This is a genomic window from Nostoc sp. CALU 546, from assembly GCF_048836525.1.
Genome location: NZ_JAWJTF010000052.1, coordinates 1 through 57,671, shown reverse-complemented (window position 1 = coordinate 57,671; position 57,671 = coordinate 1). Strand labels below are relative to the sequence as shown.

At 41.8% G+C, this 57,671-nt stretch carries 36 protein-coding genes and 2 pseudogenes (1 of these 38 running past the window's edge); 11 read left to right on the top strand and 27 right to left on the bottom strand.

Annotated features, from left to right (window positions below; translation table 11 throughout):
* The 9 genes from RRG12_RS23480 to RRG12_RS23440 all read right to left on the bottom strand — a co-directional run.
* A protein-coding gene (locus RRG12_RS23480) for an amino acid adenylation domain-containing protein (protein WP_420760859.1) crosses the window boundary here: on the bottom strand, window positions 1-2,711 show its 5' portion. 1,537 nt of this gene lie to the left of the window's left edge; the window shows 2,711 of its 4,248 coding nt (coding positions 1-2,711); its start codon is at window positions 2,709-2,711; its stop codon lies off the left edge, out of view.
* 147 nt (window positions 2,712-2,858) lie between these two features.
* Complete coding sequence (locus RRG12_RS23475) at window positions 2,859-3,485, bottom strand: Uma2 family endonuclease (RefSeq protein ID WP_069068161.1); 627 nt, start codon at window positions 3,483-3,485, stop codon at window positions 2,859-2,861.
* Between the two features lie 57 nt (window positions 3,486-3,542).
* Complete coding sequence (locus RRG12_RS23470) at window positions 3,543-11,291, bottom strand: amino acid adenylation domain-containing protein (protein WP_420760858.1); 7,749 nt, start codon at window positions 11,289-11,291, stop codon at window positions 3,543-3,545.
* A 134-nt stretch (window positions 11,292-11,425) separates the two neighbouring features.
* Window positions 11,426-14,641, bottom strand: a complete 3,216-nt coding sequence (locus RRG12_RS23465; RefSeq protein ID WP_420760857.1) for an amino acid adenylation domain-containing protein — start codon at window positions 14,639-14,641, stop codon at window positions 11,426-11,428.
* Window positions 14,642-14,679: 38 nt separating this feature from the next.
* Window positions 14,680-21,516, bottom strand: coding sequence for an amino acid adenylation domain-containing protein (locus RRG12_RS23460; protein ID WP_420760856.1), 6,837 nt, complete (start codon window positions 21,514-21,516; stop codon window positions 14,680-14,682).
* Between the two features lie 526 nt (window positions 21,517-22,042).
* Entirely contained in the window at window positions 22,043-22,435 is a 393-nt protein-coding gene (locus RRG12_RS23455) for a hypothetical protein (RefSeq protein WP_069068158.1), read from the bottom strand.
* Between the two features lie 268 nt (window positions 22,436-22,703).
* A complete protein-coding gene (locus tag RRG12_RS23450) occupies window positions 22,704-24,413 on the bottom strand; it encodes an aconitase/3-isopropylmalate dehydratase large subunit family protein (protein ID WP_420760855.1) in 1,710 nt (569 codons plus the stop codon).
* The gene (locus RRG12_RS23445; RefSeq protein WP_420760854.1) at window positions 24,397-25,488 is read right to left on the bottom strand and encodes an isocitrate/isopropylmalate dehydrogenase family protein; all 1,092 of its coding nucleotides are present in this window, start codon (window positions 25,486-25,488) and stop codon (window positions 24,397-24,399) included. Before RRG12_RS23445 ends, RRG12_RS23450 begins: the two co-directional genes overlap by 17 nt.
* Window positions 25,489-25,544: 56 nt before the next feature.
* Entirely contained in the window at window positions 25,545-27,689 is a 2,145-nt protein-coding gene (locus RRG12_RS23440; RefSeq protein ID WP_420760853.1) for a patatin-like phospholipase family protein, read from the bottom strand.
* A gap of 1,225 nt (window positions 27,690-28,914) precedes the next feature.
* Between RRG12_RS23440 and RRG12_RS23435 the strand changes: the two genes are divergently transcribed.
* The gene (locus RRG12_RS23435) at window positions 28,915-29,127 is read left to right on the top strand and encodes a hypothetical protein (RefSeq protein ID WP_420760852.1); all 213 of its coding nucleotides are present in this window, start codon (window positions 28,915-28,917) and stop codon (window positions 29,125-29,127) included.
* A 188-nt stretch (window positions 29,128-29,315) separates the two neighbouring features.
* Here RRG12_RS23435 and RRG12_RS23430 read toward each other — a convergent pair whose 3' ends face one another.
* Together RRG12_RS23430 and RRG12_RS23425 are read right to left on the bottom strand one after the other, a co-directional pair.
* Window positions 29,316-29,687, bottom strand: a complete 372-nt coding sequence (locus RRG12_RS23430; protein WP_069068153.1) for a type II toxin-antitoxin system PemK/MazF family toxin — start codon at window positions 29,685-29,687, stop codon at window positions 29,316-29,318.
* Window positions 29,666-29,938 (bottom strand): hypothetical protein, encoded by a 273-nt coding sequence (locus RRG12_RS23425; protein WP_069068152.1) that lies wholly within the window; start codon window positions 29,936-29,938, stop codon window positions 29,666-29,668. The genes RRG12_RS23430 and RRG12_RS23425 overlap by 22 nt, the downstream gene beginning before the upstream one ends.
* A 90-nt stretch (window positions 29,939-30,028) precedes the next feature.
* Here RRG12_RS23425 and RRG12_RS23420 point away from each other — a divergent pair, with 90 nt between their 5' ends.
* Window positions 30,029-30,124: a hypothetical protein gene (locus tag RRG12_RS23420; RefSeq protein WP_084226946.1), complete on the top strand. Its 96-nt coding sequence runs from the start codon at window positions 30,029-30,031 to the stop codon at window positions 30,122-30,124.
* 294 nt (window positions 30,125-30,418) lie between these two features.
* Here the strand turns inward: RRG12_RS23420 and RRG12_RS23415 are convergent, their stop codons facing one another.
* Both RRG12_RS23415 and RRG12_RS23410 read right to left on the bottom strand, forming a co-directional pair.
* Complete coding sequence (locus RRG12_RS23415) at window positions 30,419-30,748, bottom strand: DUF2973 domain-containing protein (protein ID WP_069068151.1); 330 nt, start codon at window positions 30,746-30,748, stop codon at window positions 30,419-30,421.
* A 320-nt stretch (window positions 30,749-31,068) separates the two neighbouring features.
* Complete coding sequence (locus RRG12_RS23410; protein WP_069068150.1) at window positions 31,069-31,386, bottom strand: DUF2605 domain-containing protein; 318 nt, start codon at window positions 31,384-31,386, stop codon at window positions 31,069-31,071.
* An 845-nt stretch (window positions 31,387-32,231) separates the two neighbouring features.
* On the opposite strand from RRG12_RS23410, the gene thrS reads away from it, so the two are divergent.
* On the top strand, window positions 32,232-34,148 hold the full coding sequence (gene thrS, locus RRG12_RS23405) for a threonine--tRNA ligase (RefSeq protein ID WP_420760864.1): 1,917 nt from the start codon (window positions 32,232-32,234) through the stop codon (window positions 34,146-34,148).
* A gap of 144 nt (window positions 34,149-34,292) precedes the next feature.
* On the opposite strand, the gene RRG12_RS23400 is transcribed toward thrS, so the two are convergent.
* Window positions 34,293-34,838, bottom strand: a complete 546-nt coding sequence (locus RRG12_RS23400; protein WP_420760851.1) for a hypothetical protein — start codon at window positions 34,836-34,838, stop codon at window positions 34,293-34,295.
* Between the two features lie 348 nt (window positions 34,839-35,186).
* Between RRG12_RS23400 and RRG12_RS23395 the strand changes: the two genes are divergently transcribed.
* Window positions 35,187-36,533 carry a DUF58 domain-containing protein gene (locus RRG12_RS23395; RefSeq protein WP_420760850.1) on the top strand — a complete coding sequence of 449 codons (1,347 nt, stop codon included), beginning with the start codon at window positions 35,187-35,189 and terminating at the stop codon, window positions 36,531-36,533.
* 668 nt (window positions 36,534-37,201) lie between these two features.
* Here RRG12_RS23395 and RRG12_RS23390 read toward each other — a convergent pair.
* Complete coding sequence (locus RRG12_RS23390) at window positions 37,202-37,441, bottom strand: hypothetical protein (RefSeq protein ID WP_420760849.1); 240 nt, start codon at window positions 37,439-37,441, stop codon at window positions 37,202-37,204.
* 18 nt (window positions 37,442-37,459) lie between these two features.
* On the opposite strand from RRG12_RS23390, the gene RRG12_RS23385 reads away from it, so the two are divergent.
* From RRG12_RS23385 to RRG12_RS23375, 3 genes are all read left to right on the top strand, one after another.
* Window positions 37,460-37,591: a hypothetical protein gene (locus tag RRG12_RS23385; protein WP_420760848.1), complete on the top strand. Its 132-nt coding sequence runs from the start codon at window positions 37,460-37,462 to the stop codon at window positions 37,589-37,591.
* Between the two features lie 17 nt (window positions 37,592-37,608).
* Window positions 37,609-39,648, top strand: coding sequence for a bifunctional metallophosphatase/5'-nucleotidase (locus tag RRG12_RS23380; RefSeq protein ID WP_420760847.1), 2,040 nt, complete (start codon window positions 37,609-37,611; stop codon window positions 39,646-39,648).
* Between the two features lie 141 nt (window positions 39,649-39,789).
* Window positions 39,790-39,957 carry a hypothetical protein gene (locus tag RRG12_RS23375; RefSeq protein WP_420760846.1) on the top strand — a complete coding sequence of 56 codons (168 nt, stop codon included), beginning with the start codon at window positions 39,790-39,792 and terminating at the stop codon, window positions 39,955-39,957.
* Window positions 39,958-40,119: 162 nt separating this feature from the next.
* Here RRG12_RS23375 and RRG12_RS23370 read toward each other — a convergent pair whose 3' ends face one another.
* Window positions 40,120-40,842 (bottom strand): DUF1345 domain-containing protein, encoded by a 723-nt coding sequence (locus tag RRG12_RS23370; protein ID WP_420760845.1) that lies wholly within the window; start codon window positions 40,840-40,842, stop codon window positions 40,120-40,122.
* Window positions 40,843-40,894: 52 nt separating this feature from the next.
* On the opposite strand from RRG12_RS23370, the gene RRG12_RS23365 reads away from it, so the two are divergent.
* Window positions 40,895-41,461, top strand: a complete 567-nt coding sequence (locus RRG12_RS23365) for a thermonuclease family protein (RefSeq protein WP_069074094.1) — start codon at window positions 40,895-40,897, stop codon at window positions 41,459-41,461.
* A 97-nt stretch (window positions 41,462-41,558) separates the two neighbouring features.
* On the opposite strand, the gene RRG12_RS23360 is transcribed toward RRG12_RS23365, so the two are convergent.
* The 7 genes and pseudogenes from RRG12_RS23360 to RRG12_RS23330 all read right to left on the bottom strand — a co-directional run.
* Window positions 41,559-42,440, bottom strand: coding sequence for a carbohydrate ABC transporter permease (locus RRG12_RS23360; RefSeq protein ID WP_420760844.1), 882 nt, complete (start codon window positions 42,438-42,440; stop codon window positions 41,559-41,561).
* A gap of 637 nt (window positions 42,441-43,077) precedes the next feature.
* On the bottom strand, window positions 43,078-44,703 hold the full coding sequence (locus tag RRG12_RS23355; RefSeq protein WP_420758599.1) for an IS1634 family transposase: 1,626 nt from the start codon (window positions 44,701-44,703) through the stop codon (window positions 43,078-43,080).
* Between the two features lie 200 nt (window positions 44,704-44,903).
* A complete protein-coding gene (locus RRG12_RS23350; RefSeq protein ID WP_420760843.1) occupies window positions 44,904-45,074 on the bottom strand; it encodes a hypothetical protein in 171 nt (56 codons plus the stop codon).
* Window positions 45,064-45,309 carry a PIN domain-containing protein gene (locus RRG12_RS23345; RefSeq protein WP_420760842.1) on the bottom strand — a complete coding sequence of 82 codons (246 nt, stop codon included), beginning with the start codon at window positions 45,307-45,309 and terminating at the stop codon, window positions 45,064-45,066. Before RRG12_RS23345 ends, RRG12_RS23350 begins: the two co-directional genes overlap by 11 nt.
* 58 nt (window positions 45,310-45,367) lie before the next feature.
* Window positions 45,368-45,508 carry a hypothetical protein gene (locus tag RRG12_RS23340; RefSeq protein WP_420760841.1) on the bottom strand — a complete coding sequence of 47 codons (141 nt, stop codon included), beginning with the start codon at window positions 45,506-45,508 and terminating at the stop codon, window positions 45,368-45,370.
* Window positions 45,509-45,634: 126 nt separating this feature from the next.
* Window positions 45,635-46,456: pseudogene (locus RRG12_RS23335) on the bottom strand (formylglycine-generating enzyme family protein); the annotation flags it as partial.
* A gap of 1,599 nt (window positions 46,457-48,055) precedes the next feature.
* Window positions 48,056-48,739 (bottom strand): annotated as a pseudogene (locus tag RRG12_RS23330) (caspase family protein); the annotation flags it as partial.
* Between the two features lie 564 nt (window positions 48,740-49,303).
* Between RRG12_RS23330 and purN the strand changes: the two are divergent.
* Window positions 49,304-49,966 (top strand): phosphoribosylglycinamide formyltransferase, encoded by a 663-nt coding sequence (purN, locus tag RRG12_RS23325; protein ID WP_420760840.1) that lies wholly within the window; start codon window positions 49,304-49,306, stop codon window positions 49,964-49,966.
* Between the two features lie 324 nt (window positions 49,967-50,290).
* Here purN and RRG12_RS23320 read toward each other — a convergent pair whose 3' ends face one another.
* From RRG12_RS23320 to RRG12_RS23310, 3 genes are all read right to left on the bottom strand, one after another.
* Window positions 50,291-52,873 carry a GAF domain-containing protein gene (locus RRG12_RS23320; protein WP_420760839.1) on the bottom strand — a complete coding sequence of 861 codons (2,583 nt, stop codon included), beginning with the start codon at window positions 52,871-52,873 and terminating at the stop codon, window positions 50,291-50,293.
* A 320-nt stretch (window positions 52,874-53,193) separates the two neighbouring features.
* Window positions 53,194-53,847 carry a hypothetical protein gene (locus RRG12_RS23315; protein WP_420760838.1) on the bottom strand — a complete coding sequence of 218 codons (654 nt, stop codon included), beginning with the start codon at window positions 53,845-53,847 and terminating at the stop codon, window positions 53,194-53,196.
* A 145-nt stretch (window positions 53,848-53,992) separates the two neighbouring features.
* Complete coding sequence (locus tag RRG12_RS23310) at window positions 53,993-54,262, bottom strand: hypothetical protein (protein ID WP_069074086.1); 270 nt, start codon at window positions 54,260-54,262, stop codon at window positions 53,993-53,995.
* 150 nt (window positions 54,263-54,412) lie between these two features.
* Between RRG12_RS23310 and RRG12_RS23305 the strand changes: the two genes are divergently transcribed.
* The gene (locus RRG12_RS23305; RefSeq protein ID WP_420760863.1) at window positions 54,413-55,096 is read left to right on the top strand and encodes a response regulator transcription factor; all 684 of its coding nucleotides are present in this window, start codon (window positions 54,413-54,415) and stop codon (window positions 55,094-55,096) included.
* Complete coding sequence (locus RRG12_RS23300) at window positions 55,093-56,553, top strand: ATP-binding protein (RefSeq protein WP_420760837.1); 1,461 nt, start codon at window positions 55,093-55,095, stop codon at window positions 56,551-56,553. Before RRG12_RS23305 ends, RRG12_RS23300 begins: the two co-directional genes overlap by 4 nt.
* Here RRG12_RS23300 and priA read toward each other — a convergent pair.
* Window positions 56,554-57,671, bottom strand: a 1,118-nt coding sequence (priA, locus tag RRG12_RS23295; RefSeq protein WP_420760836.1) for a replication restart helicase PriA, incomplete at its 5' end; no start/stop codon positions are given.

Sequence of the window (57,671 nt, the reverse complement as noted above, 5' to 3'; positions counted from 1 at the left end):
TTGAGATATCCTCGTGCCAAACCCACTCCCGCAATACACAATTCTCCAGGGATGCCAGGGGGTAATGGTTGATTGTGAGCATCTAATATATAGATGCGGATATTAGATATTGGTTGACCAATAGATGGTTTTTTACCATTAGGATGACAGAGTGCGATACTAGCACAAATTGTAGATTCTGTTGGCCCGTAGCCATTGAATAAACTTCGTCCTATTGCCCATTTTGCCACTAATTCTGTTGGGCAAGCTTCACCAGCAACAACTATAGTTTGGCAATCAGGTAAAGCAGCTTGCGGTAATAAAGATAAGACTGAAGGCGGTAACGTAATATGGGAAATTTTGTGTTCTTCTAAGAAGTTCACTAAGTCTTGACTAGGTAATAAGGTTTCTTGCTTTGCTAGATACAAACAAGCCCCTGCGGCGATCGCAGTAGCAATTTCCCAAATTGAGGCATCAAAGCTAAAAGAAGCAAACTGAAGCAATCGGCTTTGAGGTTTAATTTGCAAAACTTTGTCGATCGCCAAAGTTAAATTCACCAGTCCTCCATGCTCAATCATCACCCCTTTGGGTTGTCCCGTCGAACCAGAAGTATAAATTACATAAGCTAAATTATCAGGAGTACTTTGAGGATTAGGATTATCTATTAACGCAAAACTAAAAGTTACTCGATCTAAACAAATTATCTGGTATTTCAGTTTAGCTAGAGGTAATTGGTCTAATAGGAAACTTTGGGTTAGTAATACCGATGTCCCAGAATCCTCTAACACGAATTCAATCCGCTCTTTAGGATAATTTGGATCAATTGGCAGGTATGCTGCACCCGCTTTCAGGATACCGAGTAAACCAATAATCATTTCAAAAGACCGTTCAACACAGATAGCAATTAAAGTGTCTGGCTGAATTTGGTGATTTTGAATTAGATAATGAGCTAGTTGGTTTGCTTTTTGATTGAGTTGCTGATAAGTTAATTGCTGAGATTCAAAGACTAAAGCGATATTATGAGGATTTTTTTCAACTTGTTGTTCAAATAAGTCAACTAGAGTTTTATCTTGGGGATAATCAGTTTGAGTTTGATTCCAGCGTTGTAGTTGCAGATATTCGGGTGCTGTCATCAAAGGGAGCGTATTAATAGGTTGTTGAGAGTTATCAATAATTCCCTGAAGTAGAACTTCAAACTGTTCCGCCATATTTTGTATAGTACTTTTATCAAATAGATCGGTGGCGTATTCCCAAATTAAATTTAACTGGTTATCAGATTCTATGACTAGAAGTACTAAGTCAAATTTAGCAAAGGGATAGGTTAATGGGAGCCATTCAATCTCTATTCCTGGCAAACTTAGGTCAGGACTTTCATTATTTTCCAGTGCTAACATGACCTGGAATAAGGGGTTATGGCTCATACTGCGTTCTGGTTGCAACTGTTCTACCAGATATTCAAAGGGAATGTCTTGATGGGAGTATGCATCTAAACAAGTTTGGCAAGTTTGTTGCAGAAACTCGATAAAACTTTGCTCAGGCTTGATTTGATTACGTAGTATCAAGGTATTGACAAAAAAACCGATTAATCCTTCCGTTTGGCTATGGGTGCGGTTAGCAATAGGAGAACCAATACATAAGTCTTCTTGACGACTGTAACGAGAAAGCAGAATACTGAAAGCCGCCAACAAAGTCATAAACAAACTTGCACCTTGCTGTTGACTGAAAGTTTTGATGGCAAGAGTTAAGTCAGGCGATAGGGAATAGCGATCGCGATCGCCTCGGTAACTTTGCAATGCTGGACGGGGATAATCGGTAGGTAACTCCAGTAATGGGGGAGCATCCTTGAGTTGATTTTTCCAGTAGTTGATCTGGGTTTCCAATACTTCCCCTTGTAACCAATTTCGTTGCCAGTTTGCGTAGTCGCTGTATTGAATGGGCAATGGTGCAAGGTTTGGGGTTTGACCTTGGGCAAAGGCGGTATAAACTTGTCGTAACTCACGGACAAACACCCCCATTGACCAACCATCACTGATAATGTGGTGCATATTAATGAGTAGCACGTATTTCTGCTCTTTGAGTTGCAGCAGATTCGCTTTAAACAAAGGCCCAGTATTTAAGTCAAACGGTTCTTGAACATGAGCATCAATTAAACGCTGGATATTGGGGGAGTCGGAAATCGTTATTGGTAAAACTCTTTCCCAGTCCCCAATTCCCAGTCCCCATTCCCCATTCCCCAGTCCCCATTCCCTTAAAACTTCGATGTCGTCTAAATTTGCGTAGTTTACCGCCGCAGGCATCGCAACCTGGGGATGTCCCGCCACTGTGGGGAAATACATTCTCAGACTGTCATGCCGATTCAGCAGATAAGCCAAACTAGAGCGCAAAGCATCAATATTAAGGTTTCCATCCAGTTGCAAAGCGATCGGCATATTGTAACTGGCTGATGGGCCTTGGAGTTGCGCTAACAGCCAGAGGCGTTGTTGAGCAAAAGAAAGGCACTTGGGCGCATCATCTGGCAAGGTCGGAATTTCTTCTGTCATGACAGTTGTGGTTTTGACAGAATTTAAGAATGCTAATATATCTGCTTTGTTGGCTTGAATTTCCTGCTTGAGTTCAGAAGTTAAGGCGTTTTTACTAGTACGAATTCGTAACTTATCGTCATCAGCCCAAATTCGACATCCTATGTTCTGCAAACGCAACATTAAATAAGCCACTTGCTCATTTTTTGTCATACTTTAAGTAAGTCGGTGCAATTAAAGCTAACTGGTGGGGCTGTCATTTGTCATTTGTCATTGATAAGGGTTTTAAGCCTATTTACGTTTCATAACATAAGTTGCTTTATTCCCATCTATTTACGTATCAAATTTTCTCCTAATTTTTTAACTATTCTGAATTCTGAATTCTGACTCCTGAATTCTTACGCCCATCATATCCATTACTTCCAATTCTACATTTTCGTAAAGGTCAGCAAATGAGGCGGTTAAGTTAATACTTTGGAGTTCAAAAACTTGGTTATCAGGTGTATAGGTTTGTAGCACCCATAGCCCTTGTTCATTACGGCGAAAGGTTTCAAATCGTTGATGTTTGCTATTAACTAAAACGTATTCCTCTAAGCTGTCAAGGGTTTGATAGTCGTTGAATTTGTCACCTCGATCAAAGGCTTCGGTGGAATCTGATAGGACTTCAACAATAAGCTTAGAAAAGCTTTTATAGGTTGGGGTTTCTCGGTCTTTAGGGTCACAGGTTACGAGAATATCGGGGTAATAAAAGCGATTACGTTTTTCAATCCTGGCTTTAATATCGGCAAAGTAAACTCGACAGTCTGATCCTCGCAAGTGGTTGCGAATTAATAAAGCGAGATTTAGTCCAATAGTATTATGGGTGTCAGTTGTTCCCGCCATTGCGTAAACTTGACCATTAATATATTCGTGTTTAATGTTACTTTTTTCTTCTAGTTGAAGGTATTCATCAGGAGAGATAAAAATGGAATCAGATATGGCAATCATAGGTTTTCTGATTAAAAGATAAATTTTGCTTAAGGATGTGTTTTCAGGTATGGTAGTTTAAAGTTCGATTTCCTCTTCATCTAAGTTGAGAGGCTGCATACTTTCATCAGTGAAATTAACCCAAATGCAGGTATCAAGATAACTTGCTAATTCAGTGATGGTGGGAAACTCAAATATTTTACGTAGAGGTAACTCGACTTTGAATTTATCACGGATGCGGGCAATTAATTGGGTGGCTAATAAAGAATGTCCACCCAAGTTGAAGAAGTTATCATAGCGGGCGATGGCTTCACATTTAAGCAGCTTCGCCCACAATTCGGCAAGCAATTTCTCTGTCGAGGTTACAGGCAATTCAATATCTTTTGATGCAATGGTTGCATTTGCTATAAGTAAAGCTTTACGGTCTACTTTTCCATTTGGTGTTAGTGGTAGTTTATCTAACACAGTGAAATGGCTAGGAATCATATAATCAGGCAGGTTTTGACCTAGAAAATCACGCCATTCAGCGAATATTGTTGGATCAACTTGATTGCTGCGATATTGTAACGGCTGGTTTGAGTAATCTTGCCAAGATTTCAGGCGCAAATTTTCACCCTGAGCAAATCTTGGTAATATTGCCTGTCCAGGGATATTCCTTTGAAAAACAACATCGTAATTAGCAAAACCTGTGGGGCTATATTGAATGAAAATGGTATAGGGTAAATCTCGCACTAAAGTTCGGAAAACTTCGGGTTCGATGCCTGATTTAGCTTTGGCAACTGCCGCTTTTAAGTCTAAAATCTTACCATCTAATTGAGCAATTTCTTCTAACAGCACCATTTCTGAAATTAGACGCGCATTGGGAATATTGTTAATGCCTAATAAATCCGGTTGCTGAGTTTTTAAAATTCTCTCGATTGTTTCCAAATTCAGTTGTTCAACTTGCCAATCTAAGCATTGTAATTCGGCAACGGGAGTAGCTGCCCGATCTAGATGTAAAACAACGTCATAACGAAAACGACTCATTTCCGTTTGAGCATAACCTCGTTGCAATTGAATTTGCACATGACTAATCCGAGGAAATCTTTGTTTGAGGGCGATAAAGAAATCAGGGTCAATTAGTAACTCGCCTTCGGTGCGGATGCTTTGTTGAATCTGTTGACGCAAGTCCTTAATTGATAATTCGTCGGGGGCGCGATAAAATTCGGCTGCGGTGTGGAAAGCTTCTAATAAATGGAGATTTCGCACATCTCCAACAAAGATTTTTCCTTGAGTTTTCACAGCATTGATAGCCCCTTCGATTACTAACAACAAGTAATCCAAAGAAGGAAAATATTGAATAACAGAATTGAGCATTACCAGGTCATAATTATTTGTCTCAATGCCGTCAAACTGGTTAGCTGAACTTTGTTTTAAAGTAACTTTTTCTTTGAGAGATTGCTGTTGGAGATGTTGTTCAATATAATGTAACCCTGCTGCTGCAATATCTGTACCTAAGTACTTTTGACAATGGGGAGCAATTTTTAACAATAACATCCCTGTCCCACAACCGATTTCCCAGACCCGTTTGGGTGCAAGTTCAAGAATTTGGTCAACAGTTTTATCTCGCCATTCTTGCATCACAGGTTTGGGATAAGGTTTTCCTGTATAGCTATCATTCCAACTAGCTAAATTGAGGGTTGGATCATCTTCTGGATCTTGTGATTGATGGTAGGCATCATTGAAAACTTGTTGCCATAATTCCACCTGTTCACCTTGAAGATATTCATCCTCTTTACCTGTTGGGACAATGTATGCCACCAGACGTTGATCGAAATCAGTGTCTTCCCGAACTAGGACAACCGCTTCCTCAATTTTTGAGTGTTTGAGTAAAGATGCTTCAATTTCACCTAATTCAATGCGGAAACCACGAAGTTTGACTTGGCGATCGCTCCGTCCTAAGTATTGCAAATTACCATCAGGTAGCCAACGGGCTAAATCGCCAGTTTTATAAATTCGCTCAGTTTTACCGAATAATTCGACTTTGAGAAATTTTTCGGCGGTTAAATCGGGACGATGCAAATAACTCTGTGCTAAACCTGCACCTGCAATGCAGAGTTCTCCTGGTATTCCTGGGGGAAGGGGTTGGTTGTAGCTATCTAGAATGTAGATGCGGGTGTTAGCGATCGCTTTACCGATAGTTGGTTCATGCTGGGCATTTTTGGCGACTTTCGTAAATGTAGAGTAAGTTGTGTCTTCAGAAGGGCCATAGAGGTTATAAACTTCTCTTACAGATGTGGTTTGATATAAAGCCTGTACCAGACTATTTTTTAATGGTTCGCCAGCCAAATTGATAACTTGAACACTTGCGGGAATAGCATTCATATTCAGCAGTTGGGCAGCAGCACTTGGTACAGTATTAATCAAAGTTATCGGTACAGGACTCTTACGTGCTTGCTCAATGTAGAGTGCATTTTCCACCACGATCGCACTACCACCTTGAGTCAGTGGAACAAAAATTTCAAAAATGGAGAGATCGAAACAGATTGAGGTTGATGCTAAGACACCTGCAAGCTGTTCTGCGCTGTAAACTGAATGCGCCCATTTTACTAAAGCTACTGGGCTATATTGTGCGATCGCAACACCTTTAGGTCGCCCTGTAGAACCAGAAGTATAAATTACATAAGCCAAATCATCAGGGCTACTTTGAAAATTCGGATTATCTGTTGGCTGATTTGCCCATATTTCTTTCTCTAGAAATATTACTTGACAGGGATTTTTTAGTTTTTCTAGAAGAAGTTGCTTTTTATTGACATTTTTTGTTAGTAATACTTCTGCATTACTATCTTGAAGCATTAAATGAATGCGTTCTTGGGGATAACTTGGATCAATCGGCAGGTATGCCCCACCTGCTTTGAGAATAGCAAAGATACCGATGAGCATTTCCAGAGAACGCTCCACACAAATCGCTATTAATGGATTATCAGGCAATTGTTGCTCTGTTTTCAGTTCCAACAAATAATGCGCTAACTGATTAGCTTTCTGGTTCAGTTCTTGATAACTCAGGCTTTGGTCTTCAAACACCACCGCAATATTATCGGGTGTTTGTGCTGCCTGTTGTTCAAACATCGTTACCAACGTCTGATTTTGAGGATAATCAATGTTGGTTTGATTCCAAAGTTGCAGTTGTTGGATTTCTGCTGTTGTCATCAAGGGCAGTTTACTGATCGGTTGTTGAGAATTGTCGGTAATTGCTTCGAGCAAGACTTCAAAGTGTCCCGCCATGCGTCCAATTGTCTCTGCCTCAAATAAATCGGTGGCATATTCCCACATACAATGTAGTTGACCATCCCTTTCGCAGAGATCGAGTGTCAGGTCAAACTTGGCAAAGGGATAGTTTTGATCCAACCATTTAATATCAAGTCCTGGTAGATTAACTTTTGTCCCTGCCCCTTCGGTATTTTGCAACACGAGCATGACTTGGAATAAGGGGTTATGGCTCAAACTGCGTTCTGGTTGTAACTGTTCTACCAAATATTCAAAGGGAATATCTTGATGAGCGTAAGCATCTAGGCAAGTTTGGCGATTTTGTTGGAGTAACTCACTAAATACTTGCTCTGGCTTGATTTTGCTCCGCAATACTAAGGTATTGACAAAAAAGCCAATTAATGATTCTGTGTGGCTATGGGTGCGGTTAGCGATCGCACTACCAATACATAAATCCTCTTGACGGCTGTAACGAGATAGTAAAATACTAAAAGCCGTCAACAGAGTCATAAACAAAGTAACTCCCTGTTGTTGACTAATAGCTTTAAGTCTCTGAGTCAGTTCATTGCTCAAACGATATTCCTCACGCCCACCTTGATAACTTTGTTGGGCTGGACGGGGATGATCAGTGGGCAAATCCAGCAATCGGGGAGCATCACCTAGTTGTTGTTTCCAGTAATTTTCCTGATTGTCTAAAATCTCCCCTTGTAACCAATTGCGCTGCCAAGCTGCATAATCACTATATTGAATCGGCAACGGTGACAAATTTGGAGCATTCCCCGCAGCAAAAGCAGCATAAGTCTGTTCCCATTCACGTTTAAACACTCCCATTGACCAGCCATCACTAATAATGTGGTGCATATTAATCAGCAGCACATTTTTCTGTTCGCCCAGTTGCAGCAGTTTCGCTTTGAATAGGGGGCCAGTATTTAAGTCAAAGGGTTCTTGAGCGTGGTTATCTGATAACCGTTGTACGGTTTCTGCTTGAGTCTGGAGATTAAGTGACTGTAAATCTGTAATCGCCAGCACTTCTATATCATCTAGATTTTGGACGGCTACTTGCGCCTCTCCTTCTAGTGCGGGGAAATAGGTGCGTAGAATGGCATGGCGATCGAGGAGATAATCAAAACTTGCACGCAACGCTTCTATATTCAACTTGCCTTCAAGTTCTAGCGCCGTTGACATATTGTAGGTAGCCGAGGTTCCGGTGTCTTCAAGTTGGGCTAAAAACCAGAGTCTCAATTGGGCAAATGACAGATTTTTAGGAGCATTTTCAGGTTGTGGCGTGATGGGTGGTAAAGCAATTACCGAAGCGGCTTTGTCAATTTCTGTTGCCAAATCAGACAAAACACTCTGTTCAAATACCTTGCGGACAGGTACTTCTACCCCAAAAGTGTCACGAATGCGGGTAACTAATTGGGTTGCTAATAGAGAATGTCCACCCAATTCAAAGAAGTTATCTTGACGACCAACAGACTTAGCTTTTAAGAGACTTTGCCATAAGGTAGCCAACAGTTCTTCAGTTGGCGTGACTGGCATTTGAAAGTCCGTAGAAGTGGCTGCATTTGGTGTTGGTAGCGCTCTACGATCTAGTTTTCCGTTAGGGGAAAGGGGCAACTGATCCAATACGATAATCTGGCTAGGAATCATATAATTTGGTAGGCGAATCTTCAGGTAGTCTTTGAGTTGACTCGCTAAATTACTGGATTTTTCCTTTGCCGTGACATAAGCTACTAACCTGGGATTATTATCAGTTTCATATAAAATAATAACCGCTTCTTTAACTAAAGAATTTTGCAATAATAGCGATTCAATTTCACCCAGTTCAATTCGGAAGCCCCGTAATTTAATTTGAGCATCAATGCGACCTAAATACTCAAGGTTTCCATCAGAGTTCCATTTTGCTAAGTCGCCAGTTTTGTAAATTCGCTCAGTTTTGCCAAATAATTCAACTTCAATAAATTTCTCGGCGGTTAAATCGGGACGGTTGAGATAGCCTCGTGCTAAACCCACTCCCGCAATACACAATTCTCCAGGAATACCAACTGGTAACGGTTGATCATGAGTATCTAATATATAGATGCGGATATTAGATAACGGTTGACCGATAGAGGGTTTTTTTCCATTGGGTTCACAACTAGATATACTGGCGATGACTGTCGATTCTGTCGGCCCATAGCAGTTGAAGAAACGCCGTTTTTTTCCCCAGTGTGTCACCAACTCTGCTGTACAAGCTTCACCACCAACGATTACGGCTTGCAAATCAGGTAATGAGGCTTGAGGTAATACAGATAAGACGGAAGGAGGTAAGGTGAAATGGGAAATTTTGCGATCGCACAACAAGTCCACCAAAGTCTGACTAGGTAACAAAGTTTCCTTCTTGGCTAAGTACAAACAAGCACCTGCGGATAAAGCAGTGGCAATTTCACCAATAGACAAATCGAAACTAAAAGAACCAAACTGAAGCCAACGGCTGTAGTGTTGAACTTGAAAAATTTCAGCCCAGGCTAAAGCTAGATTGACAATTGCGCGATGCTCAATCATCACTCCTTTGGGTCGTCCCGTTGAACCAGAGGTATAAATTATATAAGCTAAATTATCAGGGTTATTTTGAGGATTGGGATTATCTGTTAACGCCGAACTAAAAGTTTCTCGATCTAAACAAATGATCTGGTTTTTCAGTTTCGCTAAAGGTAATTGGTCTAATAGGAAACTTTGGGTGAGCAACAACGATGTCCCAGAATCTTCTAACATGAACTCAATGCGTTCTTTAGGATAATTGGGGTCAATCGGTATATAAGCTGCACCTGCTTTGAGGATAGCGAGTACACCAATAATCATTTCTAAAGACCGTTCAACGCAGATACCAATTAAAGTATCTGGCTGAATTCGGTGATTTTGAATTAGATAATGAGCTAGTTGGTTCGCTTTTTGATTAAGTTGTTGGTAAGTTAGGCTTTGGGATTCCAACACCAAAGCGAGATTATTAGGGTTTTTGGCAACTTGAGCTTCAAACAAATCAACCAAAGTTTGATTGAGGGGATAATCAGTTTGAGTTTGATTCCAGTTTTGGAGTTGCTGAAGTTCCTCCTCTGTCATCAACGGTAGAGTATCGATTGGTTGTTGAGGATTATCGACAATTCCTTGAAGTAAAACTGCAAAATGTCCCGCCATCCGTTGAATGGTTTTAGCCTCAAACAAATCGGTTGCATATTCCCATTCTCCTGTTAACCCTTGGGCTGTTTCCCGGAAAATCAGCGACAAATCAAACAAAGTTGTTGTGTTTTCCCACTGGAAACGTTTAAGGGTTAATCCATAGACATTGGTAGCTTCTTCCCCATGCCCAATGCCCCATTCCCCATGCCCAAAAACTCCATCCCCTTTTGGGTGGAGTTTTTCATTTTGCAAACTAAAAGCCACTTGAAATAGGGGATGATGAGAAAGTGATCGCTCCTTACCCAATTCATCAACTAGTTTCTCAAAGGGTAAATCTTGATGATCGTAAGCATCTAGAATTACTTGCTTCACCCGTTCAAGTAATTCTAAGAAAGTTGGATTTCCTTGTAGATTGGTACGTAATGCTAGGGTATTGACAAAAAGCCCAATTAATGCTTCTATGTGGCTATGGGTGCGGTTAGCGATCGCAGAACCAACAACAATATCCTCCTGTCCACTGTAGCGCGAAAGTAACAGCGTAAATGCTGCAAGCATTGTCATAAACAGAGTTGTTCCTGACTTCTGACTTAAACGCTTTAACTTCTGTGTTAAATCCTGATTGAGTTCCAAAAACTCGCTACGCCCTCTGAAACTTTGAACTGATGGGCGAGATTTATCAGTGGGCAATTCTAACAGAGGCGAGACTTCAGCTAATTGTTTTTGCCAGTAATTGAGTTGGGTTTCGAGTACCTTACCTTGTAACCATTGTCTTTGCCAGTAGGCAAAATCGGCATATTGCAGTGGTAATTCAGTTAAGGGAGAAGATTCTCCGGCGGAAAATGATGTATAAAGGCTGAACAATTCACGGCGAAATATTTCCATTGACCAGCCATCACAAACGATATGATGGATGACAAGCAACAACAGATAAGATTGGTCATTCAGTTGCAACAACTTTACACGCAGCAAAGGTGGGTTTGATAAATCAAAAGGCTGTTGCAATTCTTTTGTCGCTAACTGAGTGGCTCTACTTAACTGATTTTCTTCAGTCAATTGTCGCCAATCTAGCACTTGCATTGTCAATTGAGGATGAGGATGAATCACTTGTATAGGCGACTCATCGACAATAGAGAAGCTAGTACGTAAGACTTCATGACGTTGAACAATTGCTCTAATAGCTTGTTCTAAAGCACTTATATTCAGAAATCCCTTAATCTGCCAGAAAAACGGGACGTTATAGACACAATTTGCGCCTTCTAATTGATCTAAAAACCACAGTCTTTGTTGAGCAAAGGAGAGGGGAAGGGGTTGTTCTCTCGATACGGATGTGAAGAGTGGAGATTGTTGTTGCTTCTTCAGTTTTTGTAGAACTAATTCTCGCTTATCTGGAGAAAGGCTTTCAAGACGTTTTAATAAATCGCTCATAATAATTATTGGAAATCACTTTTTTTAATCGACTCAAAAAGACTCAATTCATAACAAACCCTCTCTAAAAAACTCCGCGTACCTTTGCGATTACTCTGCGTTCCTTTGCGTTTAAAAACTCTACAAGCTTCTACTCACAAAAGCAATTGTTGTGTCACCTCTTCCTCTGACAACTGATCAACTTCCCTTAAAATCTGTGCTAAATCATCATTTTCTGCTTGTTCAATTTGTTGTTCGCTCACTTTTTGTGCAAGTTCAGCAATAGTCGGATTTTCAAACAGATAACGGAGAGAAAAATCTAGAGAAAAGGCTTCTCTTAAACGAGAAACAACTTGAGTAGCGAGTAAAGAATGTCCCCCTAACTCGAAAAAGTTATCGTGAATTCCCACCTGTTTTACTTTGAGAACTTCAACCCAAATCGTGGCTAATTCTTGTTCCGTTGGCGTGCGAGGAGCAACAAAATCAACCTCTAGATTTCTTTGAGAAGTATCTGGAGCGGGCAAAGCACGGCGATCGGTTTTACCATTAGGCGTTAGGGGAAATGCCTCTATAAATACGAAAATAGCAGGAATCATATAATCAGGCAGCTTTTTCTTGAGGAAATTTCGCACGGTGCTAGGTGTTGGTTGATTATCCTTAGTAACTAGATAAGCCACTAAATACTTGTTCCCAGGTTCATCTTCCCGTGCCGTAACTACAACTTGCTGAATGTCAGAATGTTGAATTAAAATTGCTTCAATTTCTGCTAATTCAATCCGAAATCCGCGAATTTTTACTTGTGTATCAATTCGACCGATAAATTCTATATTTCCATCAGGGAGACGGCGTGCTAAATCTCCGGTTTTGTAGAGTTTGTCTCCCTCAATAAAAGGATTGGCAATAAATTTTTCACTAGTTAATCTTGGTTGATTTAAGTAACCTCTCGCAACACTTGCCCCACCCACATAAAGTTCCCCAGGAACGCCAATTGGAACTCTGTGTAAATCCCCATCTAGTATGTAAATTGTTCTATCGCCGATGGGTTTTCCAATGGGAATTGAATGGACATTTTCAGCAAGTTGTTTGGGAATCGGGTAACAACAAGTAAAAACTGTACATTCGGAAGGGCCATAAGCATGAATTAATTGCGTTCTCGGCAATAATTCTAAAGCGCGACGAACATGAGGTACAGAAACAGACTCTCCCCCAAATAGCAGTTGTTTTATGTCTGACAAACCTTGTGGCATTTTATCAATCATGACATTGAATAACGCAGTAGTCAGAAACAAGGTGTTAACCCCTTGTTCTTGGATGATGCGGCTTAAATTTTCAGGTGTGGGAATTCTTTCTGGGTAAAGCACACAACACCCACCGTAAAGCAAGGGCGGCCAAAGTTCTAGGGTTAGTGCATCCCAAGAAATCGATGAGTGTTGTAGCCAGATTTGTTCTGCATCAAGGTGAATATAATCAACCCCAAACATGAAACCAATAATGCTGCGATGGGTAACTTCTGTTCCCTTTGGTGTTCCCGTTGAGCCGGAAGTATAGATGATATAAGCTAAGTTTTCTGGATTAACTTCACTGAGCAAATTGTCTTCACTGTATTGAGCAATTATTTCCCAATCTGAGTCAAGATTCACCACAGTTTGATTATGGATTGACAGTCTATTTTTTAAATTATTCTGCGTTAGTAAAATCGATGTCTGTACATCTTCTATCATGAACGCCAATCTTTCTGGAGGAGAATCAGGATCTAGTGGTATGTATGCTCCACCGGCTTTGAGAATAGCCAGTATTCCTATTACCATTTCTAGCGATCGCTCGACACAAATTCCCACCCGCACTTCGGGTTTAACTCCCAATGCTTGTAGATAATGAGCTAATTGATTGGCGCGGTTATTCAACTCCCGATAAGTTAAATATTGTTGTTTATATACAATTGCTAATGCGTTTGGGCTTTTTTCTACCTGTTCTTCAAACAAAATATGAATACATTTGTAATTAATAGAATTTGTTAGTTTTTGATTTTCTAGCAGAATTAGCTGTTCTTGTTCAGTTGCACTGAGTAGAGATAATTGAGAAATATATTGTTGTAGATTAGTTACTATTCCTGTGAGCAATGTTTGGAAATTTTCAATTATGCGGGCAATTGCCTGTTGCTCAAAGCGGTTGGTGTCATAAACAACCCTGCCAGATAATTGTGAAGCAGGATTAATCACTACAGTCAGAGGATAATTAGTGCGTTCAAAACAACTAACATGACTAACTTCTAAAGTTTTCTTGGTTTCCTGTTTAGCCGCATCTATCGGATAATTTTCAAATACTAAAATGCTTTCAAATAGTGGTATACCTGGAGGAATATCACTCATTTGTTGAATTTCTGCCAGGGAATAATAAGCATATTGTTCCTGTTCAAATGTCTGGCTTTGTAAATGCTTGAGCCAGGGTAATAACTCTGTTTTTCCACTGACTTGTACCCGTATGGGGAGGGTGTTTATTAATAGCCCCACCATCGAATCTACTCCTACAAGCGTTGATGGACGACCGGATACAGTTGCACCAAATACCACATCATTTTCTCCACTGTAGCGGGAAATTAGTAATGCCCATGCTGCCTGCACCAAATTATTCAAAGTTAAATGGTGCTGTCGCGCCACATATTGCAGTTTTTCAGTTACCGTTTGAGATAATTGAAACGGTTGCTCATTATATATTCTTTGTTCTTTTTCTCTGTTACCTATTAAAAAAGTAGGAGTTGCAAATCCCTGGAGAGATTTTTGCCAAAAATTCTTTGCTTGATCAATATCCTGTTGCTGTAACCATTGAATATATTCTCGATAGGGGCGAACAGGTTGGAGGCGTAAATGTTCACCTTGCTGATTAGCCTCATAAAAAGCTAAAACTTCTTTGAGAACAATCTGCATCGACCAGCCATCAAAGAGGATATGATGATGGCTCCAAATAAATTGGTAAGTTTGCTCTCCTAGCTGGATGACAGTGAAGCGCATTAGAGGAGCTTGAGCTAGATCAAATCCTTTTTGGCGATCGCATTTCAAAAAATCCCCTAGCTGCTGTTGTTGTTCATCAGCTGTTAAATGCCGCCAGTCCAGCTTTTCCCACGGGAGATCCACTTGCTTACTCACCATTTGCAAAGGCTTTTCTATCTCTTCCCAATAAAAGGAACTGCGTAAAGCTGAATGTCGCGCCACAACCAGCTGCCAAGCTTGCACAAAAGCAGAAAAATTTAATTCTCCAGAGAGGGTGCAAAGCAACTGCTCAAAATAAACTTCCGACTCTGGTGCATAAAGGGTATGAAACAGCATCCCTTGCTGCATGGGCGAAAGTTCATAAAGGTCTTCGATATTGTTCATGAAATTGGGGATTGGGGATTGGGGAGAATGACAAATGACTACTTCGTTTTAATTTTGCCTAGGAATTTGTCAAGCTGTTTTTGGCTGAGTCTGGCTGCTGAGAAATCTGAAGGTGTATGACCGATCGCACCAGGGGATTGACAGTGGGTAATGAGCGATCGCAATGCCTCCATGAACCCAACAGCCAAACCCTCGATGGTGTCTCGTTTATGAACTTTTTCGCTGTAATTCCAAGTCATTTCCAGCCTTTCTGCACGAATAAATCCGCTTACTCCTAATAGGTGGCTGCGCTGATTAACTAAACTCTGTTCAGCTTTAAAATCTTCAGCCAAACCCAATACAGCAGATGCCTTAAGTACCTGATCAAATTGACCAAGGTAGTTAAAACTCACTTGTGCTTGGGGTAAATCCCGTAATTTCGTGCGTATTTTCTCATCCGGGTGCAAATATCGCAACACGCCATAGCCGATGCCGCGGTTGGGGATGCGCCGTAGTTGTTCTTTGACTGACTTTAAAGCCTCCCCTGCCTCTTGTTCAACTTCTTCTAGCTGTAAATGAACGGGGAATAAGGTAGTAAACCAGCCCACAGTCCGCGACAAATCCACATCCTCAAACAAGTCTTCTCGTCCATGTCCCTCTAAATCAACGGGTAAAGAAGGTTCTCCCGTCCATTGGGCAAAGCTTTGCACTAGGGCAGTCAACAGTACATCATTAATTTGAGTGTTGTAGGCAGAGGGTACATCCTGCAAGAGGGCGCGGGTTTGTTCTTCAGTTAAGGAAAGTGACACAGAAGCGGTTGAGGCTAAGGTGTTATCCTTTTTACTTGCAGGATAATCTACTGGCAAAGCGGTAACTTTCAAACTAGACTCATTTAGCCAGTAATTCAACTCATCTGATGATTTGGCGTATTCTGTTAAGCGATCGCTCCAATATTGAAAGGATGTTGTCTTTGGTGGTAATTTAATAGCTTCGCCACGGCTGATTTGCTGGTAAGCTGTAGCCAAATCTTCGAGCAAAATTCGCCACGAAATGCCATCTACTACTAAGTGATGGATGATGAACAGTAACCGGCCAGGTTGATTATTGCCTAATTGAAACAATGCTACTCGTGCGATCGCTCCAGTTGATAGATTCAAGCTAGCCTGGAGTTCAGCATCGGTCGCTTTCATTACTAGTTGTTGTTCTTCTGGCGACAGGTGCGACAAGTTAATGACGCTAAATGGCACAACTTCTTGGGTAGGGGCGTTAATCTGCTGCCAGTTTTCCCCTTCTTGTATAAACTGCGAACGCAAAACATCGTGATGTATCAACAATTGTTGCACGACTCGCTGCAATAGCTCTGGTTGCAAGTCTGGCGGCACTTTTAGCATGGCTGACTGGTTAAAGTAATCAGGTTCGGGCAATTTTTGCTCGAAAAACCAGTGTTGGATAGGTGTCAGCGCTACTGTACCTGTAACTAACCCTTGTTCGGCTTTGACAGAGCGAGCAATTCCTGCCACAGCAGCTAACTCAGCAATTGTTTGGTACTGAAATAGCTGTTTAGGGGCAATTTGGATACCCGCCTGATTGGCTCTTGAAATTACCTGAATACTGAGGATGGAGTCGCCGCCCAATTCAAAGAAGTTATCGTGGATGCCGACTTGTTTTAGTCTTAAAATTTCCGACCAAATCGCTGCTAATTTCTCTTCTGTAGGAGTTTGCGGTGCAACAAAATTATCTTCTACACTCAGTGAAAGTTCGGTGGCTGGGAGGGCGCGGTAATCTACCTTCTGGTTCGGAGTCATTGGTAGGGCTTTCAGGAGTGCGATCGCTGAGGGCACCATATAATTAGGCAACTTCTGTTTCAGGAAATGGCGCAGTTCATTGAAAGTCGGCGGGAAACTCCATCCACTTGTGGGTGGAGAGGGATAGCCGCCCACCGACTTGGGGCATTGGGCATTGGGCATTGGTGACTCTTCCCCATGCCCCATGCCCCATTCCCCATGCCCAAAAACTCCATCCCCTTGTGGATGGAGTTTTTCATCAGTGGTTGGTTGCGGCTGGTGCGGAACAACATAAGCCACAAGGCGCTTTTGTCCAGGGATATCTTCACGAGCAATAACTACAGCCTCAAATACCTGTGGGTGTTGTCTCAGCACCGTCTCGATTTCTCCCAACTCAATGCGGAAGCCGCGAATCTTCACCTGATTGTCAACTCGTCCGAGATATTCTAAGTTTCCATCGGCGCGAAAACGTGCTAAATCCCCCGTTTTATATAATTTTGGATTTTGGATTTTGGATTTTGGATTGTGAAATGGATTCTCGATAAATTTCTCCGTCGTAAGTTCAGGGCGTTGCCAATATCCTCTAGCTAATCCGGCTCCGCCAATGTGCAGTTCTCCGGGAACTCCTATTGGTACTGGTTGCAGATATTGATCCAAAATATAAACTTGAGCATTACTAATCGGTCGTCCAATCGAAACGGAGTTAGTTGAGGTTAAACGATCTAACACCATTTTTTTGTGAAGCTGCATATAATTCACCCCCCGGCTATCGCCGTCCCCCCTTGGCAAGGGGGGACTACAGGGGGGTATTATTATGTGTCTCTTCATACATAATTGGTATAAAGTAGTTATAACCGTTGCTTCCGTTGGCCCGTAACTATTAAGTAATTGGGGTGGATTGCAGAGGTGAGCAACACTACTGTGCCAGTGCTTCACTTTTTCGAGTTGAGCTTCTTCTCCGCCAATAATCACCATTCTCAGACTTTCGGGAATTCGGGAATCTTCAGAGGTAAGTTCCGCTACTAATTGATGCCAGTACGCTGTGGGAAGATCCAAAACAGTTAACTGCCATTCTCGGCAACACCGCCAAAATTCATCGCTGGAGTGCAGCATTTCTTCGGTTCGCAGTACTAATGTTGCACCAACTGAAAGACAAGGTAAGATTTCTTCAATAGATGTATCAAAACAGAGAGATGCAAATTGCAGAATATTATCAGTTGCATTAATTCCATATTCATGCATAGCACTGATAACAAAATTCATTAGCGATCGCTGTTCAATCATCACTCCTTTAGGTTTACCTGTAGAACCAGAGGTGTAAATAATGTAGGCGAGGTTATGCGGCTGAACGTTAGTAATCGGATTGGCTGTACTTTGCCCTGCAATTATTTCCCAGTCTTTATCTAAACAGATGGTTTTTCCGTCATAATCTGGTAATTTTTCCTGAAATCTTTCTTGAGTCAGCAGAATGCTCAGTTGCGTATCTTCGAGAATATCAGCCAGTCGCTTTTGAGGATAGCTAGGGTCAAGGGGAATGTATGCACCGCCCGCTTTAAGAATGCCGAGTAAGCCGATAATCATTTCTAGAGAACGCTCAACGCAGATACCCACTAAGGTTTCTGCTTTGACTCCTAAAGTTTGGAGATAGTGTGCAAGTTGATTGGCGCGATCGCTCAATTCACGGTAAGTTAGCTGTTGATCTTCTTGCTGAATAGCTACAGCATCGGGGGTTAACTCCACCTGAACTGCAAATAACTCATGAATACCCTGATTAAAGCTGTAATCTTTCTGAGTCTGATTCCACTCCACCAATAATTGCTGCTGAGTCTCCGTTAGCAGTGGTAATTCTGAAACTCGCTGCTCTGGGTTAGCAACAATCCCCTCTAGTAAATTTTGATACTGCTCTAGCATTCGTTGGATTGTGGCAGCATCAAATAGATCGCTGTTGTATTCTAAAACTAAGGTGATTCCCTTCGCTCCCGTTTTAGAACCGTTTTGCACGCGTTGCTCAGAACGCGGTATAACCAGGAAATCCAGATCAAACTTTGCTGATTTATTGCTGATAGGTTCATGCAAGCTAATGTCCAAGCCTGGGAGACTCAAGTCCGGCATGGGAGAATCGTGGAAGCTGAACATCACTTGAAATAGAGGATTGTGGCTTAAATTCCGTATTGGTTTGAGAACTTCCACCACCTTATCAAAAGGTAAATCTTCGTTGGTATATGCTTCCAATGTGACTTGACGCACTCGGTCGAGTAATTCCCGAAATGTGGGATTGCCAGACAAATCAGTGCGTAGAACCAGGTTATTGACAATCATGCCAATTAACTTTTCTACTTCGTGCATCCGCCGATTGGCAACAGCAGTTCCTACGCTTAGGTCGTTCTGCCCAGTGTATCGGTGCAATATTACCAAAAAAGCTCCCAGCATCGTCATAAATAAGGTGACACCCTCTTGACGACTCAAAACTCGCAGAGATTCACACAAATTGATGGGAAGTTCCACCCTAATTTGATCGCCATTATAAGTTTGCTCTGTTGGTCGCGGGCGATCTAATGGTAATTCCAATAACGGTGAACTACCGGATAATTGCTGCTGCCAATAAGTCAATTGGGTTTGGGCTTCTTGGCTTTTGACCCACTGTCGCTGCCAATGGGCAAAATCCACAAACTGGAGGATTGGCTCAGTCAACGGGGAAGGATTACCCAAACAGAAGGCTTGATAAAGTTCAAGCAACTCACCCAGAAATACATTAAATGACCAACCATCATGAATTATGTGATGTTCAATGTGGAGCAATAGATGTTCTTGGTTGCTCAACCTCAACAAAACCCATTTAACTAATGGTAGTTGATTCAAGTCAAACGGCTTTTGTACTTCTGCCTCAACTAGGCGCTGAACTTCTGCTTCTTGCTCAGATTCAGAAAATGTCTGGAGGTCAATAACTTTAAAGTTGATTGGTGGCGCTGAGTGGATTATCTGAAATAGCCGTCCATTCACCGCCGGATAAGTCGTGCGAAATATTTCATGACGGCGCACAATCTCGTTGAGACACTGTTGTAATACCGCCACATTTAGCTGACCTTTAAATCGCATAGTTGCCTGGAATTGGTAGGCACTACTTTCAGGAGCCACTTGCTGAATAAAGTACACTCGCTCTTGGGCAAAGGAAACTGGTAAGAGTCCCTCACGCCCAATTCGTTGGATGACGGAACGCTGTAACTGCTGTTCTAACTGACTATGCTGTTCGATTAGTTGAGCTAAACCTGCGATGGTGGGGTTTTCAAAGATGTGGTGAAAAGACAACTCGACTTGGAAAACTTCGCGCACGCGGGAAAGGATCTGAGTTGCAATTAGGGAATGACCACCCAACTGGAAAAAATTGTCATTGACTCCAATCTCCTCAAGTGCTAGCAACTCAGCCCAGATGACTGCTAAAGTCTTCTCAATTGGGCTACGAGGTGCGACAAAAGTTTCTTCGAGAGCGGGGCGTGTGCGATCGCAACCTGGAAGATTTCGACGATCCACTTTACCATTGGGTGTAAGGGGCAACGAGTCTAAGATGACAAAGACTGCTGGCACCATGTAATGGGGCAGCTTTTCCTGGAGAAAGTGTTTTAAAGTACTGGCACTATCAAGTTTTTGGTTAAGGACAACATAGGCAACAAGGCGCTTATCACCGGGGATGTCTTCACGGGCGATCACTACTGCCTGCTGTACATCCGAATGTTGAGTCAAAAGCGCCTCAATTTCTCCAAGTTCAATGCGGAAACCGCGAATTTTTACCTGATTATCGACTCGGCCCAAAAACTCAATATTTCCGTCTGGTAAGAAACGGGCTAAGTCGCCAGTTTTGTAAAGTCTCCTACCTCCTGCCTCCTCAAAAGGACTGGGGATAAATTTTTCCTCGGTTAACTCTGGGCGATTCAGGTAGCCTCGTGCCAAACCGTCGCCACCAATATATAATTCACCAGGAGTACCAATAGGAACTGGTTGAAGTTTGGAGTTCAGTATATATATTTGTGTATTGGAGATCGGGCGACCAATCGGTAGATTTTTTGCCCCTTCTGGTACATCCTGCACCAGATACCAACAAGCAAATGTTGTACTTTCAGTAGGGCCGTAAATGTGCAGCAATCGCTGTGGCGCTCCATTCCTCAGAACTGCTTTGACTGACTTTGGATCTACAGCCTCGCCACCAAATAGCAAGTGTCGCAGGTCTTTAAATGCCTGGGGAACAACGTTAGCTAAATGATTAAATAAGGCAGTAGTCAAAAATAATACACTAATTCCTTCCTCGCGTATGTAGGCTGCAAAATGCTGTGGTGAAAGCACAATATTCTGAGGAATTACTACCAAGGTAGCCCCATGCAGGAGAGATCCCCAAATCTCGAAAGTGGCTGCATCAAATGAAGTATTTGAGGCTTGAGCCATGCGATCGCTTGGTTCTAACTGCACGTAATTAGTATTGCACACTAGCCGATTGACAGCCCGATGCGTTATGGCGACTCCCTTTGGTGTTCCTGTAGAACCGGATGTATAAATAACGTAAGCTAAATTTTCAGCCGTCACATCGCTAGTAGGATTATCTTGGCTCTGGCGATCAATCGATTCCCAATCCTTATCCAGACAAACTGTTTTCACTCCGCTTTCAGAAAATTCTTCAACAAACTTTTGTTGAGTTAGCAGCACTTGTACTTGTGAATCTGAGAGCATGAACGCTAGACGCTCTTTGGGATACGTTGGATCTAACGGCACATAAGCTCCACCCGCTTTGAGGATACCCAAACTACCCACTACCATTTCCCAGGAGCGCTCAATGCAAATGCCTACTAGAACTTCTTTATCCACTCCTAGAATTCGCAAATAATGTGCTAATTGATTGGCTCGGTGGTTCAACTCTTGGTAGGTTAGTTGTTCTTTATTAAAGACGACAGAAATATTATCTGGAGTTTTTTCTACTTGTGCTTCAAATAACTGATGTATGCATAGATGTTTAGGATAATCTACCGATGTATCATTCCATTCAACTAATACTTTATGTCGTTCCTGCTCAGTTAAAGCACAAACATCATCAACATACTGAGTAGAGTTAATGATAATTTCTTCCATAATCAATAAATTTAGTATAAAGGTTAAAAGTTTTAGTAAAGTTATAGCTTTTGAATATATGCTTTACCCGGCTCTATAGCTATTTTTTTGAAAATAGGTAGACCGTTTTTCGGCTTGTGTTGGAGGATGTTTAAAAAGTCCTCTATCCTCTTAGATAACAGATATCTCAATACGGTTCGTTTAAGGTTTTTTGCCGTCAAGATGAAAGACTGATTATTGTAGAGACGGCGATTGAGCGCGTCTCTTGTCTTAAGCGAACAGTATTGACAGATATCTTGCACGAATCTTTAAAAGAATAAGGCCTTTGAGGCTTTAATCCGATGAGATCAGACTCAGAGGCCATTTTATTTGCTCACAGCAATTTGCTGCGATCGCTTTACTGACACCAATCGGAAAATAGAATACGACTGGATAAATGTCTTAAAGCAAAATACAGTCAGCTTTTCAGACTCCCAAATCCCAATCTAAAATCCAAAATAGTATTAGTGCTATTTGATTTAAAATGTCACCGAATGTAATAGTGAAATTATTCCTCGACAATTTCAATTGTTTTTGGTGGCTGAATCTCTTCAGTATCAATAATAACTTCTGGACTCAGTTCATTTCTCAGTTTGAGTTTTAGCTCATCTGAAATGGGTAAATCTTTAATTTCTTTGAGGAGATATCTTACTGATTCTGTTTTACTACGTTCTGTATAGACGGCCTTGAGAACAGCTTCAATTCCATATCCCGCGACAGTATCCCCTACAACCGTTATTAGACCAAGTATACCTATACCTCCGACAATACCGAAGGGCCCTCCCAAGGCTGTGAGGGCAGCAACAATAGCAGCATTACTACCTGCTGATGTGACTGCTAAAATCACGATAATGATGCCAGGAAGACCCAGACCAGCAAGTTTTTTAACGATTTCGTCCATTGTAATTACCTAAAATCCTTTTTTTCTTGGTTAAAACACGCTCTGATAATTCGATTTAATTGAGGTTTCAATCCCCAATCCCTGGATTTACCCCCCTTAATCCCCCCTTGCAAAGGGGGGAAATATCCGGTTCTTCCCCTTACAAAGCAGGGAAATATCCGGTTCTCCCCCTTACCAAGGGGGAGTTAGAGGGGGTGAAAAGGTCTTGTGTGTACACGGTAGCCCCTGCTTACCCATCTCACAAAATCGCATTGCTCCCATCCCCAGTTCAATCAAAGCGATCGCTAATTTTCCCATTTACAGCAGAGATAGCCACTGTTCTTGGTGAGGCTAAATAATTTTTGCCCGTTGGATCGCCGCTACGTCCTTTAAAATTGCGATTGGTTGCATAAATCCCTGTTTCTTCTTTTGCCAAAACCCCAAGTCCAGAATTGATACAAGCCCCACAACCTGTCTTGAGAATTTGTGCTCCTGCTTGTTCAAAAATATCGAGATAGCCTAACTCCTGGGCTTGTTCTCGAATTTCAATGGTTGCAGGTACAATAAACAAGTTTACACCGTCTGCCAGTTGGCGACCGTGCAAAACTTCGGCTGCTTGAGCTAAATCGTAGAGTTTACCCCCAGTACAAGAACCAATAAAAGCTTTGGTAATCGGAATGTCTTCTAATTGACTAATGGCAACCACTTGATCCGGTTTTGGGGGACGTGCCACTTGTGCTTCTAAATCACTGAGGTCAAACTGATAAACCCTTTCGTACTCAGCATCAGCATCGCCGCTAATCTCTGCAAATTCTTCTGAAGTTCGGTTTTTTACATACTCACGTGTCACCTCATCAGGAACAATCAAACCACATATTGCACCACACTCTACAGCCATATTGGCTAAAGTTAATCGTTCATCAAAGGGTAGTTGGGCAAGGATTGACCCTCTAAACTCTATTACCTTACCGCTAGCGCCAGCACAGCCGATTTTTCCGAGGATAAATAGGATAATATCTTTGGCACTAATTTTAGGAGACAAGGTTCCAGACAACTCAAATACTAGGGTTGGAGGAACACGAATCCACATATCTCCTGTGGCATAAATATTAGCCATATCGGTGGTTCCTACTCCTGTGGAAAAGGCTCCCAATGCCCCGTAGGTGCAGGTATGGGAATCTGTACCGGCAATCAGCATTCCTGGTCGGACAAACCCTTTTTCTGGGAGTAAAACGTGACAGATGCCCGCTGCTTCACCAGGGGAAACCATATCAAATAAGTGGCATCCTTGGACTTTAGCAAACTGAATCATCTGGTCATACATGACATGAGCTTTGTGATCAGCCCGGATGTCATTGACTTGGATAAAGTGATCGGCTACTAAAACTACCTTTTGGGAGTCCCATAACTTTGCTCCTTCTCCATACTCTTGATAAAATATCTTGGCCACAGGCCCGGCTACAGCATCATGGGATAAGGCTAAATCGACCTGGGCAAAAACCACTTCTCCCGGCTGGACGTAGGAATTTCCAGAGGCTTTAGCTAAGAGTTTTTCGACTAAAGTCATGGGGCGTGGCGGGGTGAAGCTACGAGGAATGGTGATTTTACCCTGACGACGCAGCTGATTAAAAGACATTAACCCACCGGCTAGTGCGATCGCATCAACTACAGGATTCTCCTCTTTCTCCCCCAAAATTTCTAAGGGTAGTCCAATATTGATGCTATTACGATAAAAAATTTCAGCGAACGATCGCGCCCGAATTTTCTCAATTCCCGCAGCTTGCAAGGCAATGGGGGCAACTTCTCGACTGGAACCACAGCCGAAATTTTCTCCTGCTTCAATCACATTGAATTTTAGCAGTTCACCTGCTCCAATAATATGTTCTAAAGCATACTTTTTTAAGTAATCAGGGTCATCTGTGGTCGCCCGATTGGCAGGAATAATATCATCGGTATTGATATCATCTCCCAGGTGCAAAACGTTATTTGCATGACTCATGAAGCACTCCTAATTGAGAATGTTGCACAACTGAAAGTTCTTCAAGTAAAAGGTCAACTAAGGTTGCAGTATTGACTAAAATTTCTTCTCCTTGGCTAAATAAATCAGCTGTTCGGTATCCCTTAGCTAAAATCCGGTCTTGCGCTGCAATAATTAGTTGGGCAGCCCGCACTTCCCCCCATTGTTGAAGCATTAAAATACAAGCTCCAAGGGTGCCAAGGGGATTAGCAATTCCCTTCCCAGCAATGTCTGGGGCTGTACCATGAATCGCTTCGTACAAACCAAATCCATCAGCATTAAGACTCGCCGATCCTAATAAACCAATTGAGCCAATTAATGCACCACCAATATCGCTAAGAATATCTCCAAACAAATTGCCCGCTAAAATTACATCAAACCGTTGGGGATTCAGAACCATTTGCATAGCTAAGTTATCCACTAGCATTGGTTCGATAACAACGCCAGGAAACTCTTTGGCTTCTTCTTCCACTAGACGAGTCCAGGGCAAATAAGGCAAGGCATTTTCTTTGTGGGCTACGGTGAGTAATCCTCGGCGATATTGGGCTTGTTCTAAAGCCTTGCGAGCAATTCGACGAATCTCTTCATCGTAATAGCGCATCGTATGATAACCATAATCTCCTTTATCATCTGAGCCGCGTCCAGATGGGCCAAAATAGATTCCACTCACCAGTTCTCGAACGATGAGAATATCAATTCCTTGAATTTTCTCTGGTCGAAGACTAGATTTATGTACGAGACTTTTAACGCTACGGATCGGACGAAGATTGCAAAAAAAGTCGAAATGCTTTCGGAGTTCTAGTAGTCCGCCTTGGGTAACTGCACCAAATACAATGCCATCGGCTCCATCGCACAATTCGGCGGTAGCTTGAGGGAAGTAACTACCCAGTTGTTCAAAGGCAGTTGCACCGAGCCAGCCATAGTCTACCTGTAAGGTAAATCCTTCAATTTTAGCGACGTGTTGCAGAATTTTTAAGGAAGCTTCCACAACTTCTGACCCAATTCCTTCCCCAAGAATGGCGACGATCCGATAAGATGGCTTACTTAAAGACCCCATTTCGACCTATTGAAAATTACTGGCTCAACTCCATTAACATCAAGAAAAGCTCAAATTTATGTTAATAAAATACTAATCAACTCATCGATTTCTTTACTTTTTTCTTGAATCAGTGTATTAGCTAAAGTTTGTAACTGCCGCAGATTTTCTGGCTTGGCATTATCTATTGCTTCGAGTTCACTTTTTAAGAATGTTTGAAATCGATAATAAGAACTTTTACTACCTTTACTATTAGATTCAAACAACCTTTCTAATTCTCCAGCTACTACTTCACTGCCACCGTCAAGCACAATATTTAACAGCGGTTTTGCCCATTGCAATAGTCCCCATTTTTTCACTTCGTCATAAGGGTAGATACTCGTCAGGGAACCGGTACCCAAGGATACTATCAAGACATCCTCTGTATTCAAGACTTGTTTATTTTCTTGTCTACTAATTTGCGCTTCTAAAATAGCCAAATTAGCTGGATTATTAGCGACTACTCCGCCATCAACTAAAGTATAGAAGCCGTTGGTATTATGAGAACTGGCAACACGATAGGGAGCAAAATAAGTCGGAGTTGCACTAGTTGCCAATGCCGCATCTGTGAGGGTAAAACCTGAGCATAACTTGCGGAATCTTTTCGATTCTGTCTGTTGTTTTTCGATTTTATTAGTAAAGAATATGGGAATTCGCTGCTCGATATCGTAGCTAGTTACGAAAACTTCTTTGAGATTATTTTCTAGAGGAGTGTCGCCAAAATATTGCCTGATAATTTCCTCTCTCCCCTCAGAAGAATATTTTGGTTGGACGAATATATCTTCTAGTTGACCGAGTATTTGTTCCCAAAATGGCTCGTAAAATATCTCAGCCCCATACTCAAGATATATTTGGACTAGATCCTCAGCGCTGTATTGGGCGGTGGGTGAGCTATCAGTGGCTTCTAAGTCTAATCGGGGTTTGGTTAATCCGAGTGCCAGAATTCCGCCGCTGGAAGTGCCAGAAATTAAATCGAACAAACTAAAAATCGGCTTTTGTGCCCGCTTTTCAATTTCTGCTAGTAGCAGGGCTGGGATAATGCCCCGAATACCACCGCCATCAATAGCGAGTATTTTGTATTTAGGATTAGCTTTCGTATTCATAGTTTTTGGCGATCGCTCCTGGGTTAATGTTTGCTGTAGAATATCGACTGGAACTGTTTCGGCTTTCTCCTCTTTTGGCTGGGGAGTTTGAATGTTTGCAGATTTTTCGCTCTGTCTTTTTGTCCCTTTTTTTGCCTTTGGGTGACGCTCCTCTGGCGCTAACACAGTTGTCGTCTGGGTTGGGATGCCAGTTTCTACAATTGGAGGAACCTCAACGGACTCTTGCTGCAACTCAGCTTCACTGACAGCAATTACTTCAACGGAGACAACTTCTGCAATAAACTGGCTTTCTTCTTCCAGCACCACAGTTCCCGCAAGGTTGCTCTCCTCGGAACTACTTGCTGTCTGTTCTTGTGTCTCACTCTCGTTTGATGATTTCGTAATTCCAAATGGAAATTGTGCTACATCCCAACTAGGATTGCCACGCAAGTTTCCATCAAAACCATTTCCAGTTTGGTCTTTTACAGTTTTTCCTTGTCCTTCATTTAATGTCCAGTAAGCAACTAATCCTTGTTCATTCCCAACTAAAAGCTGATCGCGATGCCTTTGGATTTCCGCTGGGGGACAGGGATAATTCCAGACGCTAATATTCGCTAATTGACCTGTGAAATATATATTGTTGTGTAAAGTCGCGCCCAGTGTTACAGAACTAGTTGCTTTATTTAAAGAGTCTCCTGTAAAGTACCCAAAATACTCATTCTCATCAAGATATATGCTCAGTTGACCTTTATTAAAAACAATGGCAAAGAAGTGCCATTGTCCGATAGTTAATTCTCCATTGCCAAAAGTTTTAATTTTCTTCTCAAGAGTCTCATCAATAAATATATCTATGTTCCCTGATTCACTGATGCCGAACTCAAAATTATCACTATATCGATCTGAAGAACGAGCAAAAAAAACATTGCGCGTGCCGTATGTAGTGGCTTTATCTGTTAGCTGATGAGGATTCACCCATCCAGAAATTGTAAAGGCCGAACTTCCTTGAGCAAAAACACCAGAAAAATCATTTTTGCCAAAGTCTATGTAATCATCTTGGCCATCAAATGTCAGCACTGATTGGCTATATACCTGGTTTGTCACAAAAGTTTAATCTCCAAATAGGATAATTCGTAATTCTAATTAATCAATGCAATAGATGAATAAACTATGTTTATTGGTAATTTTCTTGAACTACCTGTGTTAAACGTATTTTTGCCTTAATTAGGCAATTTATAGGAAATTAGTAATTTTTTATAACCAAAGATCAATTTTTTTTAAATCGACTAGATTTCTTAAAAATACACAAAGCTAGTAGTATGGCAATGCCCTTAGTCTCTACTCTCAAATAATCTCAGCTTTATCAAGAAAATGCAATAGCAGTTAAGGCAGTAAAAATAGACAGTTAAGACAGTAAAAGTGGACAGTTAAGACATTTAAGACAGTTAAGTAGACAGTTAAGACAGTTAAGACAGTTAAGTAGATAAAATGTCCTTTACAAAACTTAATTACGAATTACAAATTACGAATTATTTTAATATTCCCCTGCTCATACGACAACGCCAAAAGAGGGGAAAACTAATTATTGTAATACTTCTCGGTTAAGGAGAAAAGGGGAAATGAAAAACCTTTAACCCTTATCCTTTGACCTTTTCCCAAAACCTGATTCCGAATTAAAAATGCTTAACCGAGAAGTATTGCTAATTATTGTAACTCTCCCCAAATTCCTTGGTAGCGTTCCATAACTAGCCCTTAAAAAATTGATTGAGTTGATGGATGAATGTCTATTTTCTACAGATATAAAATACCTGTGGGACTTTTAATATTTAACTCTCTTCGGGTAAGAGATAATGCTTGTGTCCGATGGAGTTCAACAGCTTGGAGTAAACCTGAATAACTCAAATTACGTAAAGCTAATTGACCTTTTTTAGTGATATATATAGCAATACGGTTCAGTTAAGGTTACTGATGTAGATAATTTGTCTTTGAAGACGCGATAAATCGCCGTCTATACAAGTGTTTTGGGCTTATCTGAACTGTATTGATATATATAGCATCACTTTGAAAAAGATTTTTTAAGCTTATAAGGCTAGTACAGCACGGCGTAAATAAGCCACCCATTTTAAATGTCTGAAACCCTTGCAAACAATTAATTACGAATTACGTTAGCGACGCAGGAGCGTCATTACGAATTACGAATTACGAATTACGCCTTGCAGTACTAGCATATACATCCGTATATTTTTCTATGCCTCCTAAACGGTGACCATCTAAGCCATCAAGAGTGTGGGAATTAGCGTAGATTTAGATACGGTTGCGGTCTTTTGGGATGACTTGGGACAATGCCCCATTTCCACTGCGATCGCTGATTGAGGGGAAATCTGCACAAAGCTTTCATCAAACTCTCAATCAAAGCACACCTGCCATGCAACAAGCACTCCAGCAGATACTCAACTGTCCCTATCAAGGTGTATTAAAACAATTCGCACTCTTGCTAACGCCCCGCTCCGCTAACGCAATTCGCAATTCGCACTCTTGCTAACGCCCCGCTTCTCTACGAGACGCTACGCGAACGCTATCGCGGACTCGCTACGGCTACGCTAACGCAATTATGTTTTGTAACGGGGATTTTCCCGACACAAAACGTGCTGCCGCCTTTAAGCGACATATAGGCATGACACCAAGCAATTACCGTCGTTAGTTATCGCCCACATCTTTTGCTCTTTATCTTCAGATTTCAATCAATCCTAGACTGATCTGTATTGCCTGATTGACCAACGCTGTTGTTTCATCAGTTAGTTTGCCGAGGCATTTTACCAAACGCTGTTTATCTATCGAGCGAATTTGGTTGAGCAGAACCACTGAATCTATAGTTAATCCACCTTCTGGGGGCTGAACTAGTACTTCAGTGGGATACAGGGGGTGATCGAATTGCGAGGTAATCGCAGCAACAACTGTAATGGGACTATGTTCATTGGCAATATCATTTTGCAAAACTAGGGCAGGTCGTGTTTTTTGAATCTCAGCCCCAAGCGTTGGATCAAAGCTAACCAGATAAATCTCTCCCCGCTTAGGTTCGGCTAGTTTGCGTTTTGCTGCCATGCTTCTTCCTCAAGGGCAAACCAATCATCAGTTAGCTGGCGATCGCGCCCAGCGCGACGAATTGCCCCTTCTTTTAGCTGTTGCCGAAGTTTTTCTGTTTGAATCTGGGTGATGTAAGCCTGGATTGCGGCATCAATAAACCGACTGCGTTCGCGCAGCGTCTCCTCTGGAGAATCGCCCTTGGGTGCAAATTTATCAATTGCTTGGAGCGTTTGGGCTGGGAGTGTGATGTTAATTCGCTGATATGCCATTGATTCAGAGTACACACTACAGATAAGTATTGCTAGTGTAACACACAGTCAGGATGACAATTAGGGGACATCAGAAGAACCAAACGATTGATGAAAATCGTAGAAAATTTAACAGCTAAACCAGAAGCCAGTATTCCCCAAGCCAGTGGCACATGGTTCGCCATACATCAAACCATCGATGATTAGACAAGGACATATTCATGGGACAGTAGAGAGAATTGCCCAGCATAGGGTGGTGTTGGCGATTCAATGGCATCAAGAGCTATGTTAGGGTACTTCCTCCGCTAACTACTCTCCCACACTTTTTTTCGTTCACCCGGTGCAATGGTGCAATGACTGTAAAAATCACAACTAATTATACAGACATGATATTAATATGCTTAACTTCGAGGTTTTCGGCATATTTCTTATAATAAATTTCTGTTAAAGGAAGAGGTAAGGATGCAAAAAAACAATAATTTACACCCTAACTGCTAAGTTTTATGCTTCCTCTGAATTTTCACTTTTATGTCCTGGGGATGCTTCGTAAAGGGCATCAAGATGTTGACGCGCATCTTCAACGTTAATCGAACGCATTACCAAAAGCGGCTCTTTAATAAAGTTGCCTGCGCTATCTAATAACTCTGGATGGGGTGCAAACTGTTTTTTTGATGAATAATAACCATAGCTGCCTTGATTATTCATTGGCGAGGAATTCGTCGGGTAAGTTCGCTCCCGATCAAAACTGAACATGATCAGGTTACGAATTAAGTTGCCAACAGCTATAAATGCAAGGATTGTAAAAGCAAGAATGTAAAGCAGATGTAACATTGGATTTTCCTCCAGAGCAGCAATTTTTAAAACTTTATTTTGTAACGCTTTGTTCGCCGATACTGTGACTCACAGTTAAGACGAGTATTTGACACACTCTTTGTGCGCTTACATTTATATGGAGCTATTTGTCAACCGTTATTCCACTTACGGTAGCATAAGATACATTACTTTGTTAATCCAAATAATGTTAAGAAGTTGTTAAGAATTTTGTACTATCTCTTTAACGACTGATTTGCCATTTTGCATAGACGTTTCCTCTGCTTTTGCTTAGACATTAGTAAGTTGTCTGTCAAAATTTAGAAGATGCTCCCAGTTGCTTAGACTTCACGCCCTTGACGAAAGCGCATTGCGACATTCCAGCATTCTGTGACTAATTCATGCCAAGGCATTAACGTTGCCATATCAATCCCGACTTGTTTATCAGTTGCATTAAAGAGCATCTTCGCCGTATTTAGTTCATCTTGCGCTTGCTTAACTCGCAAGAGCAAGTCAGATTGCTCTTGGTGACTCATAAATGATAGTTGCTCAGTTTCGAGTAAATGGCGCGATCGCGTAAACCAATGCTGAAAATCTTCCAGCAGAGGTTCTAAAACTGTTTTTAGCAACTCAGTCCCTGGTAAATTTGAGTCTGACATAAATGAAAGGCATATTTCAAACTTGCTTACTAATATTAACGTTATTTACGTTTCTTAACACTTTTGCGATTTCTCTCATAATGTGAGGATAGAAAAATATGTAACAAAGAACACAGAATTTATTATATATTCTTGATGTCGGGATTGTACAGTGCCTTTAGGTAGGCGTCTATAGGTATATATGACACCGAGCTACAATTCATCAGATAATTTGGCGATCGCGGGGAATCCTGAATTTGATGCTCATGTAACAAATCAAAAATTTATCTTTATCTGTGATTGAAGAAGAATTCAGAAGTCAGGAGCCAGAATTCAGAATCAATATAATGTGGAATTCAAACCCGCCTCTTAAAATCACCACTAAGAGAAAGCGTATTTAGCGGGGAGTATTAAACCCCTTAATTCAAACACTCGCGGACTCTTTCTAAGCGTTGCTATACCGTTGGTGTTTGCGGTAGCGTCTCCCCTTGTGAGAAATCTGGGTTTACCGAAGAAAGGCAGAAGGCAGGAGGCAGAGGGCAGGAGGTAAGAAGTATCAATTAAAACTTTAGTTCTGGGTCTAAAGCCCAGTTCAAAGCAATAATTATACTGAGACTGCTTGCAGCGAGGTATAAAACGTCCTTACTTCAATCCCACTCTTTTAAGGGTGGGTTACCTCCTGCCTCCTGCCTTTATCCTCCTGCCTCCTGAAACTGCGCTATCCGCTAGTCGGATTCCAATTAATTCTGAATTTAGAATTCTTTTTTGATAAGCTGAACTGGCGAAAATCAAAGTCGTTATAGTTGAATAAGCCTACAGATTCAGATAAATCTTTTGTAATCACTTCGCCAACGGTTCAGCAGCCAATGTCGCTAAAATCATCTAATCAGTCAGAACACTCAGAACAAGTTGAAAAAATTTATTTACCGCGTACCAGCGAATCGGAGAACTTAAAAAAGATTCGCCACACTGCTTCCCATGTTATGGCAATGGCAGTACAAAAGCTGTTTCCCAAGGCACAAGTTACAATCGGCCCTTGGATTGAAAATGGTTTTTACTATGACTTCGACAGTCCAGAACCATTTAGTGAAAACGATCTCAAAGCCATCAAGAAAGAGATGGTAAAGATTATCAATCGCAAACTGGCGGTAATTCGGGAAGAAGTCAGCCGAGAAGAAGCCGAACGCCGAATTCAGGAAATTAAGGAACCTTATAAGCTAGAAATCCTGGCAGATATCAAAAACGAACCAATCACGATTTACCACCTGGGGAATGAATGGTGGGATTTGTGTGCAGGGCCTCATGTGGAAAATACCAGTGAATTAAACCCGAAAGCAATTGAACTAGAAAGCGTTGCTGGCGCTTATTGGCGTGGGGATGAAACCAAAGCTCAATTACAACGTATATACGCCACAGCCTGGGAAAGCCCTGAACAACTCGCTGAATATAAGCGACGCAAAGAAGAAGCGCTGCGGCGAGATCACCGGAAACTGGGTAAGGAACTGGGATTATTTATATTTTCCGATCTGGTAGGGCCAGGTTTACCTTTGTGGACACCCAAAGGTACTCTGTTGCGGAGTACTTTAGAAGACTTCCTCAAGCAAGAACAGTTAAAACGCGGTTATTTATCTGTAGTAACGCCTCATATTGCCAGAGTAGATTTATTTAAAACCTCTGGACATTGGCAAAAATATAAAGAAGATATGTTCCCCTTAATGGCAGATAATGAGGAAGCTGCCGCACAGGAACAGGGCTTCGTTATGAAGCCGATGAACTGCCCTTTTCACATCCAAATATATAAGAGTGAGTTACGCTCTTATCGAGAACTGCCGATGCGCTTGGCAGAATTTGGTACTGTTTACCGTTACGAACAATCAGGGGAATTGGGCGGTTTAACGCGGGTGCGAGGTTTTACAGTGGATGATTCTCACTTGTTCGTCACCCCAGAACAGCTAGATAGTGAATTCCTCAATGTGGTGGATTTGATTTTGTCGGTGTTCAATAGTCTGCAACTGAAAAACTTTAAAGCTAGACTCAGTTTCCGCGATCCAGCTAGTGATAAGTACATCGGTTCCGATGAAGTTTGGGACAAAGCCGAAGGTGCAATTCGCCGTGCAGTTGAAACTTTGGGGATGGAACACTTTGAAGGGATTGGAGAAGCGGCTTTTTATGGGCCCAAACTTGACTTTATCTTTAGTGATGCCCTAGATCGGGAGTGGCAATTAGGAACTGTGCAGGTAGATTACAATTTGCCAGAACGCTTTGATTTAGAGTACGTTGCCGAAGATGGTGTTCGCAAACGCCCAGTGATGATTCACCGTGCGCCTTTTGGTTCACTGGAAAGGTTGATTGGGATTTTAATTGAAGAATATGCAGGCGATTTTCCTTTGTGGTTAGCGCCAGTGCAAACGAGATTACTGCCGGTGGGTGATACACAGCTAGTCTTTGCTAAAGATGTGGTGGCGAAGATGAGAGCGTTGGGCATCCGTGCAGAAGTTGATACCAGTGGCGATCGCTTGGGTAAACAGATTCGCAATGCAGAGAAAGAAAAAATACCCGTGATGGCAGTGGTGGGAGCTAAGGAAGTGGAAACCAACACCTTGAGTATCCGTACCCGTGCCTCTGGTGACTTAGGTAGTATTTCTGTCGATCAAGTTGTGGATAAACTACAACAAGCGATCGCTAATTTCGATAACCTTCAGATCGATGTCACAAGCGGAGAGTCTGAAGCTAGCTTGGAAGATATCACAGGTATCAAGTCTGAAGAAGTACTAAACCAATAGACATCTGGTGAAAATTAATTCTGCGTTGCTCTAAATCCTTGGTAGAGACAATTCATGTAGACGCGGAGCGGCTTCCCGCAGGGTATTGTCTCTACATCATTTTTGGAGATGTCTAGTAGGCTGGGTAATGCCCAGCCTCAAAAATTAAGAACAGCCCTCAACATATTCAACTTCCGGCAATTTACCCGCTCTGAACTGAGTGACAAGCTTACCATCAGTCTCAAATACTACACGATAGTTGCGATCGGTGCGGTCTTTCGGGATGAAAGTTAGGTAATGTCCCTCTTGGACGTATTTATGAGGTGTGACTTCAATTTGTCCTGGGTAAAGGGACTTGATTTGTGCTTCAGTGTCGCCAATTTTTGCACCTTTGAGGGTAGTAATCTGAGTATTTTGCCGGATATCTACTCTAGAAATGCGACCTTGTGTCACCATGAACGAAAGATTTTTGGGTTCATTTTGTGGCTTAACATAGTAGCAATTGTTATTTGGTGGATCGCCCACTAGCTTAGTACCAGCAGCCTTTGCTGCTTGGGAAACAGTCATGCCAACTTTTACTGTGCCGATGCCATTGATAAAAAGTTTTGACTGGTTTGTTAGTTTTGCCTTTGCTACAACTGTGCTGACAGTCAAAGAAGAAACTGCCAGTGTTACTGTGACAAAAGTCAATAATTTAGTTTTGCTATTCATAAATTGTAGATTTTCCTCAGTTAAATCGATAATTTCGTTCTATTATCCATTTCGTAATTCGTAATTCGTAATTAAGAGAGTCAGACTTATAACCCTCGTAGGCGGGTTTTGTATGTGTAGCCGCGACTTCTAGTCGCAAAAGCAAGTAATAATTTAGACTTTTCAAATAACCTCTTAGCAAGTATTCTTATTTCGGTTACATTGAAATTTACTGAAGAAGGGAACAGGGAACAGAGTAGAGTATAGCGAGATACAAAGTCTCCACAACCTAAGTTTCACATTTTTAAACGTGTGTTAATTCTGCCTCCTGCCTCCTAAAATCTAACTCCTAACTTCTCGCTATAAAAAATGGTTCCTTCCAGACGAGTTTATTTATTGTTGGTTTTGGGTATAGCGATATCTACGACGGGCTACGCCTACGCCCCGATTTTATTCTTATTTCCCACTATCAGAGCAACCATCGTCATCACTGTGCTATTTGATGCCATCGTTCTAGGATTGATGATTGTAGATGGTTTACGGGTGCGGCGTTCTCGTGTGCAAATTACCCGCGAATTACCGTCACGATTATCCATTGGGCGGGATAATCCTGTGGTGCTAAAAGTGACATCACAAAATACTAACGCCCAAATTGAAATCCGCGACTATTACCCAACAGGATTTGGCGTGTCTGCACCTGCACTGAGTGCCATTGTTCCTAGTAACAGCACTGAGGAATTAACGTATACCGTCCACCCGACACAACGGGGAGAGTTTCCTTGGGGAAATATTCAAGTCCGACAGTTGGGACTTTGGGGATTAGCTTGGGATGATTGGCAAATTCCCCAAAGTTTACCAGTGAAAGTTTATCCTGATTTAGTGGGATTGCGATCGCTCACAATTCGTCTGACAGTGCAATCATCGGGATCAATCCGCCAATCTCGCAAAACTGGTATTGGTACAGAGTTTGCCGAACTGCGAAACTATCGCACTGGTGACGATTTGCGGTTTATTGATTGGAAAGCTACCGCCCGTCGGGTTGGCGCTTATGGTAATGCAACGCCACTGGTGAGGGTTCTAGAACCAGAACAGGAACAAACATTGCTGATTTTACTCGATCGCGGACGGTTGATGACGGCAAAAGTGCAGAGTTTGCAGCGATTTGATTGGGGTTTGAATGCAACTTTATCCTTAGCTTTGGCAGGTTTACATCGAGGCGATCGCGTGGGTGTTGGTGTATTTGACCGCCAAATGCATACGTGGATTCCCCCAGAACGCGGTCAAAATCATTTGAATCAGCTAATTGATCGGCTAACTCCAATTCAACCAGTATTATTTGAATCTGATTATTTGGGGGCGGTGACAAATGTTTTGCAGCGACAAACTCGGAGGGCGCTTGTAGTAGTTATTACCGATTTAGTTGATGTCACTGCCTCTACAGAACTCCTAGCCGCACTCTCCAAACTAGCACCCCGCTATCTGCCATTTTGCGTAACTCTGCGAGATCCGCAAGTTGATCGTTTAGCACACACTTTCACAGATGATGTTCCAGGTGCTTATGGACGTGCAGTGGCATTAGATTTATTAATGCAACGACAAGTAGCATTTGCTCAACTGAAACAAAAAGGTGTATTGGTACTAGATGCACCAGCAAATCAAATTGCTGATCAGTTGGTTGAGCGATATCTGCAACTCAAAGCGCGAAATCAACTTTAGACTATGACTAAAATGAGCTACTAGGTGGAGTGAGTGATTTTATACTTTATACTTCACCTTGACTTTTTTAGTAGATTTCTATACGCTGATTACTAAATTTACTGAACCATGAAAAATTAATAAACCTAACTTTAAAGCTAGTGTTTCTAACTAGTCCCAATCATTTGACAAACTTATAAATTATTCATTGATTGATAAGTATCTGAGGGGGTCAGGGAACGGCTGAAACCCTTATTCTTTCGTGGACCCCCTCAGATAGCTTGCTGAGTAAGCCTTTGAGGTGTGTCAAGATTGAGTTTATTGAGAAGATTTATCAATTATTCACATGAAAAAACAACCCCCTCAGATTGACCCATCTCAAACTCAATTGTCATAAGGCTTCTGGAAGAGTAGCCTTTTTCATCAACTTCCCCTCACGGGGATGGAAACGTCTTGGTAGATATTCTCACCATTCCAAAATACTGCTTTTTCATCAACTTCCCCTCACAGGGATGGAAACTTTCTAAACTCATAAGAAGAAAATTCTCCAAATTACACTTTTTCATCAACTTCCCCTCACGGGGATGGAAACTTCAACTGAATATCTATTTCTGTTGCGGCAAGATTTAACTTTTTCATCAACTTCCCCTCACGGGGATGGAAACGTTAAAGGGTGACCTTCCCACCCCTCATTCCCAGTTAAACTGCTTTTTCATCAACTTCCCCTCACGGGGATGGAAACAATATAGCAAATGAATCACCTTCAGTATAGATGGCTTTTTCATCAACTTCCCCTCACGGGGATGGAAACCTTTTGATAATAGACACAATCTACAGCTTGACCACCACTTTTTCATCAACTTCCCCTCATGGGGATGGAAACCATTAATGTTTTCGCGTAAAGCGTAACCAAGTTTAAGCTTTTTCATCAACTTCCCCTCACGGGGATGGAAACGGTTTCAAATCCAGGGCAAAAAGTTTTTCCACAAAACTTTTTCATCAACTTCCCCTCACGGGGATGGAAAATTTATAAGTATGTTGCGATCGCATTTAGCAATGGCGACCAAGTATTTTGCTAAGTTACAAAAATAACCTTATGTCAAAACAAGTAAAAAAACCAAATAATCGGTTTATGTGCCGAGATTTAAGTGCTAGCCAGTTGAGTTGGCTAATTACATCTAGCATTTTTTTATTTCTAGGAACTACTGTTGGTGTGGCGCAAGTCAGAACAGCACATAAGTCAGGGTTCACACTGCAACTTTTACATACTTCTGACCAAGAAGCAGGTGTCCCAGCGCTGAAGGATGTGCCAAACTTTTCGGCGGTGTTGAATGCACTCAAAAATCAAGATGCTAATGGTGACGGCAAACCTGATTATCCCAATACTTTAATCCTTTCATCTGGAGATGCTTATATTCCCAGTCCCTTCTTATTTGCCAGTGACACAGTGTTTGGTGGACAAGGACGAGGAGATATTTTAATTTTAAATGCTCTTGGGTTTGGTGCGATCGCCTTTGGTAATCACGAATTTGATTTAGGTACGGGTGTTGTTGCCGATTTAATTCGCCCTCAAGAAGATTACCCAGGTACAAAATTTCCCTATCTCAGCACGAATCTAGACTTCAGCACTGATAAAGAACTGGCAAAATTAGTTACAGCCGATGGGCAAGAGGCAAGTAAAATCCCTAATAAAATTGCCCGTAACACCATCATTACCGTCAATGGTGAAAAAATTGGTGTAGTTGGGGCGACAACTCCCACACTGCGGTCTATTTCTTCTCCCGGTGGTGTGACTGTCTTACCTAAAGAATTTAATGACCGTGATGCCGCAGACATCGCCGCCTTAGCTGCTGAAATTCAAACTTCTGTTGATACACTGCTGACAAAAAACCCAGAGATTAATAAAGTCATTCTGTTGGCACACATGCAGCAAATTGCTATTGAGCAAAAGTTAGCAGAATTACTTAAGGGAGTAGATATTATTGTTGCTGGTGGTTCCAATACCTTACTAGCCGACAAAACAGACCGTCTTCGAGTGGGTGATAAATCTGCTGGAACTTATCCAATCCTCAAAAAAGCAGCAGATGGTAGTCCGATAGCCGTAGTTAATACCGATGGAAACTATCGCTATGTTGGTCGTTTAGTAGTTAACTTTGATGCCAATGGAGTGATTATTCCTAAAAATATTGACTCCAAAATCAGTGGTGTTTATGCGACTGATTCCCCTGGTGTAGCAGCTGTAGGCGGAAAACCCGATGCCAAAATTGTCGCCATTACAGAAGCACTCAAAAAAGTAATTATTGCCCAAGATAGTCTGATTTTTGGGAAAACCAACGTTTTCCTCAACGGCTGGCGGGGTGATGTTCGCACCCAAGAAACCAATTTCGGGAATTTGACAGCCGAAGCTAATTTAGCGATCGCCAAACGATATGATCCTAAAACTGTCATTTCCATCAAAAATGGCGGTGGTATCCGTGACAATATCGGTATATATACCTTTCCCCCAGGTTCGACTCGCTCACAGGATGTTATCAAACTGCCACCCCAAGCAAATCCTGTAGCAGGTAAGAAAGAAAAAGAAATTTCCCAACTTGATATCATCAATGCTTTACGGTTCAACAATGGTTTGACTTTAGTTACTCTGAATGCAACAGAACTACTAGCGGTGATTGAACACAGCGTAGCGGCTATAGCACCAGGTGCTACCCCTGGTAGTTTTCCCCAAGTAGCGGGATTAGCCTTTAGCTTTGACCCAAACTTGCCAGCAGGGAAGCGTGTAAAATCCCTGGCAATCAAAGATAGAAAAGGCAAAATTATTGATGTAGTAGTTAAAAATGCCGAGTTAGTGGGTGACTCTAATCGGATTTTCCGCACTGTTACCCTCAACTTCCTAGCAGGTGGTGGTGATGGCTATCCTTTTCCCAAAAGAGAACGGGTTGATTTGACATCAAAAGATGCTGATAATAGCAAACGCACAGGTTTAGCTACCTTTGCTGCTGATGGTTCTGAGCAAGATGCATTAGCAGAATATCTGGCTGCTAACTTTAAGCAGATTCCATTTACTCAGAGGGATGTGCCACCCGCCGAAGATACTCGCATTCAAAATCTCAAATTGCGTAAAGATGTGGTGTTTTGAAAGCCACCCTGGATGATTGAAGTTGACAAAATATACTTTTACGAGCGGAATATGTATTTTTTATCCCTCTCCAGAAATTTGCCGTTTGGAAATTGATGTTATACATTGGTTCTCAGGTTTTAATCAGAAATTTATTTACCAATGGAAACCCAACAGATCAGTTCAACAACAAAAGAAAATAGACCCACCAAGACGAAAAAACAGTTTTTTCCTGGCATGAATATTGGTACTCCTAAAATACCATTCCGCAAATGTAAGGAAACAGCACAACAGCATGAGTTACTCAGTGATTGGGAAGACGCGAGTTAATTTATTGACACTCCTAACACAGTGTACTGTAAGGTACAAAGACGCGATAAATCGCCGTCTCTACAAAAGGCTGATTATTGTAGAGACGGCGATTCATCGCGTCTCTTGTCTGTGATTCATCGCGTCTCTTGTCTGTGATTCATCGCGTCTCTTATCTATTATTCAAATCAGCGATGCAATGATATTAATACTCATAGCTAAAATAGTGGTATTGAAAAAGAAGGATAATACGCCATGTAACAGAGTCAAGCGCCTCATATTGCGTGATGTCGTCTGCACATCGGAAACTTGGCTAGTCATGCCAATTACAAAAGAATAATATAAAAATTCCCAATAGTCTGGATAGTCGTTATGAGGAAAATCTAAACCTTTGGTGATTTCTTTACTATTATTACGATTAATATATTTGTAATAGCTATGTGCATATTGCACTGCAAACATCGTATGCACTAATAGCCAAGAACCGACAATGGTCATAATTGAAAGTATGACATGTAGTGTAAGTAGAATAGTTGATAACTCTTTTTTATCAGTTAGTAAAAACCCAATGGCTAAAACACTAGCACAAGCCGCAGCAATCACCAGCATGAATATAGCCAAATGTCCTTCATATTCACTCTCAGCATAACGGCGAATTTTTTCTGGGTTAGCTTTGATCATTTTCCACCAAGTCACGGCTAAGAAAAAGTCAATGCCGGAGTTCCAAGCACAGAGAATGCGAATTGGTAAGTGAAGCCAAGCCGGAAGGATTACTGAAACTAATACAGCGAGTCCAACAGCAATTATCAGCCGGGGTCGAGAGTCAAAGTTTTTGAATAAATTCAGTTTCACAAATATTGCGATCGCAGAGTTTAAGTAACATACTTCTACACTAATGCAAAGCATACAGTGTTAGTGTATAATGTCCGATTCCACAGAGATAATTTGGTAAATTTGGATGGAGAAATTAACTAAATCAGTGCGATTTTGGCTTTGTGCAACTATCCTAATTTTAGGTTTGATAGGCTGCGATCGCTTTATCGGTACTTCTGGAGAACCAGTTGAGCGAGTCAGTGATGGTGATACTTTAGTGGTGAAAGATCCCAATGGTAAAAATGTTACAGTGCGCTTTGCTTGTGTAGATGCGCCAGAGATAGCTCATACCAACAAAGAAAAGCAGAGTAAACGCATTAGCGATCGCAATCAATTTACTTGGGGTGTGAAAGCCCAAGAACGGGTGCAACAACTGGTGCAACAAGGAGGCGATCGCGTGACTTTGAATATCACCGATAGCGATCGCTATGGACGCAAAGTTGCCGAAGTTCGTTTACAAAATGGCACTTTTGTGCAGCAGGTATTGTTGCAAGAAGGATTGGCAAAAGTGTATCGTCCCTATTTAAACAAGTGTCCTAGCAAAGACTTAGTTCAACAAGCCGAAGCTAAAGCAAAGGAACAACGGCTCGGCGTTTGGAGTGATGCTAAATTTGTAAACCCTTGGGAATATCGCAGCCTATATAAAAAGTAGGGCGTTGCATATTTGCACGATGATTTAGCAACATTCCAAAATTCCCTCTTGCCTCCCTACCTCCCCTGCCTCCCCTGCCTCCCCTGCCCCCTGCCCCCTACTCCTCTCCCCAAGTTTGCAGTTGCAAATAAACTAGTACCATTGTCACAGCTAATAACACCGTCGCGGCGGCGGCGGCATAACCAAAATCAAACTGGCCAAAAGCCTCTTGGTAAATGTAGTAAACCAGCAAATTAGTTGAATTCAGTGGGCCACCGCCAGTCATCACATAAACTTGCTCAAAACTCCGCAATGTAAAAATCGCGGTAGTGATGATTGCAAATATCAAAGTAGGGCGCAATCCAGGCAGAGTAATATACCAAAATTGTTGCCAAGCATTTGCCCCATCCAAATCTGCTGCTTCATAACGACTGGGAGGAATTGCTTGCAACCCTGCTAAAAAAACCACCATATTGAAACCGAGTTGTTTCCAAATACTCATTAAAATAAGTACTGGCATTGCCCAAAATGTGTCTCCTAGCCAGGGTATGGCTGGAATGCCAAAAAAATCTAAAAGTCCGTTAACTGGCCCTGATGTTTGAAACAGCCAGCGAAATCCCAAACCAGCTGCCACAAGTGAAATAATTGAAGGCAGAAAATAGGCACTCCGCAAAATGCCCCGCAAGGGAATAGAGCGGTTTAATAACACTGCCAATCCCAAGGAGATAACTAAACTGGGAATGATGGTGGCAACAGTAAAATAAAAGGTGTTACCCAGAACTTGCCAGAAGTCAGGGTTGAGTAGCAAGCGCCAATAGTTTTTTAAGCCTATCCAATAAGTACCTTTTAAGGTGAAACTACCAGCGGTAAAACTGAGGTAGAACAAATAGGCGATCGGCCAAATGATAAAAACACCCAGTAAAATTAGTGCTGGTGTAAGAAAAATCCAGGCGGCAGCTGTATCATTATCCAACCACGATTTAGTATATTTTTTTGGCATCTATAATTTTCCCTCTTAGCTGTTATAACCCTCCGCCCTGATTTTACCCTGAGCTTGATTTCTCTCAGGATTAGCGATGTCTACGACGGGCTACGCCTACGCTTGGGGTTTGCTCTTGGTTCATAATTATCTCCACTTGGCTTAATTATGACCGTAAGTACAGCATCTCCGGCTTTGCTTCTGACTTCTGAATTCTTCTTCTATAGGACTCCTATTTGATTTTTGAACAAGATTCAGTACACATCTATACCTTTGTTTTCTGTTCCCTGTTCCCTACCTACGCAGATAATTTCAGGAATCAAATCGGATTACTATAGTTTCATTCTATGTTTTGATAGGCTTGGATTTTTTCATACAAACTATCAACGTTATCTTGAGCAAATAGTTTTTCTTTTAGTTGTAACCCATATTCCGCACTTCAAATTGAAGTATAAAAAGATTACGAGGAAGAGAAAAGCCAAAAATTAGGATAGTTAAGAACTAGAGTACAGAATGAATCTAACGCATGAAGATAAATGAGCAAATATAAAAAATTTGACCCATAAAATAGGTTATGCAAGGACGCTGATTTTGAAGAGCAATGATTGTTCCTCCAGATGTTGATAAATTTTGATTCAATCTGAAAACAGTGTTTAGCTTAAGAAAGTAGATAATACTTTTGACAAGATGATGGTAAACAATTCAAAATATAATGGCGTTCTGAGGTTAAATTAATCACTTGATTAATCCCATTTAAAGTCAAAAAGTGAATTCCTTGGAAACATTGAAAGACCCATCTTAAGGTAGGAGAAATTGTTAATTTTCCTAGTTGATTTTTGATGCCGACTTTGAGTCTTTTTAAGCTATTTCTCAGTTCCCTTTGACCAAGATTATAAACTAACAGACACAAAGACATTAAAAATAACATCGTCTCAATGCGCTCAGGGTTTTCTACAAAAAAACTATCTGCAAAAAATAAAGGGTCTTTCAGAAATCTAAATCCTCTTTCACAAGACTGTTGATTTTTATAAGTTGTAATAATTTCTGAGGGTGTTAACTTTTCGTCATCAACTAAATTCGTCGCTAAAATAAATCTTCCGGCTGATTTTCTGAGGATTTCTATCTCTTCTAGTTTTTCATGAATCTCTGCTGAGATTTTATAAACAGTTTTCTTCTGTTTTGACTGACTTTCAAAAAGTTGGAGTTCTTTAATTTCAAAGAGTTTCAGCTTTTTATTGATGACTTTTAGTTTATATCTGGCTGTCTGCGGAGTTTCAAAATCTTCTCTTTTTAATTCTTGTAGTAGTTTTTCAACGTTAACTTTTTCTTTCTTGAGCCTTTGCTCTAGCTTCTCTAAATCACTGGACTTTCTTTTTTGGCTTTCTACTATCAGCCAAGTTTGTTTAATCCCACCATAATTTACTATTTCTTCTTTCCACTGGTATTCATCTAAAGTTTGGGCTACCCCTTTCTCTCTTGATTGTGTGTTTCTCTCTTCTATCTCTACCAATTGCACTAAGTCTCGTGCTTTTTTTATGGTCATTGGCACTCTACTTATCCATTTTAAATGTGCAATTAAATTGAGATTTTCCTGACTATATAATGCACTATCACAGACCATAATACTATCGAAATCTATTTGCTTTTTAAACTCTACTAAGATTTTGCCAAATACAGCTTTGTCCGCTTCATTTCCATCTCCAACTCTCATTAATAATGGGATGTCTCCATCACTACTAGTTATTAAATCTAAAACACATTGTTTCAAATCTGGTCTGTGGTCACGAGAATATCCTTTAGTGATAATTATTGGTCTTTCCCTGGTTATTTCCGATTCTTTTTCCTGATGCTCTTCACTGTTGTATTCTCCATGCAGATGAAATGATGTTGCATCCAAATGTGAGTATTTTGTAGATAGATTAAATTTTTTAATTACTGATAATACAATTTCCATAAACAGATTATTCAATCCACTTTTATATAACTTATCCATAACTCTGCCAATTTTATCGTCATTGATGTAATCAGTTTTTACATCTTCTCCCAATAATATTTCGATAGCTTTATCATCAAAAAACTGACTAAATAAATATAAAGGTCTTGAGACAAATCCTAATCCATTGATTAAAATTGCTTTCACCAGTGTTCCTGCTGTTATCTTTTCACGAGGGTCTATTCCTAATTGGGAATTAATTATTTCAACTATTCCTATTTCATCAATTAACCCAGCTACTATTCCTAAATGGTCAATATTTTTAATTTGAGTATTTTCGATTGGAGACATTTTTTACCCTCAAATGTTTTTGAGTTTATATGAATTGTCTCACTTGGATTGAACCAATGTCTATTTAGTTTTAGACAAAGCTTGAAATCAATTTCTTCTCAGCAATGTAAGCCTCACCGTCTTCGTCACACAGGTTTATTTCTGCGAGTTTATTAAAGATTCACATGTCTTATTATTTACTTGTATTCGGAAATCATTATTTAGGCTTTTATACTACATTTTGAAGTGCGGAATGTGGGTTGTAAATAATCACCTTCGCCTAATTTACAAGCTGCCCAAAATTTCATTACCTTGGATGGCTCTAAATGTGTAAAGAGTACCTGCATTACTTCTTGTAAATTTTGCTGTTCGTTAATAACTTTAATTGTCATCTTCCATCTCCAAAATAAAATCAGTGGGGTTGATTGCTTTGAGTGTTAAACTTTGACAGCGATTGATTAATCTCTTATCACAAGTGATAAAATAATCACTTTTAGAAGCTTCGGCACAAGCAACATGGAGAGCATCAATGGCTTTAATCCCTTGTTGTTCTAGTTGTTTTGCTCTCACTCTAATGTTTTCATCTAGTAATACTCTCAATGTAGCTATTTGTAAGTATTGCTCCATTGACTGTTGGTTTACAGAAAAAGGGTTACGACTATTTTCATATTCTAGAACTGAAGAACTAACTAACTAATTCTATTAATTTTGCTTCGACCATTTGTAAAATTAAGATGACAGCTTGTGTTTCTAAAAATATTTTTGGCTGTGTTTGGTCATCAAAAGGGCGGTTATAAATACTTGTGTCTAAATAAACTCTGGTCATGTCACTTTTTGACTTCTGAATTCAACAACTCTGTTTTTTGAAAAAAATTAGATCGTTCAGCTCCGCTACACTCAAAAAGGGTAAAGGAAAGAAGGGTAGAGGGTAAAAGAGCTAGAGTATAAAGGGCTACTGAAGAGTCCTCCCAACCGCGCAGACAACACGAAAACCAATACCGTCGACGAAGTTGCCGCGCACCGCCCTAAGGTCGTAGTTGCGGGACGCGGAACGGCAGAGTTTAGGATAGTTGACCCAGGAACCGCCCCGCAGTACTTGAAATTGATTATCATTATTTACCCATGCACTTCCATCTCTAGGCGCTCCTTTATAGCTGTCATGCCAATTATCTTGACACCACTCCCAGACATTACCGTGCATATCGTATAATCCAAAGGCATTGGGTGGAAAACTTCCTACTTCTGTTGTTTCTTGACGATATTTGCCCTTTGGTGCAGAAGCGTAGGTGTAATCCCCATTGTAGTTAGCTAACTCAGTTGTAATCGTCTCGCCAAAGTTAAATGGTGTCGTTGTTCCTGCACGACAGGCGTATTCCCACTCTGCTTCACTAGGTAGGCGATATTTGCGCCCAGTCTTTTGACTCAGCTTTTTGCAAAATTCTACTGCATCATTCCAGGACACTCTTTCTACAGGAAGTTTTGCTCCCTTGAAGTTAGACGGATTGCTGCCCATTATTTGCTGGTACTGTTCCTGAGTCACTTCAAACTTGCCTATAAAAAAAGCAGGGACATTCACAGCCTGCTGTGGGTCTTCACTTGTAGATCGGTCAGTTTCACTGGGTGGCGAACCCATATTAAAAGAGCCTCCAGGAATCTCAACCATATCTAAAGTTATGCCCTTGCCTAAATCTTCCTTAAAGAACTTAGCTTGCTTGTTAGAATCTCGTTTAATTACCTGTCCCTTTTTATCTACCGTCACTGTTTCAAATTTAAAGGAAATATATTTAGGTCCAGCTACAGAGATAGTTGTTGATTTATTAGTAGATTCAGGTATCAGTAATTGACGCTTAAGAATTTCACCACCTACTACTGCTGTCACTAAACCTACACCTCCCAAACCAGCCCACTTCAAAAACTTTTGTCGGCTTATTCGCTCTTGAGTTGGTTGAGTACGGCTTGGCTGCTGAATATACTGCTGTAATTTTTGACGAGATTCTGCTTCCTCTCGCTGCCGTTGTTTCTCTGCCTCCTGCTGCTTCAGTCGTACAGCTTCTTGTTGTTGTTGTTTATCTGCCTCTTGTTGCTGTCTGATTCTCTCTTGCTGTTTCCGGTATTCTGCTTGTGAAGATTGTTGAATAATAATTGCTTCAAGTGCAGTTGTTTCCGCATCGTTTAGCTCTAAAATTCGTTGAAAACGTTGAAGTTCTTCACGAGTAACGTCACTGAGAGGATATTCAAACTGCATCGACTCTCTAAACACCTCTTCATACTGTTGCAGCTTTTGCCGATGTTCCTCGATCGCAGCAACAATTGGATTTTCAATTGCAGTCACATCTTCAGCACTCAGATTCAACGCTTGATGACGTTGCGTTAGTTGAGAGCGTTTGAAAGCACTGAGCGGATATTCTTGCTGAATAGCCTCTGTAAACTCCTGCTCATATTGCCGCAAGTTTGCTTGATGGGTTTCAATCTCCGCATTAATCCGCCTCTCGATCGCTCTCACATCTCCCTCATTCAACCCCAACGTCTGCCAGGTTTCTTGTAACTGCTTTTGCGTCACCTCATCTGGATAATGCTGGCGCTGCGTCGCCTTCACAAACGCCTGTTCGTACTGCTGGAGTTTTTGATGATAGCTTTCAATCTGTGTTGTGATTTGCGCTTCAATTGGTGCAACATCTACATCTGTCAATCCCAAGCGCTGCTGCTGTTGACGTAAATTATTGCGGGTTGCCTCGCTGAGGGGATATTCCTGCTGGGTGGCAGTAAAAAACAGCCGTTGGTAATCTTGGAGTTTCTGGTGATATGCCTCTACCTCAGCCGTAATCTGAGATTCAATCGCCGCAATATCTCTATCGGCAAGTTCTAATTGCTGCTGGGTTTGCCGTAAGCGATCGCGGCTTGCTGCACTCAGAGGATACTCCTGCCGCAGTGCCGTTGTAAAGGCTTGCTGATAAGTTTGCAGGTTTTGCTGATGTGTCTTAAACCGTGCAGTCACCAGTGCCTCAATCGGCATCGTGTCCTCATTCCGCAGCCCCAAAATTTGTTGGAGATTTTGCAGATCGTGGCGATCGCTATCAGTAATTCTCTCATCTCGCTCCAGTAGTTCAGTGAATACCTGCTGATACTGCTGGAGTTTTTCGCGGAACTCGTTGCGATACGGTTCTAATACCTCATCTTCGATCGCCTTCGCCTCAGTTGTCTCCAATCCCAAGCGAGTCCTCTGATAATCTAATGTCCGACGACCAACAAGGGAAATTTCGCCTCGATGAATAAATCTCGCTACCTCTTTACGGTATCGCTGTCTAGGATCACCAGGAGCTACCTTTGCCAGTCGAATTTTAAAACCTTCTCGAATTGCATAGATTTCCGGCTTCATCGCAGGTTGAAGTTCTCGCACCTTCTGACTGGCGTATTCATGGAGTTCATCGATGGATATAAACTCATCGCGATCGCGATCGGCTTCTCCCGACTTGATACCTTCAATCAAAAAACGAGTATAAATCGATAAATCTTGCCCCTCCTCCTCAAAGGAATATTGAGTCGAAGTAGAAGAAGTCAATACGGCTCGTCCTTCACCGCCTAACTGCTCCCGGATGTCAATCATGCCGTCATCTTTAGCAGACATCCCCTCAGCAAACGCGCCACTAAAGCAGCTATCTAGGATTACGACCTGCCGCCGGGAACGGCTTTCGCTCATGCGATCGTGAATAAAATTGGCAGACACCGACGTTGAGCGAATCAATTCGCCCTGCTTCGTCTTACTGGTGTTGCGAGTCGCCAGATACAGCCTACCGCGATCGTCTTTGATGCCGTGTCCTGAAAAGTACAGCAGCAGCAAATCATCCTTGTGCCGACCGGAAAACAGCGTTTCGATCGCAATTTCTACAACTTGTCGCTCAGGATTTTTTAGCAGGGTAATATCTGACGCAGCAAATCCGCCCATCTCTGGATGCAGCAGTACATCGTACACTGCTTCCACATCTCTAACTGCACTGGGCAAAGGGTTCAGCCCTGGTTCATACTCACTGACCCCAATCAGCAACGCTACCTTTGCCATTTAACTCACCTATGCTGCGATCAAATTCGATGCGGCTTTAATCTCTGTGTTGTTTCCCTTAGAGGTTGTTTGAAAAGTCGTTGGCTGTGATTTTAATTGCATTCTTACCCCCCTTAATCCCCCCTTAGAAAGGGGGGAAACCGGAAAATCTAGTTCCCTCCCCTTTCTAAGGGGAGGGTTAGGGAGGGGTAAAAAAATATTTGATACATCAATCATGACTTTTCAAACATCCTCTTATACCAAGCTTTAGAATATCATCTTTATCAACCGGACTAGTACCGCAAGGCGGAATTCGTAATTCGTAATTCGTAATTAATTGTTTGCAAAGGTTTCAGACGTTTAAGATGGGTGGCTTATTTACGCCGTGCGGTACTAGTAGTCTGTCAAGAACTAATTTACAGATAATTTTCCTGTAGAGACGGCGATTTATCGCGTCTCTCTAGCTTCATCAAAGAATCAAATTCTACCTATTTATGTCATAAAAATCTAGGCGGCTACTGTATCATTATCCAACCACGATTTAGTATATTTTTTTGGCATCTATAATTTTCCCTCTTAGCTGTTATGACCCTCCGCCCTGATTCAACCCTTAGCTTGGTTTCTCCTAGCATTAGCGATGTATGCCAACAAGTCGCCCCTTTAAAATTGGGAATTATGGCTTCTGGGAATGGCAGCAATTTTGATGTAGTTGCTCAAGCTATCCAAGATGGACAGCTAAATGCCCAAATTCAAGTTTTAATTTACAATAACCCCTCGGCGAAAGCAGCTGTCAGAGCAGCTAATAGAGGTGTAGAAGCTGTTTTATTAAATCACCGCAACTATCAAAGCCGAGAAGAATTTGATCAGAAAATTGTGCAGACATTGCGGCGCTACGATGTGGAATGGGTGATTTTGGCTGGTTGGATGCGATTATTAACGTCAGTTTTCATGGATGCCTTTCCTGACAAAATTATTAATATCCATCCTAGTTTGTTGCCTAGTTTCAAGGGAATCCATGCTGTAGAACAAGCCTTGGCATCTGGGGTAAAAATCACTGGTTGTACAGCGCACATAGCTTGTTTAGAAATGGACAGTGGCCCAATATTGATGCAAGCCGCAGTACCAGTATTGCCCGATGATACAGCAGAAACACTCCACGCCAGGATTCAAATTCAGGAACATCGAATTTTGCCGCTAGCGATCGCTCTAGCAGCTTCTTCGTCAAAAGTGACACTAAGTTTAACGTGAAAATACATAGTTTGTTACAATACTGCTTGGGTAAAGCATTTTGAACTCGGAATTGGGTTTGGGAAAAGGTTAAAGGGTAAAGGTTAAAGGTTTTTTCTTTCCCCTTTAACCTTTTCCCCAAAACCCGACAAGTATTGTAGTTTGTTATTATAGCCGTAGCCACATAGGCTAGGACATTTTGAAAACCCCAAGGCTAGGAATAGTAATACTTTTACCTCCTGCCTCCTGCCTCCTGCCTTCTGCCTCCTGCTATACTTGCTCATTCGTGAGAAAAATATCCCCAACTTCGTAAAAGTCGGGGATCTGCGGGTTGCAATAGCTATTCTATTCATCAGAGTTAGCTTCGGCAGCTTGATACGCTTGTAGGAGCCTAGCATGATCGAGAGTAAATCCTACTTGCATCGCTATCTGGGCAAATAAATCAATCTCAGGCTGTTGCCAATCACGGGGTTCAGAACACTGATGTGCAATTAATAAGCCAAATAGCTGCTCATCTTTGATAATGGGTGCTACTAAATTTGCTTTGACAGCAAAGGATTCGAGTAAATTAATGTGACAATCAGCCAAATCAGACTCATAAATGTTGTTGATTGCGACCACGCGACCAGACTGGTACTTTTCTACATAGCCTTGAGTAAAACAGGGATCGTGGATTTTAGACCGCAAAACTTTGGGATAACCTGAAACCACTGATTCGGCAATGATAATTCCGAACCAATTAGCGTAAAAACTATAAACCAGCACTCGGTCAGTACTTAGTGCTTTGCGAACCTCTTCCACAGTGGTTTTGATGATATCTTCTTCGTTAAGTGATTGGCGAATCTTGCGGATAATATCCACTAGCAACTGACTTCGCATCCTTTCGGCTTCGATTCTTTGCAGGAGTCTGGCATGATTCAGAGCAAATCCCACTTGCATGGCTATTTGACCAAATAAATCAATCTCGGATTGTTGCCAATCACGAGGTCTGGAACACTGATGTGCAATTAATAAGCCAAATAGCTGCTCATCTTTAAGAATGGGGGCTACTAAATTTGCTTTGACAGCAAAGGATTCGAGTAAGCTAATGTGACAATCAGCTAAACCGGCTTCATAAATGTTGTTGATTGCAAGAACACGACCAGACTGATACTCTTCTACATAGCCTTGACCAAAACATGGGTCTTGGATTTCAGCTCGCAAAACTTTTGGGTAGGTGAGAACAACTGATTCGGCAATCACAGTTCCAGACCAATTAGCATTAAAGCTATAAATCATCACTCGGTCAGTACTCAGTACCTTACGAACCTCGTCTACGGTGATTTTGAGGACATCCTCTTCATTGAGCGATTGGCGAATGCTGCCGATAGTATCTGCCAGCAACCGACTTTGCACACCTTCAGCCTCAATTCGTTGCATCAACCTGGCGTGGTCAAGAGCAAATCCTACTTGCATTGCTATCTGGGCAAATAAATCAATCTCAGGCTGTTGCCAATCACGGGGTCTAGAACACTGATGGGCAATTAACAAGCCAAATAGCTGTTCATCTTTGAGAATAGGGGCGACCAAATTTGCTTTGACAGCAAAGGATTCGAGTAGGCTAATATGACAATCAGCCAAACCGGACTCATAAATATTGTTTGTGGCGACAACGCGACCAGATTGATACTTTTCTACATAACCCTGACCAAAACATTGGTCTTGGATTTCAGACCGCAAAACTTTGGGATAACCTGGAACCACTGATTCGGCAATGATAATTCCAGACAAATCAGTGTTAAGGCTATAAACCAGCACTCGATCAGTACTCAATACTTTACGAACCTCTTCCACAGTAGTTTTGAGGACATCCTCTTCGTTGAGGGATTGGCGAATGCTGCGGGTAATTTCTATGAATAACTGAGCTTTATCTGCCTTGGTATCTACCTGTTTTAGAAGCTTGGTGTAGTCAAGGGCAAATCCTACTTGCATGGCTATCTGAGCGAACAAATCAATTTCAGACTGCTGCCAAAAGCGAAGTCTAGAACACTGATGTGCAATCAATAAACCAAATAGCTGTTTGCCTTTAAGAATGGGTGCTACTAAATGAGATTTAACTGCAAATTGTTCCAGCAATTCAATATCACTATCACTGAGATCGGCTTTATGGATGTCATCAATAGCACGGATGCTACCATTCTGGTATTTTTCTACATACCCTACCTCTAATCCTGGATTAGAGACTGTAACCCCTAAGATTTTCGGTAAGCCAGGTGCTACGGATTCAGTGATAAAGGTTCCATTACAGTTGGAGTTGAAGCAAAAAATGGTGACACGATCAATGCTTAAAGCTCTGCGAATTTCTTCTGAGGTAGTTTTGAGAACATCTTCTTCATTAAATGATTCTCGAATCCAGCGGGTAATTTGTATCAATAGCTGGGAGTAATCAGCTTCGGCTTCTTTCTCTTGTACTAAAACCGAAAGCAAGTCTGTAAATAAGGTGATGTTTCTCTCTAACATCACTAGTTCATCTTGGTTAGCGATGAAAACTTCAGTAAAGTCACTGTCTGGACGTAGCTTCGTTTTGATATTGTTAGAGATTGTTGCTGCCTTGCTGACTCGACTTATAACTCGATTCGTCACCAAAACAGCGATCGCACCTGCCAAAATTGCTGTTACTCCCATACCAGTTAACAGGAGTGATAATTGTCTCTGTAGAGCAAGTTCTGTTTCGGTTGAACTTTTTGCACTCTCAAGTCTTACTTGCGGAATTTGTTTGGTAATTAAATTAATGCCGTAGTAGTAAGTAACTGTTCCAATTGCAACCACAGGAAGGACACTGATGCTTAGTGCCCAAACTATTGCTTTTGTCTTTAAACTCCACTTTTGCTGCCACAGTCTTTGTTTACGATTTCGTCTTGCTTGGCTTTGAGAAAAAGACTGATTCATAAATTAAACCTGGATTGTTGCAATTGAAAATCAGGTAAGTAACCTCACCAACAAATTCTACACAAAACTTATTCAATAAAGACTGGCTTTCGGGAGTATTTTAAAGCACTAACCTTCTACTTTGTACCCAATAAGGCTTTTTTTCTCTTTGAACTCAAAAAATCAGGTCTGATTAATGGGCTTGGTAAAAATCAAATTGCGATCGCTTTGTTGGAATATCTTATTTTCTCATTAGGTGTTGCGATTTTTGGCAAGACAGCCAAATGAATCAAAAAAGACGCGATTCATCGCGTCTCTACAAATGTCTACATAATGTTCAGTTATTCTGGTTGATTAGGACGATTTTCGTGATGAGAGGCTCCGCGATCGCCAGGAGGATGAGGTGGAACGCCTAGTGCATCGATTAATTGTTGTTCAGTGACACCAAGTTTTGCGGCTGCGGCTGCAAAATCGGGTTTGGGTGGACGTTGATTGCGATCGCCTGGATTTGGAGGATTGGCAGGAACTCCTAACGCAGCCTTGAACTGTGCTTCTGTAACTCCTAACTTTGCCGCTGCGGCTGCAAAATCGGGTTTGGGTGGACGTTGATTGCGATCGCCTGGATTTGGAGGATTGGCAGGAACTCCTAACGCAGCTTTTAACTGTGCTTCTGTAACTCCTAACTTGGCTGCTGCGGCTGCAAAATCAGGTCTGGGTGGGCGTTGATTGCGATCGCCTGGATTTGGAGGATTGGCAGGAACTCCTAACGCAGCTTTTAATTGTGCTTCTGTAACTCCTAACTTGGCTGCTGCGGCTGCAAAATCAGGTCTGGGTGGACGCGGCTGTTTGTCCGATGGTTGGTTGGGTGGTAGTTGCGCCTGTGCAATTTTATGGGATTGATTAGCAGCATTTGCTTGATTGAGTGAAATAAAACCAAATGTGCCAACCAAAACAGGAATCGCTGTCACCACTAATACTCGACGAATATTCATCATTAAATCTCCAAAGGTTTATATTTTTAATTAAGTCTTCTCAAAATTACAGCCTGCCCTCTTTTTGAATTACAGTTTTGTAATTTGAGGAAGGAATCCTCTGGCAATATCACGGCTGAGGGCAAGGCAAAGTTTAAGGGTGCTTCAATTAACGATTATTCTGTCCTACCCGGTTTTGAACTGCGCCCTGATTATGCGGTTGGGGATGTTGAGGAGAACGTTTTTTCTGATTGGGACGGGGTTTAGAATGTCTAACTTTTGGTTTTTTATCAGATATTTGTGGTCTGTTAGGCTGTTGTGAAATCTGTACGTTCCGATGAGAGGGATTAGCGGCATTTGCCTGATTGGGTGCAATGAAACCAAATGTACCAATCACAAAAGGAATTGTTGCTAGGGCTAAGATTCGACGAATATTCATAAAAATCAACCTTCAAAAGGTAGGGTGTTCATATTTCTAATTGAGCCACCTCAAAATTACAGCTTCCCTATTTTCTAAATGACAGTTTTGTAATTTGAACAAAAAAATAATGAATTTAGAATGGAAGAATATATGAATTAATAAATGCTTGTGAATGTTCTATTTGTGGAAGATGAAGCGAAAATTGCTAACTTTGTCCGGGCTGGACTGAAGGAGCAGGGATTTGTCGTAGACTACTGCGATAATGGTGATGAAGGATATCTGCGGGCATTAGATAACGAATATGATGCGATCGTACTCGACATTATGATGCCGGGAAAGGATGGACTATCAATTTTAAAACTATTGCGGCGGCAAGGTCGGAATACTCCGGTGATTTTGTTGACGGCTCGGAATGAACTAGACGATCGCTTGGAAGGGCTGAATTTAGGAGCCGATGATTACATTGCTAAACCGTTTTTTGTGGAAGAATTAGCGGCTCGAATTCATGCTGTTGTGCGCCGGAGTGGAAGCGATCGCCAAAATCTGCTTTGCGTTGGCCCTATCAAACTCGATCGCATCACCAGAGAAGTCACTTGCGATCGCCAGGCGATAGAACTCACCAGCCGCGAGTTTAATCTTCTAGAATATCTCATGCGCTCTCCCGGACGTGTTTTTACTCGTACCCAAATCTTGGAACACGTTTGGGGCTACGACTTTAACCCCAACACCAATGTCGTGGATGTTTGTATCCAGCGAATTCGTAAAAAGATTGACCCCATTAATGAAGTAGTCTGGATTGAAAGCATTCGAGGGGTTGGATACCGATTTCGCAAGCCAGATTCTTCCTCATGAAACTTCCTTCCTTTCGACTTCGCATTGCTTTGTTGTCTGCGGCTTTAGCTGGTAGCACATTAGTCGGATTTGGTGCAGTTTCCTGGTTTCAGATTTACAATGCCAAGATTAGCCGCCTAGATGCAGAACTATTAAATCATTTGATGCGAGCAACTCGTTCACCCGATCGCGAACGATGGCAACTTTACGCAGACTCGTTACCTTATGCCTTTGGCGGTGGAACAAATATAAAAACTCCCATCGCTCTGCTAGTGCTTGACGCAAACGGCAACATACTTTACGAATCTAATTCTCTACCTGCCGATCTCAAGGTGAATCCTCTGCTGGTTCAACGTCTTCAGTCAATACCTCTACCACCACCTCCTCCTAGAGAACCACCACCTTTTCCCCCCATTACAAATCCATCCTTCGAGCCGCCACGCCTGATTCGTCCACGTCCTCCTCAATTCGTCACTGAGCAGACGGAAACAACAGCTTGGCGAATTGGGGCAACTAAATTTCCCAATGTTCAGATTGCCATTGCTGTCAGTCTGCAAGCCGTCGATCAAGAAATGGCTACTATTCGCAATATCTTCCTGGTTTCAATTCCGGGAGCGCTTCTGCTGGTTGCAGTGGGAGCATGGTTGGTTTCTGGTAGCGCTTTACGTCCCATCCATCAATTAACGGGCGTCATTCAACAGGTGACTGTCAAAGGGCTAGATCAAAGAATTCCCATTGGCACAACTGATGTTGAATTTATCGAACTGATTCAGGTGTTTAATCAAATGTTAGAACGCTTGGAACGCAGTTTTACCCAAGCTTCTCGCTTTAGTGGCGACGCTGCTCATGAACTGAAAACTCCACTAACTATTTTGCAAGGTGAACTAGAACGAACACTGCAACAGGTTGATCCTGGTAGTGAAGTGCAACAGCGCTTAAGTAATCTGTTAGATGAAGTGCGCCGCCTGAGTGGAATTATGCGGAAACTCTTGCTGCTATCTCTGGCAGATGCGGGAAAAATGAGCTTATATCTGGTTGAGGTGGATATGTCTGAGTTGCTGATGGAGATGCTAGAAGATGTGGAAATGCTAGCTCCTCAGTTGACTGTGCAAACAGACTTTACTGATGGGTTGCGGGTAAAAGGCGATCGCGATCTTTTAATTCAAGTTTTGCAAAACCTGTTCAGTAATGCCATCAAATACAATCTCGCCAACGGCTGGATCAAGATTCGCACTCATCAAACTCCCACAACTCTCCACGTTACTATTGCCAATGCATCCCAAGATATTCCACTGAGCGATCGCGATCGCATTTTTGACCGTTTTTATCGCGGTGATCCCTCACGTAACCGTAAGGTAGAAGGAATTGGATTAGGACTGAGCCTAGCCCGTGAAATTGCCCGCGCACATGGGGGCGATCTCACCCTTGATTTAACACCTTCTGGTCAAACGGCGTTCACTCTCACCTTACCGATGTAGTTACATAATATTAATCGGGTCTACATCAATAGTTAAGCTCACAGACGAAGGACAAAGCGATCGCACTTCTTCCCAATCGGGTAATTTTGGTAAGGCATCGGGGTCAAATTTAATCAATATTTGCCAGCGATAACGATTCGCTACCCGTAAAATACTCGCTGGTGCTGGGCCTAATATCTCGAATTCTTCTTCTGTACTCAAGGCTGTGGCAATAATTTGCGCCGTATTTTGCACTTGAATCGGGTCGAGACTACTTAACCGCAACAAAATTAACCGCCCATAAGGGGGATAATTGAGTGCTTGGCGTTGTTCTAACTCAGCTTGAGAAAAAGATTGATAATCGTGCGATCGCACTGCTGCAATTACCTGATGTTCTGTAGTATAAGTCTGCACAATCACCCTACCGGGATCTTCGCCTCTACCAGCACGTCCAGCGACTTGAGTCAAGGTTTGAAATGCTCGTTCACTGGCGCGATAATCTGATAAATTTAGCAATCCATCGGCGGCGACAACGCCCACAAGTGTCACCTGTGGTAAATCCAAACCTTTGGTAAGCATTTGCGTACCAACTAATAAATCCGCTTCGCCGTTGGCAAACTTGGTGAGTAGAGTCCGGTGTGAGCCTTTGTTGCGGGTGGTATCGCTATCAAAACGAATCAAGCGCAACTCTGGGAATTGTCGCGCTAGTTCCTGGGTGACTCGCTGAGTACCGCTACCGAAAAATTTCAGGTAAGGGGAACTACAATCGGGGCAGAATTTAGGATGCGATCGCGCATAGTTACAGTAATGGCAACGCAATAATTCCGGCGCTTTTTCTTCGGTGTGGTGGTACGCCAGCGACACATCACAGTGCGGACATTCCAACACATATCCACAACTGCGGCAAGATACAAAAGTACTGTGTCCCCGGCGATGAATAAATAAAATCCCCTGTTGTTTTCTTTCTTGCAACTCTTGCAAAGCTGCTTGCAGCGATCTACTAAATATAGAACGATTTCCCTGCTGCAATTCTTGCCGCATATCAACTATTTCCACCGGCGGTAAAGGGCGGGAGTTGACGCGCTCAGGCAAACTTAAGTAATGAGTGCTGAGTAATGAGTAATGAGTAATGAGTGAGG

Excerpts from the sequence above, each read along its gene's own strand:
- RRG12_RS23475 (WP_069068161.1), bottom strand. The coding sequence starts at position 3,485 with ATGATTGCCATATCTGATTCCATTTTTATCTCTCCTGATGAATACCTT.
- RRG12_RS23470 (WP_420760858.1), bottom strand. The coding sequence starts at position 11,291 with ATGAGCGATTTATTAAAACGTCTTGAAAGCCTTTCTCCAGATAAGCGA.
- RRG12_RS23465 (WP_420760857.1), bottom strand. The coding sequence starts at position 14,641 with ATGAACAATATCGAAGACCTTTATGAACTTTCGCCCATGCAGCAAGGG.
- RRG12_RS23460 (WP_420760856.1), bottom strand. The coding sequence starts at position 21,516 with ATGGAAGAAATTATCATTAACTCTACTCAGTATGTTGATGATGTTTGT.
- RRG12_RS23455 (WP_069068158.1), bottom strand. The coding sequence starts at position 22,435 with ATGGACGAAATCGTTAAAAAACTTGCTGGTCTGGGTCTTCCTGGCATC.
- RRG12_RS23450 (WP_420760855.1), bottom strand. The coding sequence starts at position 24,413 with ATGAGTCATGCAAATAACGTTTTGCACCTGGGAGATGATATCAATACC.
- RRG12_RS23445 (WP_420760854.1), bottom strand. The coding sequence starts at position 25,488 with ATGGGGTCTTTAAGTAAGCCATCTTATCGGATCGTCGCCATTCTTGGG.
- RRG12_RS23435 (WP_420760852.1), top strand. The coding sequence starts at position 28,915 with ATGACTTGGGACAATGCCCCATTTCCACTGCGATCGCTGATTGAGGGG.
- RRG12_RS23430 (WP_069068153.1), bottom strand. The coding sequence starts at position 29,687 with ATGGCAGCAAAACGCAAACTAGCCGAACCTAAGCGGGGAGAGATTTAT.
- RRG12_RS23425 (WP_069068152.1), bottom strand. The coding sequence starts at position 29,938 with ATGGCATATCAGCGAATTAACATCACACTCCCAGCCCAAACGCTCCAA.
- RRG12_RS23420 (WP_084226946.1), top strand. The coding sequence starts at position 30,029 with ATGAAAATCGTAGAAAATTTAACAGCTAAACCAGAAGCCAGTATTCCC.
- RRG12_RS23415 (WP_069068151.1), bottom strand. The coding sequence starts at position 30,748 with ATGTTACATCTGCTTTACATTCTTGCTTTTACAATCCTTGCATTTATA.
- RRG12_RS23410 (WP_069068150.1), bottom strand. The coding sequence starts at position 31,386 with ATGTCAGACTCAAATTTACCAGGGACTGAGTTGCTAAAAACAGTTTTA.
- thrS (WP_420760864.1), top strand. The coding sequence starts at position 32,232 with ATGTCGCTAAAATCATCTAATCAGTCAGAACACTCAGAACAAGTTGAA.
- RRG12_RS23400 (WP_420760851.1), bottom strand. The coding sequence starts at position 34,838 with ATGAATAGCAAAACTAAATTATTGACTTTTGTCACAGTAACACTGGCA.
- RRG12_RS23395 (WP_420760850.1), top strand. The coding sequence starts at position 35,187 with ATGGTTCCTTCCAGACGAGTTTATTTATTGTTGGTTTTGGGTATAGCG.
- RRG12_RS23390 (WP_420760849.1), bottom strand. The coding sequence starts at position 37,441 with ATGAAAAAGCTTAAACTTGGTTACGCTTTACGCGAAAACATTAATGGT.
- RRG12_RS23385 (WP_420760848.1), top strand. The coding sequence starts at position 37,460 with ATGGAAACGGTTTCAAATCCAGGGCAAAAAGTTTTTCCACAAAACTTT.
- RRG12_RS23380 (WP_420760847.1), top strand. The coding sequence starts at position 37,609 with ATGTCAAAACAAGTAAAAAAACCAAATAATCGGTTTATGTGCCGAGAT.
- RRG12_RS23375 (WP_420760846.1), top strand. The coding sequence starts at position 39,790 with ATGGAAACCCAACAGATCAGTTCAACAACAAAAGAAAATAGACCCACC.
- RRG12_RS23370 (WP_420760845.1), bottom strand. The coding sequence starts at position 40,842 with ATGCTTTGCATTAGTGTAGAAGTATGTTACTTAAACTCTGCGATCGCA.
- RRG12_RS23365 (WP_069074094.1), top strand. The coding sequence starts at position 40,895 with ATGGAGAAATTAACTAAATCAGTGCGATTTTGGCTTTGTGCAACTATC.
- RRG12_RS23360 (WP_420760844.1), bottom strand. The coding sequence starts at position 42,440 with ATGCCAAAAAAATATACTAAATCGTGGTTGGATAATGATACAGCTGCC.
- RRG12_RS23355 (WP_420758599.1), bottom strand. The coding sequence starts at position 44,703 with ATGTCTCCAATCGAAAATACTCAAATTAAAAATATTGACCATTTAGGA.
- RRG12_RS23350 (WP_420760843.1), bottom strand. The coding sequence starts at position 45,074 with ATGACAATTAAAGTTATTAACGAACAGCAAAATTTACAAGAAGTAATG.
- RRG12_RS23345 (WP_420760842.1), bottom strand. The coding sequence starts at position 45,309 with ATGGAGCAATACTTACAAATAGCTACATTGAGAGTATTACTAGATGAA.
- RRG12_RS23340 (WP_420760841.1), bottom strand. The coding sequence starts at position 45,508 with ATGACCAGAGTTTATTTAGACACAAGTATTTATAACCGCCCTTTTGAT.
- purN (WP_420760840.1), top strand. The coding sequence starts at position 49,304 with ATGACCCTCCGCCCTGATTCAACCCTTAGCTTGGTTTCTCCTAGCATT.
- RRG12_RS23320 (WP_420760839.1), bottom strand. The coding sequence starts at position 52,873 with ATGAATCAGTCTTTTTCTCAAAGCCAAGCAAGACGAAATCGTAAACAA.
- RRG12_RS23315 (WP_420760838.1), bottom strand. The coding sequence starts at position 53,847 with ATGATGAATATTCGTCGAGTATTAGTGGTGACAGCGATTCCTGTTTTG.
- RRG12_RS23310 (WP_069074086.1), bottom strand. The coding sequence starts at position 54,262 with ATGAATATTCGTCGAATCTTAGCCCTAGCAACAATTCCTTTTGTGATT.
- RRG12_RS23300 (WP_420760837.1), top strand. The coding sequence starts at position 55,093 with ATGAAACTTCCTTCCTTTCGACTTCGCATTGCTTTGTTGTCTGCGGCT.